Annotated in this window: 33 protein-coding genes and 3 pseudogenes; 22 read left to right on the forward strand and 14 right to left on the reverse strand. The window is 70.3% G+C overall.

The annotated features are described in order from the left end of the window. Positions 1-112 precede the first annotated feature (112 nt). Complete coding sequence (locus ACFU53_RS21635; protein WP_383994679.1) at positions 113-1,123, reverse strand: Gfo/Idh/MocA family oxidoreductase; 1,011 nt, start codon at positions 1,121-1,123, stop codon at positions 113-115. A gap of 129 nt (positions 1,124-1,252) precedes the next feature. On the opposite strand from ACFU53_RS21635, the gene ACFU53_RS21640 reads away from it, so the two are divergent. From ACFU53_RS21640 to ACFU53_RS21660, 5 genes are all read left to right on the forward strand, one after another. Beyond that, positions 1,253-1,990: a GntR family transcriptional regulator gene (locus ACFU53_RS21640; RefSeq protein ID WP_383994769.1), complete on the forward strand. Its 738-nt coding sequence runs from the start codon at positions 1,253-1,255 to the stop codon at positions 1,988-1,990. 138 nt (positions 1,991-2,128) lie between these two features. Beyond that, positions 2,129-3,274 carry an ROK family glucokinase gene (locus ACFU53_RS21645; RefSeq protein ID WP_046709070.1) on the forward strand — a complete coding sequence of 382 codons (1,146 nt, stop codon included), beginning with the start codon at positions 2,129-2,131 and terminating at the stop codon, positions 3,272-3,274. Further along, complete coding sequence (locus ACFU53_RS21650) at positions 3,271-3,852, forward strand: sugar kinase (RefSeq protein WP_383994683.1); 582 nt, start codon at positions 3,271-3,273, stop codon at positions 3,850-3,852. Before ACFU53_RS21645 ends, ACFU53_RS21650 begins: the two co-directional genes overlap by 4 nt. Before the next feature lie 137 nt (positions 3,853-3,989). Next, the gene (locus ACFU53_RS21655) at positions 3,990-6,827 is read left to right on the forward strand and encodes an SNF2-related protein (protein WP_383994686.1); all 2,838 of its coding nucleotides are present in this window, start codon (positions 3,990-3,992) and stop codon (positions 6,825-6,827) included. 1,433 nt (positions 6,828-8,260) lie between these two features. Beyond that, complete coding sequence (locus tag ACFU53_RS21660; protein ID WP_383994772.1) at positions 8,261-9,751, forward strand: SWIM zinc finger family protein; 1,491 nt, start codon at positions 8,261-8,263, stop codon at positions 9,749-9,751. A gap of 1,200 nt (positions 9,752-10,951) precedes the next feature. On the opposite strand, the gene ACFU53_RS21665 is transcribed toward ACFU53_RS21660, so the two are convergent. The 4 genes from ACFU53_RS21665 to ACFU53_RS21680 all read right to left on the reverse strand — a co-directional run bounded on the left by ACFU53_RS21665 (position 10,952) and on the right by ACFU53_RS21680 (position 16,149). Continuing rightward, the gene (locus ACFU53_RS21665; protein ID WP_383994689.1) at positions 10,952-12,046 is read right to left on the reverse strand and encodes an MBL fold metallo-hydrolase; all 1,095 of its coding nucleotides are present in this window, start codon (positions 12,044-12,046) and stop codon (positions 10,952-10,954) included. A gap of 94 nt (positions 12,047-12,140) precedes the next feature. Beyond that, positions 12,141-13,481 carry an MFS transporter gene (locus ACFU53_RS21670; protein WP_383994692.1) on the reverse strand — a complete coding sequence of 447 codons (1,341 nt, stop codon included), beginning with the start codon at positions 13,479-13,481 and terminating at the stop codon, positions 12,141-12,143. 126 nt (positions 13,482-13,607) lie between these two features. After that, on the reverse strand, positions 13,608-14,387 hold the full coding sequence (locus ACFU53_RS21675; protein WP_383994695.1) for a class II aldolase/adducin family protein: 780 nt from the start codon (positions 14,385-14,387) through the stop codon (positions 13,608-13,610). 139 nt (positions 14,388-14,526) lie between these two features. Further along, on the reverse strand, positions 14,527-16,149 hold the full coding sequence (locus ACFU53_RS21680; protein ID WP_383994698.1) for a PucR family transcriptional regulator: 1,623 nt from the start codon (positions 16,147-16,149) through the stop codon (positions 14,527-14,529). Positions 16,150-16,303: 154 nt separating this feature from the next. Between ACFU53_RS21680 and ACFU53_RS21685 the strand changes: the two genes are divergently transcribed. From ACFU53_RS21685 to hpaD, 5 genes are all read left to right on the forward strand, one after another. Beyond that, entirely contained in the window at positions 16,304-17,341 is a 1,038-nt protein-coding gene (locus ACFU53_RS21685) for a ketopantoate reductase family protein (protein WP_383994701.1), read from the forward strand. A 185-nt stretch (positions 17,342-17,526) separates the two neighbouring features. Continuing rightward, entirely contained in the window at positions 17,527-18,786 is a 1,260-nt protein-coding gene (locus ACFU53_RS21690; RefSeq protein ID WP_383994705.1) for a fumarylacetoacetate hydrolase family protein, read from the forward strand. Beyond that, on the forward strand, positions 18,783-19,709 hold the full coding sequence (gene dapA / locus ACFU53_RS21695) for a 4-hydroxy-tetrahydrodipicolinate synthase (RefSeq protein ID WP_383994708.1): 927 nt from the start codon (positions 18,783-18,785) through the stop codon (positions 19,707-19,709). The genes ACFU53_RS21690 and dapA overlap by 4 nt, the downstream gene beginning before the upstream one ends. Positions 19,710-19,711: 2 nt before the next feature. Further along, on the forward strand, positions 19,712-21,193 hold the full coding sequence (gene hpaE / locus ACFU53_RS21700) for a 5-carboxymethyl-2-hydroxymuconate semialdehyde dehydrogenase (protein ID WP_383994711.1): 1,482 nt from the start codon (positions 19,712-19,714) through the stop codon (positions 21,191-21,193). Beyond that, positions 21,190-22,206, forward strand: coding sequence for a 3,4-dihydroxyphenylacetate 2,3-dioxygenase (hpaD, locus tag ACFU53_RS21705; protein ID WP_383994714.1), 1,017 nt, complete (start codon positions 21,190-21,192; stop codon positions 22,204-22,206). The genes hpaE and hpaD overlap by 4 nt, the downstream gene beginning before the upstream one ends. A 56-nt stretch (positions 22,207-22,262) precedes the next feature. Here the strand turns inward: hpaD and ACFU53_RS21710 are convergent, their stop codons facing one another. Continuing rightward, positions 22,263-22,547, reverse strand: a complete 285-nt coding sequence (locus ACFU53_RS21710; protein ID WP_383994717.1) for a hypothetical protein — start codon at positions 22,545-22,547, stop codon at positions 22,263-22,265. Positions 22,548-22,665: 118 nt separating this feature from the next. Beyond that, positions 22,666-22,866: a hypothetical protein gene (locus tag ACFU53_RS21715; RefSeq protein WP_383994720.1), complete on the reverse strand. Its 201-nt coding sequence runs from the start codon at positions 22,864-22,866 to the stop codon at positions 22,666-22,668. A gap of 266 nt (positions 22,867-23,132) precedes the next feature. Between ACFU53_RS21715 and ACFU53_RS21720 the strand changes: the two are divergent. Together ACFU53_RS21720 and ACFU53_RS21725 are read left to right on the forward strand one after the other, a co-directional pair. Continuing rightward, positions 23,133-23,396: pseudogene (locus ACFU53_RS21720) on the forward strand (hypothetical protein); the annotation flags it as partial. A 110-nt stretch (positions 23,397-23,506) separates the two neighbouring features. Further along, positions 23,507-23,869, forward strand: a pseudogene (locus ACFU53_RS21725) (SMP-30/gluconolactonase/LRE family protein); the annotation flags it as partial. Between the two features lie 206 nt (positions 23,870-24,075). On the opposite strand, the gene ACFU53_RS21730 reads toward ACFU53_RS21725, so the two are convergent. The 4 genes from ACFU53_RS21730 to ACFU53_RS21745 are packed head-to-tail and all read right to left on the reverse strand — an operon-like array spanning position 24,076 to position 29,349. Next, on the reverse strand, positions 24,076-26,091 hold the full coding sequence (locus tag ACFU53_RS21730) for a beta-galactosidase (RefSeq protein WP_383994723.1): 2,016 nt from the start codon (positions 26,089-26,091) through the stop codon (positions 24,076-24,078). Positions 26,092-26,138: 47 nt separating this feature from the next. After that, positions 26,139-27,023 carry a carbohydrate ABC transporter permease gene (locus ACFU53_RS21735; RefSeq protein WP_383994726.1) on the reverse strand — a complete coding sequence of 295 codons (885 nt, stop codon included), beginning with the start codon at positions 27,021-27,023 and terminating at the stop codon, positions 26,139-26,141. Next, a complete protein-coding gene (locus ACFU53_RS21740; protein ID WP_383994729.1) occupies positions 27,020-28,000 on the reverse strand; it encodes a carbohydrate ABC transporter permease in 981 nt (326 codons plus the stop codon). Before ACFU53_RS21740 ends, ACFU53_RS21735 begins: the two co-directional genes overlap by 4 nt. A 38-nt stretch (positions 28,001-28,038) precedes the next feature. Further along, positions 28,039-29,349 (reverse strand): ABC transporter substrate-binding protein, encoded by a 1,311-nt coding sequence (locus ACFU53_RS21745; RefSeq protein WP_383994732.1) that lies wholly within the window; start codon positions 29,347-29,349, stop codon positions 28,039-28,041. 516 nt (positions 29,350-29,865) lie between these two features. On the opposite strand from ACFU53_RS21745, the gene ACFU53_RS21750 reads away from it, so the two are divergent. Then, entirely contained in the window at positions 29,866-30,891 is a 1,026-nt protein-coding gene (locus ACFU53_RS21750; protein ID WP_383994734.1) for a LacI family DNA-binding transcriptional regulator, read from the forward strand. 232 nt (positions 30,892-31,123) lie between these two features. After that, positions 31,124-33,181 carry an RICIN domain-containing protein gene (locus ACFU53_RS21755; protein ID WP_383994737.1) on the forward strand — a complete coding sequence of 686 codons (2,058 nt, stop codon included), beginning with the start codon at positions 31,124-31,126 and terminating at the stop codon, positions 33,179-33,181. A 23-nt stretch (positions 33,182-33,204) separates the two neighbouring features. On the opposite strand, the pseudogene ACFU53_RS21760 reads toward ACFU53_RS21755, so the two are convergent. Beyond that, positions 33,205-33,354 (reverse strand): annotated as a pseudogene (locus ACFU53_RS21760) (hypothetical protein); the annotation flags it as partial. 201 nt (positions 33,355-33,555) lie between these two features. Between ACFU53_RS21760 and ACFU53_RS21765 the strand changes: the two are divergent. Then, the gene (locus ACFU53_RS21765) at positions 33,556-33,678 is read left to right on the forward strand and encodes a hypothetical protein (RefSeq protein ID WP_383994740.1); all 123 of its coding nucleotides are present in this window, start codon (positions 33,556-33,558) and stop codon (positions 33,676-33,678) included. Between the two features lie 282 nt (positions 33,679-33,960). Here the strand turns inward: ACFU53_RS21765 and ACFU53_RS21770 are convergent, their stop codons facing one another. Further along, entirely contained in the window at positions 33,961-34,656 is a 696-nt protein-coding gene (locus ACFU53_RS21770; protein WP_383994742.1) for a TetR/AcrR family transcriptional regulator, read from the reverse strand. A 99-nt stretch (positions 34,657-34,755) separates the two neighbouring features. Between ACFU53_RS21770 and ACFU53_RS21775 the strand changes: the two genes are divergently transcribed. The 7 genes from ACFU53_RS21775 to ACFU53_RS21805 all read left to right on the forward strand — a co-directional run bounded on the left by ACFU53_RS21775 (position 34,756) and on the right by ACFU53_RS21805 (position 40,126). Further along, entirely contained in the window at positions 34,756-35,694 is a 939-nt protein-coding gene (locus ACFU53_RS21775) for an NADP-dependent oxidoreductase (RefSeq protein ID WP_383994745.1), read from the forward strand. Positions 35,695-35,743: 49 nt separating this feature from the next. After that, a complete protein-coding gene (locus ACFU53_RS21780; protein WP_383994748.1) occupies positions 35,744-36,424 on the forward strand; it encodes an SDR family NAD(P)-dependent oxidoreductase in 681 nt (226 codons plus the stop codon). A 67-nt stretch (positions 36,425-36,491) separates the two neighbouring features. Beyond that, a complete protein-coding gene (locus tag ACFU53_RS21785) occupies positions 36,492-36,863 on the forward strand; it encodes a DoxX family protein (RefSeq protein WP_383994751.1) in 372 nt (123 codons plus the stop codon). Positions 36,864-36,916: 53 nt separating this feature from the next. After that, on the forward strand, positions 36,917-37,555 hold the full coding sequence (locus tag ACFU53_RS21790) for an NAD(P)-dependent oxidoreductase (protein WP_383994754.1): 639 nt from the start codon (positions 36,917-36,919) through the stop codon (positions 37,553-37,555). A 15-nt stretch (positions 37,556-37,570) separates the two neighbouring features. Further along, complete coding sequence (locus ACFU53_RS21795; RefSeq protein ID WP_383994757.1) at positions 37,571-38,611, forward strand: LLM class flavin-dependent oxidoreductase; 1,041 nt, start codon at positions 37,571-37,573, stop codon at positions 38,609-38,611. Between the two features lie 196 nt (positions 38,612-38,807). Then, positions 38,808-39,695, forward strand: coding sequence for a hypothetical protein (locus tag ACFU53_RS21800; RefSeq protein ID WP_383994760.1), 888 nt, complete (start codon positions 38,808-38,810; stop codon positions 39,693-39,695). Continuing rightward, entirely contained in the window at positions 39,692-40,126 is a 435-nt protein-coding gene (locus ACFU53_RS21805) for a nuclear transport factor 2 family protein (RefSeq protein ID WP_383994763.1), read from the forward strand. Before ACFU53_RS21800 ends, ACFU53_RS21805 begins: the two co-directional genes overlap by 4 nt. A 492-nt stretch (positions 40,127-40,618) precedes the next feature. On the opposite strand, the gene ACFU53_RS21810 is transcribed toward ACFU53_RS21805, so the two are convergent. Next, positions 40,619-41,508, reverse strand: an 890-nt coding sequence (locus ACFU53_RS21810; protein WP_383994766.1) for an ABC transporter substrate-binding protein, incomplete at its 5' end; no start/stop codon positions are given.

Below are 41,508 nucleotides of genomic sequence, written 5' to 3' on the forward strand. Positions count from 1 at the left end.
GCCAGCCCCCACCGGACCCGCAGCCGCGACATCAAGCGAACCGTCCGGCCCGGGGCGAAATCCGAGGGCCGGGCCGGGGCGAAATCCGAGGGCCGGGCCGGGAACCAGGGGGCTACTCCCGGCCCCCCGGGATCTCGCCCAGGTTCACCGGCCGGTGCTCCAGCCGGGACAGCTCGCACGCTTCGGCGATCCGGAGCGCCTGGAGGGCCTCGCGACCGTCGCAGGGGTTGGCCCGCTCCCCGCGCACCACCTCGACGAACGCGGCGATCTCGGCCTCGTACGCGGTGGCGAAGCGCTCCAGGAAGCCGGTCCACGGCTTGTCCGCGGGCGGCGGCCCGGTCGCCTCCGTGGACGCGACCGGCGTACGGTCGTCCAGCCCGACCACCACGGTGTCCAGCTCACCGGCCAGCTCCAGCCGGACGTCGTACCCGGCCCCGTTCACGCGTGCCGCCGTGGCCGTGACGAGCGTGCCGTCCTCCAGCGTGAGCACGGCGGCCGCCGTGTCGAGGTCGTGCGCCTCCCGGAACATCGGGTGCCCGGCGTCCGACCCGGTGGCGTACACCGTGGCGACCTCGCGCCCGGTCACCCACCGCACGATGTCGAAGTCGTGGATCAGACAGTCCCGGTAGATCCCGCCGGAGACCGGCAAGTACTCCGCGGGCGGCGGCGTCTGATCGGCCGTCAGCGCCCGTACGGTGTGCAGCCGCCCGAGCCGGCCCGCGCGTACCGCCTCCCGCGCGGTGACATAGCCGGAGTCGAAACGCCGCTGGAAGCCCATCTGCAGCACCGTCCCGGCGGCGTCGACCTCCGTCAGCGCGCTTAACGTGTTCGGCAGGTCCACGGCGATGGGTTTCTCACAGAAGACCGGGAGCCCCGAGCGCGCTGCCCGACCGATCAGTTCGCCGTGGGCCGACGTCGCGGCCGTTATGACCACGGCGTCCACACCCCAGGTGAAGATCTCGTCCACGCCGGGCGCCACCGTCTCGCCGAGGCGATCCGCGAGGTCATGGGCCCGAGCCGTATCGACGTCCGTGATGATCAGAGAGCCGACATCACGGTGGCGGCTGAGCGTGGTCGCGTGAAAAGTCCCGATGCGACCCGCCCCGATGAGTCCGATGCGCATGGGAAACAAAGTGGGGTCGCACCTGCCGCCGTGTCAATGGTTTGTCCGGACAACCGAACTACGCAACTTCCCGTCAACAAGCACCGGGGCTACGCTCGGCCCGTGCCGAAACCAGAAGTGGCTCCGACCGTGTCGCTCCAGCTCAGCGTCGACCGCAGCAGCCCGGTCCCGCTCTACTTCCAGCTGTCCCAGCAGCTGGAGGCCGCGATCGAGCACGGTGAGCTGACCCCGGGCAGTCTGCTGGGCAACGAGATCGAGCTGGCCGCACGCCTCGGCCTGTCCCGCCCGACCGTCCGCCAGGCCATCCAGTCCCTGGTCGACAAGGGCCTGCTCGTACGGCGCCGCGGCGTGGGCACCCAGGTCGTCCACAGCCAGGTCAAACGCCCCCTGGAACTCAGCAGCCTCTACGACGACCTCGAGGCCGCCGGCCAGCGCCCGGCCACCCATGTTCTCCTCAACACCACCGTCACCGCCTCCGCCGAGGTCGCCGCCGCCCTCGCCGTCGCCGAGGGCAGCGAAGTCCACCGGATCGAGCGACTCCGTCTGGCCCACGGCGAACCCATGGCCTACCTCTGCAACTACCTCCCCACCGACCTCCTCGACCTCGACTCCCCCCAACTCGAGGCCACCGGCCTCTACCGCCTCATGCGCGCCGCAGGCATCACCCTCCACAGCGCCCGCCAGACGATCGGTGCGAAGGCAGCCACCCCGGACGAGGCCGACCGCCTGACCGAGCCCGAGGGCGCACCCCTCCTGACGATGCAGCGCACCACCTTCGACGACACGGGCCGAGCGGTCGAATACGGCACCCACATCTACCGGGCGTCGCGTTACTCGTTCGACTTCCAACTCCTGGTGAGGTCGTGAGCGAGGGGTACCCCCTGTGCCTTTGAGGGGCGCGGGGAACTGCGCGACCAGCCCCCACCCACCCGCACCCGAAGAACAACCGATGGCACCCCCGCCCCCACGGCACACCGAGCGGAGCGTTAAGGCAGAATCGGTCCGATGAGCACTTACCGCGACTTCACCCACCGCGGCTCCGCGCGGGCCACCGTCCTGCGGACCGTGGGAACGCGCGAGCGCCGCTCCCACCTGACGGCCCCCCGCGTCCCCACCGTCGGCATCGACATCGGCGGCACGAAGGTGATGGCGGGCGTCGTGGACGCCGACGGCAACATCCTGGAGAAGCTCCGCACGGAGACCCCGGACAAGTCGAAGAGCCCTCAGGTCGTCGAGGACACCATCACGGAACTGGTCCTGGACCTCTCCGACCGGCACGACGTGCACGCCGTCGGCATCGGCGCCGCCGGCTGGGTGGACGCGGAGCGCAACCGCGTGCTGTTCGCCCCCCATCTGTCCTGGCGCAACGAGCCGCTGCGCGACCGCCTCGCCGGCCGGCTCGCCGTCCCGGTCCTGGTCGACAACGACGCCAACGCCGCCGCCTGGGCCGAGTGGCGCTTCGGCGCCGGCCGCGACGAGGACCACCTGGTCATGATCACGCTCGGCACCGGCATCGGCGGCGCGATCCTGGAGGACGGACAGGTCAAGCGCGGCAAGTTCGGCGTCGCGGGCGAGTTCGGCCATATGCAGGTCGTGCCCGGCGGCCACCGCTGCCCGTGCGGCAACCGCGGCTGCTGGGAGCAGTACAGCTCGGGGAACGCCCTGGTCAGAGAGGCCCGCGAACTCGCGGCGGCCGACTCCCCGGTGGCATACGGGATCATCGAGCACGTCAAGGGGAACATCGCCGACATCACCGGGCCGATGATCACGGAACTCGCCCGCGAGGGCGACGCGATGTGCATCGAGCTGCTCCAGGACATCGGCCAGTGGCTCGGCGTCGGCATCGCCAACCTGGCCGCCGCCCTCGACCCGTCCTGCTTCGTCATCGGCGGCGGTGTCTCGGCCGCCGACGACCTGCTGATCGGCCCGGCCCGGGACTCCTTCCGCCGCCACCTCACCGGCCGCGGCTACCGCCCCGAGGCCCGGATCGCGCGCGCCCAGCTCGGACCCGAGGCCGGCATGGTGGGCGCCGCCGACCTCGCCAGACTCGTCGCCCGCCGTTTCCGCCGCGCCAACCGGCGCCGGGTGGAGCGGTACGAGCGGTACGCGCGGTACGTGGAGGCCCGCCGTACCACCCAGGACTCCGCGTGACCGCCTCCGTGCCGCGCCAGGGCGCCTCCCCGGAGGAGCCGGAGCGGCCCGCCGAGAACCGCCGCCACAGGAACCGCCGCAGGGCGATCACCCTGGCGATCATCGTGCTGCTCATCGGCGTACCCGCCGGCTATCTGGTGATCTCCGCCAACCAGAGCCGCGACAGCGGCAAGGACAAGGAGAAGAAGTACTCGGCGACCGGCCTCACCGCCCACTGGCCCTCCCGGGTCCAGCAGCGCCTCTACCAGGTGCCGATCCCGCCGTACTCCAAGCACGTCGCGTACTACGAGACGAACAACTGGAAGACCAGCCGTCTCTATGTGCAGTTCTATACGAGCAACGAGGGCCTGGAGAGCTTCCTCAACCAGATCGGCGTCAGCACGGACAACCTGGAACACGACGAGATCGCCGTCAACGCCCGCGACCGGGGGATCGTCGGCTGGGACTTCACCGGCTCGGGCCCCTGGTACGGCCTCGTCAGCGACCAGAAGAACCCCGCACCCACCCACGATATCGTCGTGAACCGGTCCAACCCGGACCATCCGATGGTGTACGTGGTGTCACGAACAGTGCCCTGAACAGGGAAAACGTCGGTCCGGGCGTGCTCGCACACAGGCGTCGCAACCGATTGTCAGACCCCGCCCGTAGAGTCGGAGACAGCTGATCGGAGCCTGAGACGGCTCATCCGACGGAAGGGCGGGAGGTGACCGGACACATGCGGGACATGGCTGTTCCCGAGGCCGACACGGCCGTCCCCGCGCGGACGGCCGTCCCCGTCCGGCTGGCCGCCGTCTTCCTCCCGGCTCCGCTGCCCCGCCACGGCCGGTTCGCGTTCTGGGACCCGGCGGGCGGCGAGCCGCCGCCGGGAGACACCGAGGACCTCACGGTCGTACGACAGCACGGCTCCGGAGCCCGCCGGGGCACCGTCCCCGCCGTGAGTCTGCCGGTCGGCGAAGCCCTTCCCCTGCTCACCCGCGCCCGGCGCGACCCCGCCGCCCACCCCGCCACGGCCTGCTGGGGTGCGGCCACGCTGCACGCGCTGCGACTGATCGCCCGGGGGCGGCTGCTGCCGGGACTGACCACCGAGGGGTACGACGCGTGGCGGGCGGGACCGCTCGACCCGGACGACATCGCGCACCTCAGGGCCGTCGCCGCGGCACTGCCGTACGAGGGCCACGCGGTTCCGCTGCCCGGCAAGGGTCCGCTGCGGCTGCCCGAGCCGGAGTCACTGATGCGGTCCTTCCTGGACGCGGTCGCCGACACGCTGCCGCGCGGCCCGGCTGCGCCGTACGTCTCCGGGAAACCGTTCGCCGCGCACACCGGACAGCGACTGCCGCACGCCCGCGACTGGGCGGCCGAGGTCGCCGCGGGCATGGACGCGGGCGTGCGCGTCTCCCTGCGCCTCGACCTGGCGGCGCACGACCTCTTCGACGACAGCGAAGGGGCCCCGCGGGCGGGCGCGGCCGTCGTCCAGGTGCACAGCCTCGCCGACCCCACCCTCGTCATCGACGCCGCCGCGCTGTGGGCGGGTGACGCGGACGCGGCGTTCGGGCCCCGCGCGCGCGTGGACGCCGCCCTCGCCGTACGACGCGCCGCCCGCGTCTGGCCGCCCCTGGACCGGCTCTCCGAGCAGGACGTCCCCGATGTCCTCGCCCTCTCCGAGGACGAGCTGTCCGACCTGCTCGGCGTCGCCGCGACCCGGCTCGGCGCGGCCGGCGTCGCCGTGCACTGGCCCCGGGACCTGGCCCACGACCTGAGCGCCCGCGCCGAGGTGAGCCCGGCGCCCGGCTCCGCCACGGACGGCACCGGTTTCTTCGAGAGTGAGGAACTGCTGCGCTTCCGCTGGCAGTTGGCGCTCGGCGGCGACCCGCTCACCGAGGCCGAGATGGACACCCTCGCGGAGGCCCACCGCCCGATCGTCCGCCTCCGCGACCAGTGGGTCCTCGTCGACCCGGCCCTCGTCCGCAAGGCACGCAAACGCGAACTGGGCCTCCTCGACCCGGTGGACGCCCTGTCCGTGGCCCTCGCCGGCACCGCCGAGGTCGACGGCGAGACGGTGGAGGCGGTACCGGTCGGCGCGCTGGCAGCCCTCCGCGACCGCCTGACGGTGGGCATCGGCCCGGTCGACCCGCCCCCGGGCCTCTCGGCCACCCTCCGCGACTACCAACTCCGGGGCCTGGCCTGGCTGGACCTCATGACCTCCCTCGGCCTCGGCGGCTGCCTCGCCGACGACATGGGCCTGGGCAAGACGATCACGGTCATCGCCCTCCACCTGCGCCGGGCCCGCCCCGAACCCACGCTGGTCGTCTGCCCCGCCTCCCTGCTGGGCAACTGGCAGCGCGAGATCGCCCGCTTCGCCCCCGGCGTGCCCGTACGCCGCTTCCACGGCTCCGACCGCACCCTAGACGACCTCCACGGCGGCTTCGTCCTCACCACTTATGGCACCATGCGCTCGGCGGCCCCTCTCCTCGCCCAACAGGAGTGGGGCATGGTCGTCGCCGACGAGGCCCAGCACGTCAAGAACCCCTACTCGGCTACGGCGAAGGCCCTGCGCACGATCCCGACCTCCGCGCGCGTGGCCCTGACCGGTACCCCGGTCGAGAACAACCTCTCCGAGCTCTGGGCCCTGCTCGACTGGACGACCCCGGGGCTCCTCGGCCCGCTGAAGTCCTTCCGCGCCCGCCACGCCCGTGCCGTGGAGAACGGCGAGGACCAAGAGGCCGTGACCCGCCTCGCCCGCCTGGTCCGCCCCTTCCTCCTTCGCCGCAAGAAGTCCGACCCGGGCATCGTCCCGGAACTCCCGCCCAAGACCGAGACCGACCACCCCGTCCCCCTCACCCGCGAACAGGCCGCCCTGTACGAGGCCGTCGTGCGCGAGTCGATGCTCGCCATCGAGACGGCCGAGGGCATCGCCCGCCGGGGCCTCGTCCTGAAACTCCTCGGCGCCCTCAAGCAGATCTGCGACCACCCGGCGCTGTATCTGAAGGAGGAGGCGGGTGTTGCCGCCGGAGACCGGTTCGCCGGCCGCTCCGGCAAACTGGCCCTGCTGGACGAGCTGCTGGACACGCTCCTCTCCGAGGACGGCTCGGCGCTGGTCTTCACCCAGTACGTCGGCATGGCCCGCCTGATCACCGCGCACCTCGCCGCGCGCGCGATCCCGGTCGAGCTGCTCCACGGCGGCACACCGGTCAAGGACCGCGAACTGATGGTGGACCGCTTCCAGAGCGGAGCGACGCCGGTTCTGGTCCTGTCCCTGAAGGCGGCCGGCACCGGGCTGAACCTGACCCGCGCCGGCCACGTCGTCCACTTCGACCGCTGGTGGAACCCCGCCGTCGAGGAACAGGCCACCGACCGTGCCTACCGCATCGGCCAGACCCAGCCCGTCCAGGTCCACCGCCTCATCACCGAGGGCACCATCGAGGACCGCATCGCCGAAATGCTGGAATCCAAGCGGGCCCTCTCCGACGCCATCCTCGGCTCGGGCGAGGCCGCGCTCACGGAGCTGACGGACCGGGAGCTGACCGACCTGGTGTCGTTGCGGAGGTCGGCGTGAGTGGGGGCGAGAGGACGCCGGGAGGTGCGGAGGGAGGCGCCAAGGAGAGCGTGCGGGCTGGGGAAGAGGCCGCTGCTGAGGCTGCGGCGGGGGCACGGCGGCCTGCGGGAGGGGACGCCGAGGAGCAGCCGGGCCCGCGAAGGAAGACCGACGAAGGGGTCTGGCTGTCCGACGAGGTGGACGCGGGAGAGCCGGGGGACGCGGACGGGGGAGGGGCGGACGGGCCGGATTCCGGTGCCGGGCCCCGGCCTGCCGACGTGGTTCGCCGGGCGTTGCGGGCGGCGCGGGAACGGGACAGGTATGGGGCCGAGGCCGGTGATCAACGAGGTTCGGGTTCTGCGCAGGGTGCCGGCGCGGCGAGGCCGAAGGGGGCGTCCGGGGCGCGGACAGCCCCACAGGTCGCCGCTCGGCCGGGTGACGTGGCGCGGGAGGCGTTGCGGAGGGCTGCGGAATCCAGGGTGGCCGGCCTGGAGGAGCCGAGGGAGGAGAGGGGCGCCGCTGAGCCGACGGGAGAGAGGCGCGCGCCCGAGTCTGTGAGAGGGCGGGGTGTGGCCCGAGCGGCGGTGGAGAGTGGCGCGGCCGAGTCCGTGACGCGGAGGCCTCCTGGCGGGCGGGCGACGGAGCGTGCTGCTGCTGAGCAGGGGGACTCCCGGCTCGGGGACGAGCCTGATTCCGGTGCCCGGGCCCATGGGGTGACCGAGCATGGTGCCCGGGCCCATGAGGTGACCGAGCACGGCCTCCGCCCCGATGGGGAGCCCCAGGCCGGCTCCCGGGCCAGTGACGGACGTATGCCCGGTGCGTGGCCCGGTGAGGGGACTGCGCCCGGCGCTCGCCCAGGCGACATCGCCCGGGAAGCCTTGCGGGCCGCACGCGACGCTGCCGAGCGGGCCAGGGCCGAGGCAGAGGGCGCTCCTGCCGGGGTTGCGGGCAAGGGGGCCCGGGCTTCGCGACGAGCCGTCGGCCTGCCGCCGGCCCGGTTGCGGGAGGGCCGGGGCGCCGGAAGCGGTGCCGGGGGAGACCGGGCGCCGGGAAACCAGGCCCCAGGGGGCGTGTCGGAAGATCGGTCCTCGGGGAGTCGGGTCCAGGAGGTACGCGCACTGCTCGCCGACGCTTTCAAGTTGCCCTCCGATGATCCGGAACCCGACGAGATCTCCACCGCGGGCCCGGATACCGAGGGGGACGGTGGCGGTTCGGCAGCGGCGGGCGAGGAGCACGAGCCGCCGCCACCTCGCGAGGTCGGGACCCACGACCGCCCGACCCATGGCCCCGTCGTTCACGGCCACTCCACGCACGACCCGTCCCCGAGCACAGGCGGCCCCTCCGCGCGGCGGGAGGCCTCAGCGGCCGTACCCGACCCGGAGTCCGCCCCCGACCGGCCCAGTGCCCCGCAGCCGGACACCGACCTCCCTGCAGCCCCTCGCGTCCCCCGCACCATGGCTGCCCCCTCCCGGGACGGTGAACTGCGGCGCACCTTCCGCCCGTTGCCGCCGCGCCCCTCGACCGGGGAGGCGTTCGCGGAGAGCTGGTGGGGCAATGCGTGGGTGACGGCTCTGGAGGAAGGCGCGTTGGACGCGGCGAGGTTGGCGCGTGGGCGGGCGTACGCCGACAAGGGGCACGTGGACGCGATCACCGTCACGCCGGGGCTGGTGCTGGCGTATGTGCACGGGAGCAGGCCCCGGCCGTACCGGGTGCAGGTCCGTCTCAGGACGCTGGACGACGGCGAATGGGACCGCTTCCTGGACGCGGCGGCGGAGCAACCAGGCCACATCGCCGCGCTGCTGGACAAGGAACTGCCGCAAACTCTCGCCGGACCCGGACCCGGACCCGGACCCGGACTCGGACCTGAAGCAGGTCGTAGAGCTGGAATCGGACTCGAGGTTGGCTCCGAAGCCGGACCGGGACTCGAGGTTGGCTCCGAAGCCGGACCGGGACTCGAGGTTGGAGCCGAAGCCGGACCGCGACCCGAGGTTGGAGCCGAAGCCGGACCGGGTCGTGAACGCGGGCCCGAAGCAGGTCGTGGTGGGCGCGGAGCTGGAGTTGGCAGGGGCGTGCGCCTGTTGCCCGGCCCCGGCGAGCTCGAACCCCGTTGCAGCTGCCCCGACTTCGGGCACCCCTGCAAGCATGCGGCCGCGCTCTGCTATCAGACGGCACGGCTGCTGGACGAGGACCCGTTCGTGCTGTTGCTTCTGCGGGGCCGGGGCGAGCGGGAGTTGCTCGACGCGTTGTCGCGGCGCAACGCGGCCCGTGCGGCCCGGGCCGCGCAGGAGCAGGAGCCCTCACCGCTTCCGGGTGTCCGGGCCCGCGACGCCCTCGCTCCGCGCACCCTCCCGCCGTTGCCCGAGCCGTCGCCCCCGCCGCCGCATCCGGAACAGCCGCCGGTGTACCCGGGCGCACCCGGCGGCCCGGACCCGTTCGCGTTGGACCAGTTGGCCACCGACGCGGCCGCCCGCGCGCACGCACTGCTCACCACGGGACGCGACCCGGTGGCCGAACTGACGCTGTGGCAGGACGCGGTACGGCTCGCCGCCGCCCGCCCCGGCTCCGGTCTCACCGCCACGACCCGCTCCCTCTACTCCTCCCTGGCCGCGGCCACCGGGCGCACCCCGGCCGATCTGGCACGCGCGGTCGCCGCCTGGCGTCAGGGCGGTTCCGAAGGGCTGGCCGTCCTGGAGGAATCCTGGGACCCGCCGGCCGGCCGCTTCGACCGCGCCCGCCCTCTGCTCCTCGCCGCCGACCTCCCGGCCTTCCGCCCCTGGCGCAACCACCTCACCCACCCCCGAGGCCACGTCCAACTCCGCCTCGGCCGCGACGGCCTCTGGTACGCGTACGAGTCCGAACCGGGCCACGACGACTGGTGGCCGAGAGGCATACCGGACCTCGACCCGGTGGGCGCGCTCACCGGCCTGGGAGCGACCGACGACTAACGACTAACGACCGACGACTGACGACTGACGACGACCGCCGGCTGACGACGACCGTCGACCGTCGACCGACGACGACCGTCGACCGTCGACATCGAGCACACGTCCTCGCCCGGGACGGCCGACCACCACCACCAGCCGCGCCCGGCCGGAACCCAGCCAAGGACGACGACGCGCGACACGCGGGAATGTTTGTTCGACGCCTTCGTCGGTCATCCCGTGAAGGCGGTGTGCCCGGCGTGTGACCTGCGCTCCGGTGAAGACGATGTGAGAGTTGCCCGCTGATGTTCGGGAGCCGTCCGGGCTGATTCGGGGGCCTGGGACTGAGCACTAAGGACGGGACGTTAGCGTGGAGCGGTGAGTGAGACGATGACCCCCGCCCTCCAGTACCGATTCGACGGGCCGGACGAGGCCCCGGTCCTGATCCTCGGGCCCTCGCTCGGTACGACCTGGCACAGGTTGTAGAGACCGTCCGTGGGCGTCCAGGCCAGTCCAAGATGAGCGCGTAATGCCAGGTCAGGGCATTCTGGTCCAGGGGAGTCGACGCAGTCGGTGGTAGGCGTGTGAGAGGGGCGTGCGACGACCACTAGAACTGAAGGCGGCCCGGCGGGGCTTCTGAGTAGGTGGGCTCAGTGTCTGCTGTGGGCACCGTTGCACTCGGGTTCTCCTCTCTCAAGCACCCGAAGAAAGAGCGCGGTGACGGCACGAGTCTTACGGCCAACGCGCAGCATCCGACCCCGGGAACTCTTCGCGACCCGCCAGGTCGTAGCCTTCACTCCTGCAAAGTCAAACGCCTTTGGGGGCGTCTGCGGCCCTGCCGGTATCCTCCGATGTTGCGTGGACCGCGTGCGGCGACTACCACGGCGTTGCCGGAGACGACGGTCGCCAGCCTGTCACGCGTCACCGCCGAGGACTTTGCCCGCTTCATCTCACGGCCACATCGCTCCGCTGGCCTGGAAGCGGGTGGCACCCCTACACGTCGCCCGCTGCCGAACGCTGCCCGCAACCCTGGACCTGTCCTGGATCGTGAGGGCAGTTGTGCCACATTGGCGGTCCACTCGCATCCACCTCGACCGCGGCCCCGCCGAAGGCCGGCGCAAGCGGAGACATCCTTGAGCAGGAGATGACGCAGATCCTCCCCCCATCAGCGACTGACGGTCACTGCTGCGCCCGCAGTCGGTGACCGTCCTTTTGTCGCGGACCTCAGCAGCAGTCTGCCGTGTGGGCGCTCGTGGCCACCATCGTCGTCGCCGTCGCCGTCGTCGCCGTCGTCGTGGCGGCCTCCTGGTCCTGGGCGATGCGGCCGCGCAGCATGGTCTCCACGATCTTCATGAAGCGCTGTGCTGTCGAGGTGCCCACGATGAACGGGTTCTCGCGACCGTTCGGCGCACTGCGCAGCTCCTCCATGCGCTCGAGGCCGTAATCGGCGAAGCCGTGGTTGCTCACCTCGATGTCGACCCCGGCCCGCCTCGCCCGGGAGGCGAAGGTGAGGGCGGAGGCGAGGTAGGTCTCCTTGCTCGCGGTGGCCGCGGGCGGGTTGGTCCCGCCCCACAGCATTGCGGTGTGGGTGCGGCCCCGCCAGCGGGCCGGGAAGATCGGTGAGACGGTGCCGGGGGTGTGGCCCGGCGTGTGGTTGAGCGTCACGGTGGTGCCGCCCAGCGTCAGCTTCTGGCCGTCGGCGATGTCCAGGTCGCGGGTGGGCGCGTTGGCCGGGGACGTGGAGGCGACGAGGTCCCAGTCGGCCGGGGCCATCATGACCCGGGTGCCGTACTGGTCGGCCAGGTACTGGGCGCCGCCGAAGTGGTCGCCGTGGCCGTGGGTGACCACGACGTACTTGATCGTCGAGGGGTCGGCCCCCAGGCTGCGCAGCCCGGAGACGATGTACTGCTCTGCCTCGTCCGGGTTGTTGAGGGCGTCGATGAGGATGATGCCGCGAGGGGTGAGGATCGCCGTGGCGGATACGAAACCGACGCTGAGCACGGCGACGTTGTCGAAGATCCGCAGTGGCGCGGGAGCGGGGGGCCTCGGCGGGGTGTAGCCGGCGGTGAGCGCGCCGACGATGCCCGTGAGGACCGGGTTGTCGCCGGCCAGTTCGGCCGCGCGGTCGAAGTAGTCCTGCGCGGTCGGGTCCGCGGACGCCGAGGTCTCGGCGGAGGCGCGCTCGGGAAGCAGCGACGCCGCGCCGGCGGTGGCCGCTGCGACGGCGCCGAGCTGCCAGAAGCGGCGGCGCGTCAGGGCTCCGTGCGGGCGGACTTCGGACGACGCCGGGCGGGTGAGATCGGTTTGCGGCTCGTTCATGTGAAGGCTCCTCGATGTGTGTGGGGTGGGTGGGGGGTGGGGGGTGACCGGCCGTCCGTCGCAGGCGAGGGCTGCGTCGCCGGTCCGAGGTTCCTCAGGCGGTCACGACCGCCTGCTCGTCCTTCTCGCCGGCTTCGGCGTCACTCAGCGGCACACCCTGGCGCTCTTTCAGGAAGAAGGTGACGGCGAGCCCGATCACCGTCACCGCCGCGAGGTAGACGCCGACGGAGTACACGGTGCCGGTGCTGGACTGCAGCGCTTCGGCGATCATGGGCGCGAAGGCGCCGCCGAGGACGGCTCCGATGGCGTACGACAGGGCCGCACCGCTGTACCGGACGGCCGTGGGGAACAGCTCCGAGAACAGGGCGGCCTGCGGACCGTAGGTGAGCCCCAAGCCGATGCTGTAGAGGATGAGCGCCACCACGACGAGACCGGTGTTCGCCGTGTTGAGCAGTGCGAAGAACGGGAACATCCAGGCGAGTTGGATGACGAAGCCGATGCGGTAGACGCGCAGGCGGCCGAACCGATCGGACAACCGGCCGCCCGCCAGGGTGCTGGCCAGCCAGCCGACCGCGGCGACCATGACGCAGATGAGGATCAGCGTCGGGTCCATGCCCAGATGGTTCACGGAGTAGCTCTGGACGTAGCCGCCGGTGGTCATGTAGCCGACGGCGTTGTTGGCGGCGAAGAGCAGGGCACCGGCCACGACGAGCGGCCAGTGGTTCTTGAACAGCACGGCGATCGGGGCGCGCGACTGGTTGCCGGACTGCTTCAGCTCCCGATAGACGGGGCTTTCCTCGACCTTGCGGCGGATGACGAACCCGGCGGCGACGAGGACGACGCTGAGCAGGAAGGGGATGCGCCAGCCCCAGGCGAGGAACTGGTCGTCCGTGGTGAGGGCGGTGACCGCGGCGAGGGCGCCGTTGGCCAGGAGCAGCCCCAGCGGTGCGCCGAGCTGGGGGTAGGAACCGAACCTCCCGCGCTGCCCCGGCGGTGCGTGCTCCACGGAGATCAGCGCGGCACCGCCCCACTCGCCGCCCGCCGACAGGCCCTGGAGGATCCTCAGGAACACGAGGATGACCGGGGCGCTCATGCCGATGGATGCGGACGACGGCACCAGGCCGATCAGGGTGGTGGAGACGCCCATGAGCAGCAGGGTGGCGATCAGCATCGCGCGGCGGCCGAGCCGGTCACCGAGGTGGCCGGCGAGTGCGGCTCCGACCGGCCGGAAGAAGAAGCTGATGCCGATCGTGGCGAAGGAGATGATCAGCGAGTCCTCGCCCAGCCCGTCGAAGAACTGGCTGCTGAACACCAGTCCGGTGCACAGGGCGTAGATGAAGAAGTCGTACCACTCGATGGTGGTGCCCGCCATGGCGGCGAGCGCGACCGTGCGGTGCTGACTCCGGTTGCCGGATGTCTGAGCGGATGGGGACATGGGGAGTCCGATCGTCGTCGGGTCGTCGTTGGCCCGGGGGAGCGGGAGGGTGTCAGACGGCGTAGTCCGGTAGTCGTCCGGTGGGGGTGTCAGACGGCGTAGTCCGGTAGTCGTCCGGTGGGGGTGTCAGACGGCGTAGTCGGGGGCGATGCGGTCGATCCTGCGGCGCAGTGCGTCGAACAGGGTCCTGCCGGCCTGCGTACGGTCGCCCATCTGGAAGGACTCCTTGGTCGAGCGCACCGCCGCCTCCCGGCTCACCGGGGTCAGCGGCTGCCCGGAGTGCTGGGCGGCGAGCTGGATCTCGCAGGCCCGTTGGAGAGTCCACAGGGCGGCGAAAGCCGCGGGGACGGTCGGTCCCACCGCCAGCAGACCGTGGTTGCGCAGGATCATCAGGTCGCGGTCGCCGAGGTCGGCCACCAGCCGCGGCTTCTCCTCGGGGTCGACGGTGATGCCCTCGAAGTCGTGGTAGGCGACCATCTCGTGCAGTTGGGCGGCGTAGAAGTTGTCGGGGTCGAGGCCGTCGCGCAGACAGGCGACTCCGGTGCCGGCTGTGGTGTGGGTGTGCATGATGCAGTGCGCGTCGGGCCGGTTGGCGTGGATCACCGAGTGGATCAGCAACCCCGCCTCGTTGATGGGCCAGTTCGAGTCCGACAGGACGTTTCCGTCAAGGTCGATCTTCACGAGGTTCGAGGCGGTCACCTCGTCGTACATCAGGCCGAACGGGTTGATCAGCAGGTGTCCCTGCTCGCCGGGCACCCGGACGGTGATGTGGTTGAAGACCATCTCCACCCATCCGAGGTGGTGGAAGACGCGGTAGCAGGCGGCGAGTTCGAGTCGTGCCCGCCACTCCGCATCACTCATGTGCGCCGGTTTCGCCTTGCTCGTCGGGGTGTCCAGAACGGTCACTGCCGTGCTCCTTGATTGCTCCGTGGGCGTCGCCGCTGTCGTGTGACGGTCTCGGTGTGCAGGAGCATGGGCGCGCGACCACTCGTGCGCCAATGTCGGGATCGACAGTGAATCCGGTTGGGTGGTGTCCGATACGACATCAGTTCCTTGTCGGCGGCTCTGACAGGTCGGCCAGGGCCGTCAGCTCCAGTGTCAGCAGAAGGCGCCGTGTCGGATCGGCGAGCGATACGTCGAAGAGTTGCTCGGCCCGGCGCAGCCGCAGCCGCAACGTGTTCTGATGAATGTGCAACTCGCCGCTGGTCGCGGCGACATCGCCGAAATGCCGCAGATAGGTGAGCAACGTGGCGCAGTAGTCGGTGGCGTTTTCGGCGTCGTGTGCCCGCAGGCGTTCCGCGATGCCGGTGCGCAGTTCCGCGTCCTCGCGTACGGCACCTACGAGCCGCCGCAGTACCAGTTCCGGCCGCAGGTCCTCGGCGTGGTACGCGCCGGGGCCGACGCGTCGCTCCCCGAGGTGGTCGAGCGCGGCGTCGATGTCGCGGCGCGCCGCGAGCAGGGCGGAAGCCGTCCCGACCGTGGGGGAGTCGACCGCCGTGAACGAGCGGTGCAGGCTGTGCCGGGCCCGGTCCAGGAGGTGGTCCAGCAGGACACCGGTGGCCACGGAGCCGGAGCCGGCGGTCGGCAGCAGCACGTAGACGCGGTCCCCGAGCAGGGCCGCCGCCGGTTCGTATCCGAGGGAGCGCCCGTCGAGGACGGCCAGGTCCAGCGCCCGAAGCAGAGCGGCGCGGCGTCGGGCCGCGGTGCCTGCTTCCCACGACTCCTCACCTCCGCCCGCGCCTACGGCCTCGGCCAGCCCGACCAGCACGGCGGGAAGGCGGACACCACCGGGCGGGTCGCTCTGCCCCGAACGGCCCTCCAGCGCGTGACGCAGGGCGCGGTCGCGGCTCTCCTGCTCGGCGTCGGCCTGGCGGCGCAGCGCCAGCATGTGCAGCGCCGCGACCCGGGCCGCCTCCTGCAGGGTGGGCCCGCAGTCGGAGGCCGCGGCCTCGTCGGGAAACGCGACCCACAGGGAACCGAGCACGTCCTCACCCGCTCTGATGACCACGGCCGTGCGCGGCAGATCGCCGGGCCGGTGCTGGCGTACGACCGTGTCGCTCACCCACACCTCCCGGTGCAGGTGATCGGCGAGCGCGTCCTCGGGGACCCGCCTGCCCAGGATCCCGCGTCGCCGGGTCTCGTCGATGGGCTGGTCGGGCAGGTTCGAGTAGGCGACCACCACCTGCTGGGTGTCCATGATCGCGACAGCGCCGCCGACGATCCCGGCGACCGCGTTGGCCAGGGAGAACAGGTCGCCGCCCGTCGCTTCGGCGCCCGGTTCGGCGACCGCCGCGCGCGCGGCCAGGATGGTCGTGACCAGACGCTGTACACGCGTCCACGGCACCTGCGGATCGACGGTCAGGACGGGGACGCCGGTCCTGGCGGCCTGCGCCGACACCTCCGGCGGTGGGGGAGTGGGGCACTTGACGGCGAGTGCGCAGGACCGGTCCGCCGCCGTTCGAAGGGCCGCGCCCAACGCGTCACGGTCGGCGATGTCCAGACCGACCCCGAGCAGCAGGTGCCCGGGTGCGGTGGCCCCGAGCGCCTCCGGGCAGTCCAGCAACTCGGCGCCGACGACGCGCCATTCGGCCACACCGCCATCGGACAGCAGGCTGATGACCCCGCCTCGCAGGGCCTCGACGAGCTGCTTGAGGGGCATCGCGGTCATGCCGGCCCTCCATTCAAGGTGATGTCGGAATCTACATCACTCAAGCTCAGCGAGTGGAGGAACCGACATTGTTGCGGGTTCGCGAGACGGCGCATGCTCGCTGCGAACGGCCACACCGACCAACGGACCCACCCGCAAAGGAGGCGCGAGGGCGTTGTCGCATCCGTCTGCATCCCCACCGCTCAGTCGGCCACCTCGGATCACCGTCGTCGGCCCGGGTGCCGTCGGCGCCACGCTCGCCGGGGCGTTCGCCGCCTCGGGCGCCGAGGTCTGTCTGCTCGGACGGCCGGGCCCGCACTTCGACGCGATCGCCGCGCGGGGGCTCCTGCTGCGCCGCCGGGAGACGGGAGACGAGGTCCGTCACCGCTTCCCCACGGCATACGACACCGGTCAACTCCCCGTCCCGGACCTGGCCGTCGTCTGCGTCAAGAGCCGGCACCTGCTTCCTGCTGCCCGCAGTATCCGGACCTGGGTCGAGCACGGCGTGGACGTGCTGGTCGTGGCCAACGGAGTGCCTTGGTGGCTGCTGTCCACCGTCGAGCGCGCCGGGGAAGACCCCGTGCTGCGATCGGTCGACCCCGACGGGGAGTTGCTGCGGCTCCTGCCCGCCGAGCGGGTGATGTCCGGAGTGGCCCACTTCAGCAGCGCTGTCGACGGGCCGGGCCGGGTGACGCACCTCAGCGGTGACAGGCTCATCATCGGCGATCCGACGGGAGGGATCTCCGACCGCGTCCACCGGTGCACCGCAGCCCTCTCCGCAGGCCCCGTCCGCCCGGAACCCAGCGCGGATATCCGCCGGGACATCTGGGAGAAGCTGCTGGGCAACGTCAACCTCAACCCCGTCAGCGCTCTCACCGGTGCCACCGTCCTGGACATCCTCGACGATCCGGACGTACGGCATCTCTGCGCCGCCATGTTCGACGAGACCGCGGCCGTCGGCAGGGCACTGGGCATCGAGAGCGCCATGACGGCCGACGACCGGCTCGACATCGCCCGCAAGCTGGGCGCGTTCCGTACCTCCATGCTCCAGGACGCGGACCGGGGCCGCCCCCTCGAACTCGACGCGATCGTCGGCGCCGTACGCGAACTCGCGCGCCGCACCCATGTGCCGTCCCCCTCCCTCGACGCGGTACACGGACTGCTCGCCCTGCGCGAGCGGGTCCGCGACCACGGCGAGTCGTCCGGCAGCTGAAGGAGCCCCGGTGCCACACCCCTTGGGGAACCCCCCATCGAAGATCATCGCTGTCCACCTCAACTTCCGCAGCCGCGCCGAGGAGCGCGGCCGTACCCCCGCTCATCCCTCCTATTTCCTCAAGCCGCCGTCGTCGCTGGCCGGCACCCAGGAAGCGATCGTCAGGCCGCGGGGGCTGCCAACTCATGGGCTTCGAGGGCGAGATCGCACTCGTCATCGGTACGCGGGCCCGACAGGTGCGGCCGGAGGACGGCTGGCGCCATGTGCGCTGGGTGACCGCCGCCAACGACGCGGGCGTGTACGACCTCCGGTACGCCGACCGCGGCTCCAACCTGCGCTCCAAAGGCGCGGACGGCTTCACCCCGATCGGGCCACGGCTGCTGGACGCCCCCGAACTCGACCCCGCCGGACTGCGGTTGAGGACGTGGGTGAACGGCGAGGTGGTCCAGGACGACACGACCGACACCCTGCTGTTCCCCTTCGGTGAGCTGATCGCGGACCTGTCCAGGTTGGTCACCCTGGAACCCGGCGACGTGATCCTCACCGGCACACCGGCCGGCGCCTCGGTGGCCGAACCGGGCGACGTGGTCGAAGTCGAGGTCGGCGACGGCCGGTTCAGCACCGGAGTACTGCGCAATCCGATCGCCGACGCCGATCACGACCTGGAACCGTGGGGCGCGCAGCCCAGGACCGACCGCGCCGAGGAGGAATCGGCCTACGGGGCCGGATACGTCCCCGAGCCGCTGTTGGAGGACGAAGACCTTGCCGACGGTCTGCGCTCGGTGGCCGTGGCGACGCTGAGCGCACAGATGCGCTCGCGCGGTCTGCCGCACATGTCGATCGACGGTGTGCGACCGGTCAGCGGCACGGCGATGGTGGGCGTCGCCCACACCCTGCGCTATCTGCCGCTGCGCGAGGACCTGTTCAAGCGGTACGGCACCGGCATGAACGCGCAGAAGCGGGCGATCGAGGAGCTGCGCCCCGGACACGTCCTCGTCATGGACGCCCGGCGGGACCCGACCGCCGGCACGCTCGGCGACATCCTCGCGTTGAGAGCGGCCAAGCGGGGCGCGGCCGGTGTCGTCACCGACGGCGCCGTACGCGACGCCGCCGCCATCGCCGGCCTGGGCCTACCCGTCTACGCGGCAGGCAGACACCCCTCCGTCCTCGGCCGCCGGCACGTCCCCTGGGACACCGGGGTGCCCATCGCCTGCGGCGGGGCTCTGGTGCAGCCCGGCGACCTGATCGTCGGCGACACCGACGGCGTGGTCGTCGTACCGCCCGACCTCGCCGAAGAACTGATTGCCGACTGCCGCGAACAGGAACGGCAGGAACGCTTCATCACCGAGCAGGTCGGCGCGGGCGAGAGCGTCGACGGCCTGTATCCGCTGGGTCCGGCCTGGCGGGACGCCTACGAGAACTGGTGCAAGGGAGAGACACAGTGAAGTTCCGCAGCGATCCGTCGGCCATCCGCGGGTCCATCGCCCCCGTCGTCACACCGTTCACCGCGGACGGCGCCCTCGACCACGACAGCCTGCGCGCCCTGATCCGCTTCCAGCTGGAGTCCGGCTCGCACGGCATCTCGCTCGGCGGATCGACCGGCGAACCGAGCGCGCAGAGCGTCACCGAGCGGATCGCCGCGATGCGAACGGCGGTCGAGGAGATCGGCGACCGGGCGCCGTTCCTGCCCGGCACCGGCTCCCACAAGCTCGACGAGACCCTTGAACTCACTGCTGCCGCCCAGGAGTTGGGCGCCGACGCGGCACTGGTCATCACCCCGTACTACGCGCGGCCCACGCAGGAGGCCCTCTACGAGTGGTACGCGAGAGTGGCCCGGGAGTTCCCGGACCTGCCGATCGTCGCCTACAACGTGCCCTCCCGCACGGCGGTGGACATCGCCCCGGAGACGGTCAAGCGCTTGTTCACCGACTTCGACAACTTCGTCGGTGTGAAGGAGACCACGAAGGACTTCGAGCACTTCTCCCGCGTGCTGCACGCCTGCGGACGGTCGCTGCTGGTGTGGTCGGGCATCGAGCTGCTCTGCCTGCCGCTGATGGCACTCGGCGGCGCGGGCTTCGTGTCGGCCGTGGCCAACCTCGCGCCCAGCGCGGTGGCGCGGATGTACGAGCTGTGGGAGGCGGGCGAGTTCGACGCGGCCCGTGACCTGCACTACCGCCTGCATCCGCTGGTCGACCTGCTGTTCGTCGAGACCAACCCGGCCCCCGCCAAGTGGGTCCTCGCCCAGCAGGGCCGCATCGCCTCCGCCCGCGTCCGCCCGCCGCTGACGACGCCCACCGAGACGGGCCTGGCGAAGATCCGCGCGCTGCTCGCCGAGGGCGGCGACCTCACCGCACAGATCGGAGCATGACCATGAGCATCGAGAGCCTGCCTCCCGTCATCCAGCACTGGATCGGCGGCGAGTTGATCGACAGCGCCGACAGGCGGACGTTCCCCGTGGCCGATCCGGTGACCAACACGCCCTACGCCACGGCCGCGGCCGGCGGCCGGGCCGACGTCGAACGGGCGGTGGCAGCCGCCAGGTCCGCCTTCCCCACCTGGTCGTCCCTCGGCAACCGAGAGCGCGCGAACGTCCTGAACCGCATCGCGGACGCCGTCGAGGCCCGCCACGAGCGGCTGGCGTCCTTCGAGTCGTACGACACGGGGCTCCCCATCACCCAGGCGAGGGGCCAGGCCCGCCGGGCGGCGGAGAACTTCCGCTACTTCGCGGACGTCATCGTCGCCCTTGGCGAGGAGGCCTTCCGGCAAGCTGACGAGCAGTTCAGTTACGTCGTGCGCAGGCCGGTCGGGGTGGCCGGCCTGATCACGCCGTGGAACACCCCGTTCATGCTGGAGAGCTGGAAGCTGGCCCCGGCCCTGGCCTCCGGCTGCACGCTGGTCCTCAAGCCCGCCGAGTGGACCCCGCTGTCGGCCTCGCTGTGGCCGGAGGTCTTCGCGGAGGCCGGGGTTCCGGCGGGCGTGGTGAACATCGTGCACGGCATCGGTGAGGAGGCCGGCCAGGCCCTCGTCGACCATCCGGACGTCCCGCTGATCTCCTTCACCGGGTCGACCGACACCGGCCGGCACATCATCCGCTCCTCCGCCCAGCACCTGAAGACCGTCTCGATGGAGCTGGGCGGCAAGTCGCCGGCGATCGTCTTCGCCGACGCCGACCTCGAAGCGGCCCTGGACTCGGTTGTCTTCGGGGTGTTCTCCCTCAACGGCGAGCGCTGCACGGCGGGTTCGCGGGTGCTGGTGGAGCGGTCGGTGTACGAGGAGTTCACCCGCCGACTGGCCGAACGGGCCGCGAACGTCCGTGTCGGACTTCCCTCCGACCCGGCCACCGAGGTGGGCGCGCTGGTCCACCCCCAGCACTACGCGCGCGTCCTGGACTACGTCGAGATCGGCAAGAAGGAGGCCCGACTCGTCGCCGGCGGCACCCGGCCCGCGCACCTCGTCGACGGCAACTACCTCCAGCCGACCGTCTTCGCCGACGTCGACCGCGACGCCCGGATCTTCCAGGAGGAGATCTTCGGCCCCGTGGTGGCCGTCGCGCCCTTCGACGACGAGACCGAGGCGATCGAGCTGGCCAACGCCACCCAGTTCGGCCTGGCCGCCTACATCTGGACCTCGAACCTCAAGCGCGGCCACCGCATCGCGCATGCCGTCGAGTCCGGGATGATCTGGCTCAACTCCCACAACGTCCGCGATCTGCGCACCCCCTTCGGCGGGGTCAAGGCCTCCGGCGTGGGCCGCGAGGGCGGCGCCCACTCCATCGACTTCTACACCGAATCGAAGATCGTCCACGTCGCCCTCGGTGACGTCCACACTCCCCGCTTCGGAGCCACGTCATGACCGCCTCGAACGCCCCCGACGTCATCCGTTCCGCCTACGCCCAGCTCGCCGTCACCGATCTCGGCGCGGCCCGCTGGTTCTGGGTCGACATGCTCGGCTTCTACGTGCAGTACGAGGACAAGGAGTCGCTGTACCTGCGCGGCACGGACGAACTCACCCACCACTCCCTGGTCCTGCGCAAGGGCGACCTTGCGGCCCTCGACCACATCTCCTACCGGGTCCGCACCCCGGAGGACGTCGACAAGGCGGAGAAGTTCTTCACCGACCTCGGGCGCCCGGTCAAGCGGTTGAAGAAGGGCGAGGGCGCGCACGGTGTCGGCGACGCGGTCCGTGTCATCGACCCGCTCGGCTTCCCCGTCGAGTTCTTCCACGAGATCGAGCGCGCCGAGCGCCTCATCCAGCGTTACGACATCCGACACGGCGCCGAGATCGCCCGCCTGGACCACTTCAACATCTGCACCCCCGACATCCCCGCCGCCTACGCCCACTACCAGTCCCTCGGCTTCGGCTGCTCGGAAACGATCGAGGGACAGAGCGAGGACGGCGAGCACGAGCTGTACGCCGCCTGGATGTACCGCAAGCAGACCGTCCACGACGTCGCCTTCACCGGCGGCGCCGGACCTCGGCTCCACCACCTCGGCGTAGCCACCCACGAGTCCCACCAGGTACTGCGCGCCGCCGACATCTTCGGCTCGCTGCACAAAGAGCACCACATCGAACGAGGCCCCGGCCGGCACGGCGTCTCCAACGCCTTCTACCTCTACCTCCGCGACCCCGACGGCCACCGCGTGGAGATCTACACCTCGGACTACTACACCGGTGACCCGGACCACGAGACGTACCGCTGGAACGTGCGCGACGACCGCCGCCGCGACTTCTGGGGCAACGCCGTCATCGAGTCCTGGTACAAGGAGGCCGTCCCCGTCCTCGACCTCGACGGGCACCCGCAACCCGTCACCGACACCCTCCTCGACGAGTCCGCCGTGACCGTGGGAGCCGACGGCCTCGGTTGACCCACCGCGTTGCCGCCTTGGCTGCGGTCCGCCTTCGGATCGCGTTCGAGGCGCGTTCAGCCTGCGGTGATACGGGAGTTGACCCGCCGCATCAGGTCCCCGTCGGGGTGCCACATGGGGTGGTGAGGGGCGGCGTTGGAAGTCAGGACGACGCCCTGGAAGCCGGCGGCGAGGCAGCGGTCGACGACGAACTCCGCGATGTCCTTGCCGACGTCGTCCTCCTCGAAGCGCGTCAGGAGCGGGGTGTAGCCCACGACGCCTTCACCGAGGACGGCGGGAACACCGCGTCGGCGGGCGAACTCGGCCACGGAGTCGACCCACCCGGCCAGCGTGTCCCGCATGGCCTGCCGGTGTGCCGCGTAGTTTCGTAGAGCCACAGGTCCCAGCGGTCGGGGTCGACCCGGTCGTGCGCGTAGAACAGCTCGCGGGGCGCAGCATGGCGGCCAGTTCGGGGGTCGGTCAGGTGACCGTCTCGGGCGCCGCCTCGGTGCCGTGTCCCAGGCCGACCGCCTCGTAGAGCGCGCCGAGGACGCCGTAGACGTAGAAGTGGAAGTGGGCGATCTGCGCCTGCTCGGGCAGGTCGTCGAGTTCGGCGGGCCAGGGCTCACCCAGCGAGTAGGTCACGGGTACTGCGGGGTGGCGTGTCTGCAGCAGCTTCACGACACGTTCGAGGGGGCCGCGCAGCCGGGCGTAGCGGGCGGTGGTGCCGTCCGAGGGTCTGGAGCTGCTGCCGTTGGAGTGCGTTCAAGAGCGTTCTGGTGAGCGGGAGTGAGTGCGGGTGGTCTGTGTCGTGTCGCGTGGTCCGGTCGTGGGGCCGGTCTGGGTAGGGAACTGACGTTCTCGCGTCGAATGCGTGACCTTCATGGGTGGTGCTCGTTTGTCATGCCGACGGGATCTTCAGGCGAGGCCGGGGCGGGGGTGACGGGGTGGGTGAGCTGAGGAGTGTGGCGGCATCGTTCGTCGTGTCCGGTCCGGGTGGTGTGGCCGTCCGGACCCGTCTCAAGCAGCTGACGTCCGGCGATGAGAAGGTGCTGCGTCTGGTGGGTGCGCATCTGGGGTCGCTGGCATCGAGGGATCTCCAGGCCCGCTGCCGGGACGGCTTGTCGCATTCCGGTGAGACGTGGGCGGTGCGTAAGCGGGAGCTGACGCCGTTGTCGTCGTCGCGGTGGGCGGGCAGTAACACCAAAGCCGACGGCGCGCTGGAATGGCTGGACCGCCCCGAGGACCGCACTCCCGTCCCCAGCCGCAAGAACGACGGTGTCGCGGACCCCGCAGGCCGCTTCTGGGCCGGCAGCATGGCATGGCCTACGATGGCACCCCCGGCGCGGGCTCGCTCTACCGAACGGACCCCGACGGCACGGTGGTACGCGTCCTCGACGGCCTGACCATCGTCAACGGGCCGGCCTTCACCGCCGACGGCACGACTCTGTACCTCGCCGACACGGCTGTCGGCACCCTCTTCCGCTGCCGGGTCGACCCCGCCTCCGGCGATCTCGTCGGCGGCCCGGAGATCTTCGCCCGACTGCGCGACGGCGAAGGCAGTCCCGACGGGATGACCGTCGACGAGGAGGGCTGCCTGTGGGTCGCGATGTGGGGCGCCGGCACGGTCCGCCGCTACCATCCCGACGGTCATCCGCTCCACACCCTGACCGTGCCCGCCCCCCACCCCACGTCGGTGTGTCTGCACCCCGGCGACAACCGCCTCTACGTCACCACCGCCCGCTACGGGGTGAAGAACCCGACCGCGGCCTCGGGCGCGGTACTGAGCGTTCCCGTACCGGTCGCAGGAACGGCGGCTCCGGCACAGCCGGAAGTGACCGGGCCGCGCACCTGGCGTGGTGCCGCGGTCCGGTCACTCCCTCAGACGGGTCAGCGGGGCTCGCGGACCACGGCAATGCCTCCCGGTGGGACGGTGACGGTTCCGGTGACCGGTGTGCCGGTGAGGAGTTCGACGCCTTCGGCAGGTGCTTCGGCGCCCTTTCCGGTGTGGTCGATGAGGAACAGGTAGTCGGCCTCCGCGCCCCGGCGCCGGACCGCCTCGATCCCGGCGGGTACGTCCTGCTCCGGTGTGACGCCGGCGTCCTGACGGATGCGGTCGAGCAGGGCGGCGAGCGTGTCCTGGTCGGGGTGGGTGCCCAGATACCAGGCGGTGCCGTCGCCGTGCCGGTGGTGGGTGACGGCGGGGTGGCCGGCCAGTGGGCCGTCGGCGTGGGAGGCGACGGCCTGTGCGCCGGTGAGCCGGATGCGTTCCGACCACAGGTCGGCGGTGGCGGCCGGAGGCACGTCGCCGGTCAGGCCGGTCGTCTCGCCCGGCAGCAGGGGGAAGAGCTCGTCGCTGACCACGCCGAGCACATCGCGGAACGCGCCGGGGTAACCGCCCAGGTACACATGGGCGTTCTCGTCGACCATGCCGCTGTGGAAGCCGACGGCCAGCGTTCCCCCGCCTTCGGTGAACCGGGAGAGGTTCGCCGCGGCTGCCTCCGTGACCAGGTACAGCGAGGGTGCCAGGACGAGCTTGTAGCGGTCGAGTTCGGGGTCGTCGGGGCGTACGAAGTCGACGGCGACGCCGGCCCGCCACAGAGGGGTGTACCAGTCCCGTACCAGGTCCTGGTAGCGCAGCTCGCCGCTGGGCTGGGAGGGGAGTTCCAGCGCCCAGCGGGCGTTCCAGTCCCACACGATCGCCACCTGTGCCGTGCTGGTGGAGTCCCGTACTTCGGCCAACGCCCTCAGGTCCGCGCCGAGTTGGACGACGTCCTGCCAGATCTGGCTGTCGGTGCCGGCGTGCGGCAGCATCGCCGAGTGCCACTGCTCGGCGCCGGCCTTTGCCGCCCGCCACTGGAAGAACGCGATGCCGTCGGCGCCGTGGGCCACGTGCGCGAGCGCGTTGCGGCGCATTTCCCCGGGGAGCTTGGCGCGGTTGACGGGCTGCCAGTTGACGGCGCCCGTCGAGTGCTCCATGAGGAACCACGGGCCGCCCGCGAGCGAGCGCATGAGGTCGCCGTTGAGGGCGATGTCGATCTCGGCTTCCGGGTCGTCGGACATCAGGTAGTGGTCGTTGGAGAGGATGTCCAACTCCGGTGCCCAGCGCCAGTAGTCGAGGGCGTCGATGGTGCGCAGGACCAGGAAGTTGGTGGTCGCCGGGGTGTCCGGAGCGGCCCGGTGCAATACCTCGCGTTCGGCGGTGCACAGGGAGAGCAGTTCGTCGGAGCAGAAGCGGCGCCAGTCCAACTGATGGGTGGGGTTCGGGGGAGCCGCGGTGGCGCGGGGCGGCAGGATTTGGTCCCAGTCGTAGTACCACTGGCTCCAGAACGTGGTGCCCCAGGCGTGATTGAGGGCGTCCAGGTCGTCCTCGTAGCGGGCGCGCAGCCAGGTGCGGAAGGCGGCGGCGCTGGTGTCGCAGTAGCAGGCGTCGTTGTGACAGCCGTACTCGTTGTGGATGTGCCACATGGCGACGGCCGGGTGGTCGGCGTAGCGCTCGGCGAGCGCTCCGGCGATCCGCAGCGCCGCTCGGCGGTAGGCGGGGTTGGACGGGCAGAAGGTCTGGCGGCTGCCGTACGACAGTGTGCGGCCGTCCCGGTCGACGGGCAGTGCCTCCGGGTGCGCCTTGAAGAACCATGCCGGCGGGCAGGCGGTCGGGGTCGCCAGGTCGGCGGCGATGCCGTTCTCGTGGAGCAGGTCGAGGATGTTGTCCATGCGGGCGAAGTCGTAGACGCCCTCGGCCGGTTCGAGCAGGGCCCAGGAGAAGATGCCGACGCTGACCATGGTCACCCCGGCCTCGCGCATCAGGCGCATGTCCTCGGCCCAGACCTCGTCGGGCCACTGTTCGGGGTTGTAGTCACCTCCGTAGGCGATTCCAGGTATGCGAAGACGGCGTGCGGTACTCACTGGTCGTGCTCCGGGAGGGGTGTAGGGGAGGGGCGAGTGGGGGTGTGTCAGCCCTTGTTGGCGCCCAGCGTGAGGCCGCTGACGAACTGGCGCTGGAGCGCGAAGTAGACGATCAGTGTGGGGATCGCGGTGAGCAGGGCGCCGGCGGCGACAAGGTTGGGGTCGGTGAAGTACGCCCCGGTGAGGTTGTTCAGCGCCGAGGTGATCGGCATGTTCTCGCCGGTGGAGATGAGGACCAGGGCCCAGAAGAAGTCGTTGTAGATCCAGATGGACAGCAGTGTGCCCAGGGCGGCCATCGCCGGCCGGCACAGCGGTAGCACGATCTGCCAGTACATGCGCCACACCGAGGCGCCGTCGACCAGGGCGGCCTCGGTCAGTTCGTGCGGCAGCGAGCGCATGTAGTTGGCGAGCACGAAGGCGCAGAACCCGGACTGGAAGGCCACATGGATGAGGACCAGGCCGAGCGCGGAGTCGTACAGTTTGCCGCTCATGGTGATGCCGGGCAGGTCGATGAGCAGGTACATGCGGTACAGCGGGGTGATGATGACCTGCTGCGGGAGCAGGTTTCCGGCGGTGAAGACCAGCAGCAGGGCGAGATTGAGGCGGAAGTCGAAGCGACTGACGTAGAAGGCCACCATCGAGGAGAGGAACAGGGTCACCAGCACCGCCGGCACGGCGATGATCATCGTGTTGACGAAGTAGTGCCCCATGTCCGACTGCGTGAACGCGTCCGTGAAGTTGTCGAAGCTCAGCTTGTCGGGCCAGGAGACGTAACCCTTCTCGCTGGTCTCCGCGTACGGTCGCATCGCCGAGTACATCGCCCACAGCAGCGGTGCGAGCCACGCCAGCGCCGCACCGGCGAGGAAGAGGTGCAGCAGGACCCGGGCGGGGCGCACGGGCGTACGGACCTTGGTCATGACGGTGGTGCTCATGCGCGCCGCTCCTTCCGGAAGGTGGCCACCAGGTACGGGATGATCACGACGAGGGAGATCAGCAGCAGGACGACGGCGATGGCCGAGCCGTAGCCGATCCGGCTGGACTCGCCGATGATGTTGTTGGTCACGAGGATCGACAGCAGCTCGGTGCCCTCGGCGCCCTTGTTGAAGACGAAGACCAGGTCGAAGGCGCGCAGCGCCTCGATGATCGTCACCACGAGCACTACTGTGTTCGTGGGCCGCAGGGTCGGGAAGATGACGTTCTTGAACGTCTGCCACTCGTTGGCGCCGTCCAGCGAGGAGGCCTCCCGCAGGGACGGGTCGACGCCCTTGAGGCCGGCCAGGTAGAGGATCATCATGTAGCCGGTGTGGCGCCAGGACGCGGCGATGAGGATCGCCCAGAGGTTGAGGTCCGGGTCGCCGATCCAGTCGATGTACTTGCCCGGCTCGTTGGCCCCGATGATGCTGTTGATCAGGCCGGTGTCGGGGTTGTAGACGAGCTGCCAGACGAATCCGATGACCGCCATGGACAGCACGACGGGCAGGAAGAACGCCGTCTGGTAGACCCGGCTGAACCGGATCTTCTTGTCCAGCTGCACGGCCAGGAACAGGCCGAGTGGCGTGGGGATCGCGATCAGGACGACGAACCAGATCACGTTGTGCTCGAGGGCGGGCCAGAACTGCGGGTTCTGCTCGAAGAGCTCCTTGAAGTTCTGGAGCCCGACCCATTTGATCGAGTCGAAGCCGATGCCGTCCCAGGTGGTGAAGGCGAGGGCGATGGAGGCCAGAGCGGTGACCCAGACGAGGGCGACGTGCAGGATCGTCGGCACGCCGGCCATGAAGCCGAGCGTGATCCGGTCGCGGCGGGTCAGCAGGCGCCGGTGGCCCTGCGGAACCCGCCTCTTCGGAGTCGAGGCGCCGGGAGGCGGCACCGCGACCGCCTCCGGGATCTTCGTGGTCGTTTCGGAGCTCATGGTGTCGGTGTTCATCCGCTTCAGAAGGGGGGTCGGTCTCAGCCGGACGCGAAGATCGTCTTCTTCTGGCGCTCGATCGAGGACAGCAGGCCGTCGATCCCCTTGGGGTCGCGGATGAACTTCTGCAGCGCGGGCTGCATCACCGTGGAGGTGAAGTCCGGCCGGCTGTCACGGTCCATGAACTGGGTGAGATGCTTCGCCTGGTTGATCATCTCGTAGCCCTTCTTCTGAAGGGTGCTGTAGCCGGAGGTGTCGGCCTTCGAGGAGGCGGCGATCAGGCTCGGGTCGGCCTTCAGGTAGATCTCCTCGGCCTGGGCAGTGCCCAGGAATTCGAGCAGCTTGACGGAACCGGCGTGGTTCTTGGGCTTCTTGCTGAGCATGATGCCGTCGGTCGGCGCCTCCACGGTGTCCTGGCCGTACGCCGGGTCGATCTCGGGGAAGGCGAAGAAGTCGAGGTCGTCCAGGTCCGCCTTGTTGCTGAACTGCTGGGCCACGAACATGCCGAGCATATACATGCCGGCCTTCTTCGCCACCAGCGTCTGGGCGGCGTCCTGCCAGGTACGGCCGACCGCGCCCTCCTGGTGGTAGGGGAGGGTCTCGGCCCAGGTGTCGAAGACCTTGCGGACCTTCGCGTCGGTCCACGAGGCCTTGCCCGCCATCAGCTCGACGTGGAAGTCGTAGCCGTTGAGGCGGAAGTTGATCTGGTCGAAGGAGCCCATCGCCGGCCAGGCGTCCTTGTCGCCGTACGCGATCGGGACGAGGCCGTCCTTCTTCATCTGCTTGCACAGGGCGACGTACGCGTCCCACGTGGTGGGGACCTCGTAGCCGTACTTCTGGAAGACGCTCTTGCGGTAGAAGACCGCCCACGGGGACGTGGTCAGCGGCACCAGGTAGTACTTGCCGTCCTGACCCTTGCTCAGGTCGTGCATGGCACTGGGGAAGTTGGCGCCGATCGTCTTCCACACGTCGTCGATCGGAGAGGCGAGCCCCTTGGCCGCGAAGAACTGCATCCGGTAACCCGCGAACCATTGGAACACGTCGTCCGGGGTGCCCTGCAGGTAGGTGTTGATCTGCTCCTGGAAGGTGTTGTGGTCCTTGGTGTTGATGTCGACCGCGATCCCGGACTGCTTCGTGAAGGCCGCGTAGACGTCGGCGTACCCCTTCTTCGGGACGGCGTCGGACGCGTTGGAGCCCACGGTGACGGTCTGGGTGTCCGACGAGGCGGAACTGCCGGCGCAGGCACTCAGCAGGGGGATGCCGGCACCCAGTACCGCGGCTCCGCCGAGCCCGCGGAGCACGGTGCGGCGGCTGGTGCCAGGCATGGACCGACCAAGGGATGAATGGTGCATTTCGACTCCTGACAGGGCTGGCGGTACCCAGACTTGGCGCGTCAGCCGGAAGAGGGTTGGCGGAGAGACAGCCGCTGAGTAACCAGAACCAAACACGATCGAACAAACGCGATCGGTGGACGCCAGGAAGCGTGAACGCTCTGTGTCCTCACTGTCAAGACTCCGCGTCCGGCAATTCGTGATGGATCAGGTCCGGTCGGGAGCCTGACGTGCGGGTAACCGGAGTGGGCGGACAGGACCGACATGGCTGGCCGCCGAGTCGTCCCGCACGGAGAAACAGGCACTTGAGCTGCAGTAATGCCTGCCGAGCGCGCTTCCTCGGGCGCTTGCGGCACCTCCTCCGCCCGGCCACGGGCCCCGGCGTCCGTTCACACCGGAGGCAAGTGGCGTTGCGGGAACTCTTGACGTGCGCTCGGCGGATGCGTACACATTGACCGCGCGGTCAGACCGCGCGGTCATGCAATTGACCTCGTTCGATGGAGAACACACGGCCATGGAGACTTCAAGACAACAGGGGTGGAGCGCGGTGTCGGCTCCTCCGCGCCGCGCAGTGAGGATGTGGCCAGGCTGGCCGGCGTCTCACGCAAGACGGTCTCCCGGGTCCTCAACAACGAGCCCTACGTCTCCGACGAGTCCCGCCGACGCGTCCTGGCGGCCGCCGAGGAACTCGGCTACCGGCTGAACCACGCGGCCAGGGCACTGGCCTCCGGCCGTACCCGTTCCATCGGTGTGGTCGCTCTGGGCACCGCCGGGTATGGAACCGCCTCCCTGCTCGTGGGCATCGAACAAGCCGTACGGGACGCCGGCTACGCGCTCCGCGTGCTCAACACACCGGACGGCAACCCGGAAAGCATCGCCGCCGCGCTGGAATCACTCCTGGAGCAGGGCGTGGACGGCATCGTCGTCTCCGAACCCATTGTCGAGGGAGAAGTCCCGCTCGGCGTCGACGTGCCGGTCCTCTTCCTCGGAGCACCACCCGCCTTCAGTGCCGCCCGGACCCTGACCGTCGGCGTGGGCGCCCATCAGCTGGCCCGCGCGGCCACGGAACACCTCCTGGACCTGGGGCATCCGACCGTCCATCACCTCGCCGGGCCGCGGCGGTGGTACGCCACCACGGACCGCATCGAGGGATGGCGGGCGGCGCTCGCGGCCCGAGGCGCGCATGAACCGCCGGTACTGAACGGCGACTGGTCGGCGGCCTCCGGGTACGCCGCGGGGCGCGCGCTGGCCTCGGACCGCTCGGTGACCGCCGTGTTCGCCGCGGGCGACGAGATGGCCATCGGCCTGATCCACGCCCTGCGGGAAGCCGGGTGCGGGGTCCCGCAGGACATCAGCGTCGTCGGTTTCGACGGAAACCCCGTCTTCGCCTACGTCTCCCCGCCCCTGACCACCGTCCGTCAGCCCTTCGAGGCCGCGTCACGCGAAGGAATCCGGCTCCTCCTCCACGCCATCGAGAACCCCGACACCGAACCGCCGCCCGCGCACGACCCACCCGTCGAACTCATCGTCCGCGGCTCGACCGCACCCCCACCCTCCCTCTGACCCACACCCTCCGCCACTGCTCCGGCGTAGGCCGATCCGCCGGGGCACCCTCCCCACCTCCGCCATTCCGCGCTTGTCCCACCGCGACCCCCGCCCTTACGAGCCGCGCCCGGCGGTGGCGCCCGCTCTTCCCCGAGCGACGCGCCCAACGAACTCCGCCGCGTCACTCCGGATCTGTACCAGGGCGGCGGACACCGAAACACCCATCCTCTATCCCGTCTGGGAGCCGCACATGTCCCCCGCACACCCAGGCGCCAGACCCGGCGCCGCTCCACGTACCCGACCCACCAACTTCCTGTTCCTGCTGCTCGCGCTGATCGCCTCGGTGGCGACGCTGGTCCTGCCCGCCGCCGGCAGGGCAGACGCCACTGCCCGGCCCGCGCAGACGATGTACACGCCGCCGTCGGGCGCCCCCGCCCCCGGCTCGCTCTACCCGCGAGGACTGCGTCTGCAGCACAGCGGCTCGGCCAACGGCACCATCCTCGCCACCTTCGAGCAGTACACCAACGGCACACCGGTCTTCCCGATCTACCGCAGCACCGACAACGGCAACTCCTGGACCAAGATCTCCGACGTCGCCGACACCCAGAACGGGTGGGGCATGCGCTGGGAACCGGAGCTGTTCGAGCTCCCCACCGCGATAGGAGGCTTCCCGGCCGGGACCATCATGGCCGCCGGGCTCTCCGTTCCCAGCAACCGGTCCGCCACCAAGATCGACATGTACGCCAGCACCGACCACGGCCAGACCTGGACCTTCGTCAGCAACATCGCCACCGGCGGAAAGGCTTTTTCCAGCAACGGCCAGACCCCCGTATGGGAACCGTTCCTTCTGGTCCACAACAACAAGCTCATCGTCTACTACTCCGACCAGCGCGACCCCGCCCACGGGCAGAAGCTCGTGCACCAGGTCAGCACGGACGGAAGGAACTGGGGGCCGGTCGTCGACGACGTCGCCGTATCCCCCTACAGCGCCCGCCCCGGTATGACCACCGTCGCAAAGATGCCGAACGGCAAGTACATCATGACGTACGAGTACGGCGGGGCCCCCGAGAAGAACTTCGCCACCTACTACAAGATCTCCGCCGACCCGGAGGCGTTCGACTCCGTCACCGGCCAGGTACTGAGGTCGACCGACGGCTACGTCCCCTGCTGCACCCCGTACATCACCTGGCTGCCCACCGGCGGCCCCAACGGCACCCTCGTCGTCGCGTCCAACAGCACCGACGACCTGTTCCTCAACACCCAGAACGGTGACCCGAGCGCCTGGACCCGGATCCGGTCCAACGTCGCCGCCGGCTACAGCCGCGGCCTGCTCCCCCTGTCCGACGGACACAGCCTCATGGTGTTCACCGGAGGTCCCAACGGCAGCAGCACCGTCAACCCCGTCCAGTACAGCACGATCGACCTGGGCGGCGGCATCTCCGACGGCGCCACCTACACCGTGTCGAACGCGGGCAGCAACCTCAGGCTGAGCATCGCGGGCGGCTCCACCACCAACGGCACCGCCGCCACCCAGCAGAACGCCGGCAACGCCACCGACCAGCAGTGGCGCTTCGTGCAGCAGAGCTCCGGCTACTTCAAGATCCTCAACGTCGCCAGCGGCAAGGTCCTCGGCGTGGAGAACCAGTCCACCGCCAACGGCGCCAAGGTCCTCCAGTGGGACGACAACGGCACCCTGGACCACGAGTGGGCCGTCGCCCCGCACCAGGCCGGCGGGTACAGCATCACCAACCGTGTGACCGGCAAGAACCTGGAGATCCCGGGCGCCTCCACCGCGGCCGGCACCGCCGCCGTCCAGTGGAGCGGCACCAGCTGTGCCTGCCAGCGCTGGAACCTCACCCAGACCGCTCTGCCCCCGCTGGGTACCGGGCAGTACGTCCTGGTCAACAAGAACAGCGGCAAGTACCTCGACATCCCCCAAAGCTCCACCGCCTCTGGAACGGCCGCGAACCAGTGGCAGAACTCGGCATGCTTCTGCCAGCTGTTCACCTTCCAGTCCGCCGGCGGCGGAGCCTGGACCATCAGGAACGTCAACAGCAACCTGAACCTGGACATCCGTGACGGCTCCACCACCGCCGGAGCCGCCGTCGTCCAGAACACGCCGTCCGCCGCGAACTCGCAGAAGTGGACCCTCACCGACGCGGGCAACGGCTACTACGAACTCAAGAACGTGGGCAGCGGCTTCAACGCCTCCGTCGCCCAGTCCTCCACCAGCAACGGCGCGGCAGTCGTGCAGTGGAACGACCTGAACCTCGACGACCAACTCTGGAAGATCGTCCGCATCAACTGAGTGACCGTCCGCAGAAGGACGTGTCAGGCGGTCGTGCCGGTCACCGAGTCCCCGGACTCGGTGACCTGGTACGTCACCGTGGCGCAGCTCAGGTAGTGCAAGGTGAGCGTCACCAGTGAGTCCTTCTTGAGCGAGTTGAGGAAGCCGGGGGTCAGTTTGATGGCGCCATGTAACCGGGTGGGAACGGCGTGCGTCCGTGGTCCCGTCGGCGTCCGACAGTACGGGGCCCTCGGAGGAGATCACGTCGATCCGCCACGGGACGCCCCGGGAGAACCTGGCCTCCGGCGTTGCCTTGAGTGTCTGGGCGGTGATGTCGCCCGTCCTGGGAACGACACCTGACCGCGTTCGTCGACTCCGACACCCGCTTCGAGTCGGTGACCTGGCGTCAGGGCGGCAAGGGCACGATGATCTCGCACTTCGCCGTGCTTGAGGTGCGGCCCTCGGGCAAGGAAGCCACCCGAACCGCTCAGGCGGTGGCCGGCGGACGCAGCCGCTGAAACGGGGTGCTGCCGCTGCAGACTTTGCTGGTCGAGCAGCCTGCAGAAGCGGCCGGTCCGACCGGCTACTGGATGACCGACCTGCCCGCCACCACCCGTCACCCTCGTCACCGCCGCTCAAGCCTTCCGCACCCTGTGGCGGCTCGACTGCAAGCCCGGATGCCGGCCTGAGCCTCTACCAGGTCCTCGATGCCCTTCTGGACCTGCTGAGGTGCTGGGCCGGCGCCTGTACCACCTGCGGCCGCCCCCTGCCGACCAGCAGATCCAGAACCTGACGAAGCGCTACCCGGCGGTGCCCGGGCCCGTTTGTGAGAGGCGGATCATGGCGCGGTAGAGAGCGGTGGGCCTCGGGGCTTCGGGCAGCGGGGGGATCGGTGCCCCGGGTGCGGCGTAGGAGCGGAGCATGTGGCCGACGAGGCGGCGCCAGGTGTCGGGGGCGGCGTCGCCGGTGGCGGCGACGACGCCGGCGTTGGCCATGAGCAGGATGACGACGTCCTGGTGGGTGAAGTCGTCGCGTAGGTGCCCGGTGTTCTTGGCGCGGGTGATGAGTTCGAGCAGCCGGTCGTACGCCTCGGCACGGCGGGCTTCCAGGGCCTTGGCGGCGGGGAAGGTCATGGTCAGGACGTCGGCGAAGCCGCGGTCTGCGGCCTGCATGGCGCAGACGGCGTGGAGGTAGCCGATGAAGCCGTGCCAGGGGTCGGGGTCGGCGAGCGCCTCGGCGACTGCGTCCGCGTAGGCGTCCATGCGGTCGGCGAAGACCGCGTTGATGAGTTCCTCCCGGGTGGCGAAGCGCCGGCCGAGCGTGGCTTTGCCGACACCTGCTTCGCGGGCCACTGAGGCCATGGATACGCCGAGCCCTTCGGTGGCGTAGAGGCGGCGGGCTGCGGCCAGGATGCGGTCGCGGTTGCGCTCCGCGTCGGCGCGCAGTCCCGTGCCGGGCTGCTGGCACGGCGTCTGGTCGGAAGGCGGGGAGGTCATGCCCCCACTCTACCCAAGTGGGACGGGTGGCCCACTTCTGCTGTACGGTGGGCGACAGTGGAATCGGGAAGGCCGTACCACTTATCGAGAGGCGGCGTCATGCGTGCTGTAGTCGTGGAATCCGTTCCCGCGACCCCGGTCGTGACCGAGGCGGACACGCCGCGCCCCGAGGCCGGTGAGCTGCTGGTGAGGGTGGCCGCATCCTCGGTGAACGGCATGGACGCGGCGACGGCGGCCGGCTACGCGCAGGACATGATCGAGCACCGGTTTCCGCTCGTCCTCGGCCAGGATTTCGCGGGCACGGTCCGGGCCGTCGGTGAGGGCGTCGAGGGCTTCGCGGTCGGCGACGCGGTCTTCGGCGTCGTGAGGAAGCCGTTCCTCGGAGCAGGGTCGCTGGCCGAGTACGTCACGGTGCCTGCCGCGTACGGGGTGGCCCCGATCCCCGCCGGTCTGGCGGTACCGGACGCGGGTGCGCTGGGCCTGGCCGGTACGGCGGCATGGGACAGCCTGAACGCGGTGGCTCCCGCCGAGGGGGAGACGGTGCTGATCTCGGGCGCTACCGGCGGCGTGGGCGCGCTTGCCCTGCAGTTGGCCGCCGCCCGGCGCGTGAAGGTGATCGCTACCGCCCGCGTCGGCGCGGAGGCCGACTTCGTCACCGGCCTGACCAAGGAGCCGGTTCACCTCGTGGACTTCACCGGTGATTTGGCGGCCCATATCCGCGAGATCGCCCCCGACGGCGTGGACGCGGTGCTGCACCTCGCGGGTGACGGCGTTCAGCTCGCCGGCCTGCTGCGATCCGGTGGCCGGATCGCCTCCCTCATCGGTCTGACCCAGGACGCCGTCGAGGGCCGGGACGTCACCGTGCACCCGGTGATGGCCGACACCGTCCCCACGACCCTGACCGCCCTGGCCGAGCAGGCCGCCTCCGGCGCGCTGCGTGTGCCGATCACGGCCACCTACCCGCTGGAGCAGGCTCCGGAGGCCATTGCCGCCTTCGGTGCCGGTGCACTGGGCAAGATCGCCATCGCCTGCTCCTGAGATCCACCACATTCATCCCATTCATCGCCTCAGGGAAAGAGATCTGATCGTGCCCACCATCGCCATCATCGGCGCCGGCCCCGGTATGGGCCTGGCCATCGCCCGCACCTTCGGCAGCCGCGGCTTCGACGTCGCCCTGATCTCCCGCACCAAGGAGAAGCTTCAGACGCTGGTCGGCCGGCTCGGCCAGGAAGGAATCACCGCCGAGGCGTTCACCGCCGACGTCCTGGACCGGCCCTCCCTGACCGCCGCCCTGGACGCCGTGAAGGCCCGCTTCGGCGGCATCGACGTACTGGAGTACTCGCCGGCCCCGCACTCCCCGGTGCCCGGCCTCACCATGGTCGCCCCCTCGCAGGCCACGGTGGACGATCTGCAGCCGCAGATCGAGTACCTCTTCTACGGCGCTATCACCGCCGCCCAGGCGGTCCTGCCCGCGATGCGGGAGGCGGGCGCAGGCACCCTGCTGTTCACCACCGGCGGCGGTTCGGTGGACCCCATTCCCATGCTCGGCAACGTCAACGCCGCCGGCGCGGCCCTACGCAACTGGGTCATCAACCTGGACAAGGAGCTGGCCGGCAGCGGCGTGCACGCCGCGCACGTGGCGATCAACGTCTGGATCGGTGACGGCGGACCCGAGGGCATCCCGACGGCCACGCCCGAGCAGATCGCCCCCCTGTACTGGGACCTGCACGAGGACCGTGACCGCTCCGAGGCCGTCTTCAACGCCTGACCGGCCGGCCCGCCCCGCTCCCGGGAGGGAGCATCCCCTCCCTCCCCACCCCGTAAGGAATCCGTACGTGAACGTCCTCTTGTGGATCGTGCAGGCCGTGCTGGCCGCGATGTTCGCCATGGCCGGTGTCATGAAGTCCACCCAGCCCAAGGAGAAGCTGGCCGGTCAGCTGCCCTGGGTGGCCGATATCTCGCAGAACACCGTCCGTTTCATCGGCATCGTGGAGTTCGCCGCGGCCCTCGGGCTGATACTGCCGCCGGTGACCGACATCGCCCCCGTGCTGACCCCGCTGGCCGCGACCGGCCTGGTCGTGGTGATGGTGCTGGCCGCGATCACCCACGCCCGCCGCAAGGAACCCGGCGCGATCGCCTTCAACGCCGTCCTGCTGGTCCTGGCGGCCCTGGTGGCCTGGGGCCGCTTCGGGCCGTACAGCTTCTGACCCTCTCCGCCCTACCCCCCCACCTTCTGATCGTCACCGCGAGGAACCCCCTGATGCGTGTCACCGTCTTCGGCGCGACCGGCGGCATCGGCCGCCTGGTCGTCCAGCAGCTTCTGGACGGCGGACACCAGGTCACCGCCCTGGTCCGCACCCCCGCCAAGCTCGCCCTGACCCACTCCCATCTCACGGTCGTCGCAGGGCAGTTGTCCGACCGCGATGCCGTCGAGCAGGCTGTCAGCGGCGCCGACGCGGTGATCAGCGCGCTCGGCCCGTCCCTGAAGCGGTCCACGACCGGCACCCAGGTGACCGACGGAACCCGCACCGTCGTGCAGGCCATGCAGGCGCAGAAGGTGGACCGGTTCATCGGCCTGGCCACGCCCTCACTGGCCGATCCGCGGGACAGGCCCCACTGGAAGCACATGGTGCTGCCCGTCGTGGCCGGGCTGATGTTCCCCAACGCGCTGGCCGAGCTGAAGGGCATGACCGAGGCCGTCACCGGCTCCGATCTCGACTACACCATCGCCCGCATCACCAATCCGACGAACAAGCCCGCCACCGGCCGCGCCCGCGCGGGTTTCCTCGGCCATGACAAGGTCGCCTCCGCCATGACCCGTGCCGACATCGCCGCGTTCCTCGTCTCCCAGCTCACCGACGCCCGCTACCGGCGGGCCATGCCCGTCATCAGCAACTGAGGCCAGGAACCCGACATGACCTTCGAACTCGGCGTCTACTCCTTCGGCAACACCCCGCGCCTTGCCGACGGCAGCCGCGGACCCACCGCCCAGGCCCTGCGCGATGTGCTGGAGGCCATCCAACTCGCCGACGAGGTGGGTCTGGACTTCTTCGGGGTGGGCGAGCACCACATGCGGGCGATGCCGCTGTCCTCGCCCACCTCCGTGATCAACGCCGCCGCGGCCTCCACTTACCGGATCAAGCTCGGCACCACGGTCACGGTCCTGTCCACCGACGACCCGATCCGGGTGTTCCAGCAGCTCGCGACCGCCGCGTCCCTCGCGCCCGGACGCATCGAAGCCGTGGCCGGACGCGGCTCGTCGACGATCACGTTCCCGCTGTTCGACTACGACGAGCACGACTACGACATGCTCTACGCCTCCAAACTCGCCCTGCTGATGGCCGTGAACGCCGATGAGAAGGTCACCTGGCACGGCCCGCACCGCAGACGGCCACTGCGGGATGTCACCGTCTTTCCCCGCCCCGAGCAGCCGCTGAAGATCTGGTTGGGCACCGGCGGCAGTCCGGACTCGGTTGGGCGCGCCGTCGAGTTGGGGCTGCCGATGTTCCTCGGCGTCCTGGGCGGCACCCCCGAGCACTGGGCGCGCTATGGGCACGCCTACCGCGCCGCCTGGGCCCAGGCCGGTCACCCCGCAGAGCAGGCGGACATCGCCATCTCCATGCATGGGTTCGTCGCCGAGTCCGGCACCCAGGCACGGTCGACCTATCTGGACCACGAGCACCGCATGATGGCCGAGGGCCTGGCCGAACTGGGCCGCCCCGCCCCCTCGCGCGCCGACCGAGCCGCGGCCCTCGAACCCGGCGGCATGGTCTTCGTCGGCAGCCCCGACGAGATCGCCGACCGCATCCTCCACCTGCACGGACTGCTCGGCCATACCCGCCAGATCCTGCAGATGGACGTCGGCGGGATGCCGCAGCGCGACTTTCTGCGCGGCATCGAACTGCTCGGGACCAAGGTGCTTCCTCAGATCCGGGCCGAGCTGGCGAAACCGTGAACTGGAGCCGTCCCGCCACGGCGGCCTCCTCCTGCCGCCCCACGATCTGCGTCATACCGCCGGCGCCGCGCGCCCCCGACGACGGCGTGGTCTGCGGGCCCTGCGGTGTGACCCAAGGCCGACAGCGGAGGACTTCGTCGAACCGCCCACCACCGAAGTAGCCCCGATCCCCCCCACCACGAAGGAGCAGTCCGGAATGACCACGATCACCGACCCGTCCTACGTCGACCCGGCACTGATCAACCCCCGCGCATTACGTCTCGTCGAGGCGTTCAAGGACGCCCTGGCCCGTCTCCGCGACGAGGAGGGACTGACCTTCGACGACATCCATGCCGTCACTGATGTGCTGCAGCAGATGCAGACGGCCACCGGCGTCCCCCTGGCGCTGGTCGCCATGCCCCTGTACGGCGAGCTCTTCCAGGGTGGCCAGGACGGCTACACCCCTTCCGAGGATGTTTCCAGTCCCACGTTCATCCCCGGCTCCCCGCGTATCGACAACCCCGGCGTCCTGCCGATGCGGCCGGACGAGCCCGGCACCCCGCTGGTCGTGTCCGGGCGCGTGCTGGACGGCCACGGCCAGCCGCTCGCGGGCGCCAAGGTGGAGATCTACCACGCGGCCAACAACGGCAACTACTCCGGTGTGTGGGACGACGGAGTGCCCAAGTACAACCTGCGCGGGCACCTGTTCACCGACGACGACGGCCGCTACACCTTCACCACCATCACCCCCGTCGCCTACGCCGATGACAGCACCATGGCGCTCGACAGGGTCGTCGAGGCCGCCGCAGCCCTCGGCCGCAGCCTCTACCGCCCGGCCCACATCCACTACGAGGTCCACCACCCCGATCTGATCACCCCCTGGACCGGCGAGACCTACTTCCAGGGAGACCCCGTCATCCCCGTCGACTTCGTCGGCGCAAAGATCGCCCACCCCGCCCTGCAGGGGGACACCGCCCTGCACGAAGACCCCGTGGATATCGCCGCACACGGTTTCCAGGGCCCCTACCGGACCACGGAGTTCGACTTCGTCCTCAAGACCCGGACCAGCCCGGACACCATCACCCCGAAGGGGGAGAAAGCATGACTCCCGAGGATGCCACTGCCTGGTCGCTGGCCCGGCTGAACACGGCCTTCTTCCACCACTACGACCGTCGCGAGTACGACGAGCTGCTCGAACTGCTCGTCCCCGACGCCCTGTACGAGGTCCGTGGACGCAAGCTGCGCGGCCATGCCGAGATCCGGGGCGCTCTCAACGCCCGTTCCGGTCCCGAGGTGACGGTCCGCCACCTTGTCACCAGCCAGCACGTGCACAGCGTCGGGGACGGGACCGCCCAGGGCACCGTCTCCGTGATCGTCTACTCCGGACCCACCCCCGTCGGCGAGGGTCCGGTCCTCTACCCGGCCGCGAACGCCGGACACCTCTTCGAGATGACCGACCACTACCGGCTCGACAACGGGCACTGGAAGATCACCCAGCGCACAGCCCACCCGATCCTCGCCCCGGCCACCGACTGATCGTGGCCGTCGGCAAGCCGGTCAAAACGATGATGACTGAAGCCTTCGCTGAGCTGACAGGAAGTCGGAATCGCGGGGACGTTCGGGAACGATGAAGCGCAGGGCCGCGGAATTGCCAGTGCGGCCGACTCCTTCTCGGTGACCGGCAGCGGACCGACGCCGCAGGCGGCGAACGCGTGCGCTGCCTGCGGCGGCCGATACGTCTACGACAGCCAGGGCAGCCTCGTCGGGAACCCGGGCGCACCTGGTGGACCGCCACGGTGTGGATCGAGTGCATCTGACACGGGGTAACCGCCGTCAGGCAGGCGGATGAACCCCTGACGCTTCAGCTGCCCCCTTGTGCGACCGGGAATCCTGTGGGTGTCAACGCGACGTCTCCGGTGCGGCCGCACGTGTGGGCGTCCCCACCCGCCGAAGGGCTGGTGGGGATGCGAAGACGTCGTTACATGGCCCGGAATCCTTCGGGCCCGACCGGTACGGGGCCTGTCGGGGTCAGGCGCCCGGGTGCAGACCGGGCCAGCCGGGTGTCGGGTCGCCCTTGACCTCGCCGAAGTAGAGGGCGAAGGTCTGCTTCAGCCGCTCGACCTGGGCCCGGTCCTCCATGAAGCGCGGGAACCCGTCCACGTTGGCGTTCGGGTACTCCCAGATCGGCTTCAGGCCGGTGGGCGGCGCGATGTCGGTGCGCACCGACCAGCTGTTGGAGGTCTGACGCTCGGTGGACAGCTGCCAGTTGAGGTAGAGCTTGGCCGCCGTGGGGTTGGCGGCCTGCTTCAGGATCGCGATCCGCTGGCCCCATCCCACGAACGGGTGCCCGTCGGGCATCATCCAGCGGTTCGGGGTGGTGATGAGCGGGCTACCACCCGTGCCGACGCCGATGATCTTCTCCTTGTTGGTGACCGCGGTGCCGGGGGAGAAGGAGCCACGGGCGAACTGCGGCTGCTGGGCGGCGAAGTCGGCTATCCAGTCCCAGCCGTAGGTCTGGGCGTAGAGGGCGTAGAGGTAGAGCACCGCGTCGTCGTCGTGCGGGTAGGAGGAGGCGATGGCGCCCTTCCAGCGCGGGTCGACCAGGTCCAGCGGCGACTGCGGCGCGTCGGCCCCGGCCGCCGCGACGTCGTACAGGTAGCTGAAGGCGATGACCATGCCGGCCACCCAGGCACCGTCCGGGTCCCGGAACTTCTTGTGGAGCTTGCCGAAGCCGGCGGGCTTGTAGTGCAGCAGCAGTCCCTGGCGCTTCCAGCGGGTGAAGTCGTGCAGCGTCTGCAACTGCACCACATCGGGGACCAGGGTGTCGGTCGCGAACTGGTTGTCCACGCGGACGTCGTGGTACTTGCTGTAGTCCACGATGAGGTTGAGGTCGATCTGCGGGAACCGCTGGCGGAAGG

The sequence above is a fragment of the Streptomyces sp. NPDC057474 genome (genome assembly GCF_042802555.1).
Classification (GTDB): Bacteria; Actinomycetota; Actinomycetes; order Streptomycetales; family Streptomycetaceae; genus Streptomyces.

Excerpts from the sequence above, each read along its gene's own strand:
- ACFU53_RS21775 (WP_383994745.1), top strand. The coding sequence starts at position 34,756 with ATGCGTGCTGTAGTCGTGGAATCCGTTCCCGCGACCCCGGTCGTGACC.
- ACFU53_RS21670 (WP_383994692.1), bottom strand. The coding sequence starts at position 13,481 with ATGTCCCCATCCGCTCAGACATCCGGCAACCGGAGTCAGCACCGCACG.
- ACFU53_RS21660 (WP_383994772.1), top strand. The coding sequence starts at position 8,261 with ATGGCTGCCCCCTCCCGGGACGGTGAACTGCGGCGCACCTTCCGCCCG.
- ACFU53_RS21665 (WP_383994689.1), bottom strand. The coding sequence starts at position 12,046 with ATGAACGAGCCGCAAACCGATCTCACCCGCCCGGCGTCGTCCGAAGTC.
- ACFU53_RS21800 (WP_383994760.1), top strand. The coding sequence starts at position 38,808 with ATGACCACGATCACCGACCCGTCCTACGTCGACCCGGCACTGATCAAC.
- ACFU53_RS21745 (WP_383994732.1), bottom strand. The coding sequence starts at position 29,349 with ATGCACCATTCATCCCTTGGTCGGTCCATGCCTGGCACCAGCCGCCGC.
- ACFU53_RS21680 (WP_383994698.1), bottom strand. The coding sequence starts at position 16,149 with ATGACCGCGATGCCCCTCAAGCAGCTCGTCGAGGCCCTGCGAGGCGGG.
- ACFU53_RS21805 (WP_383994763.1), top strand. The coding sequence starts at position 39,692 with ATGACTCCCGAGGATGCCACTGCCTGGTCGCTGGCCCGGCTGAACACG.
- ACFU53_RS21635 (WP_383994679.1), bottom strand. The coding sequence starts at position 1,123 with ATGCGCATCGGACTCATCGGGGCGGGTCGCATCGGGACTTTTCACGCG.
- ACFU53_RS21710 (WP_383994717.1), bottom strand. The coding sequence starts at position 22,547 with ATGCGGGACACGCTGGCCGGGTGGGTCGACTCCGTGGCCGAGTTCGCC.
- hpaD (WP_383994714.1), top strand. The coding sequence starts at position 21,190 with ATGACCGCCTCGAACGCCCCCGACGTCATCCGTTCCGCCTACGCCCAG.
- ACFU53_RS21735 (WP_383994726.1), bottom strand. The coding sequence starts at position 27,023 with ATGAGCACCACCGTCATGACCAAGGTCCGTACGCCCGTGCGCCCCGCC.
- ACFU53_RS21645 (WP_046709070.1), top strand. The coding sequence starts at position 2,129 with ATGAGCACTTACCGCGACTTCACCCACCGCGGCTCCGCGCGGGCCACC.
- ACFU53_RS21740 (WP_383994729.1), bottom strand. The coding sequence starts at position 28,000 with ATGAGCTCCGAAACGACCACGAAGATCCCGGAGGCGGTCGCGGTGCCG.
- ACFU53_RS21770 (WP_383994742.1), bottom strand. The coding sequence starts at position 34,656 with ATGACCTCCCCGCCTTCCGACCAGACGCCGTGCCAGCAGCCCGGCACG.
- ACFU53_RS21790 (WP_383994754.1), top strand. The coding sequence starts at position 36,917 with ATGCGTGTCACCGTCTTCGGCGCGACCGGCGGCATCGGCCGCCTGGTC.
- ACFU53_RS21655 (WP_383994686.1), top strand. The coding sequence starts at position 3,990 with ATGCGGGACATGGCTGTTCCCGAGGCCGACACGGCCGTCCCCGCGCGG.
- hpaE (WP_383994711.1), top strand. The coding sequence starts at position 19,712 with ATGAGCATCGAGAGCCTGCCTCCCGTCATCCAGCACTGGATCGGCGGC.
- ACFU53_RS21690 (WP_383994705.1), top strand. The coding sequence starts at position 17,527 with ATGGGCTTCGAGGGCGAGATCGCACTCGTCATCGGTACGCGGGCCCGA.
- ACFU53_RS21795 (WP_383994757.1), top strand. The coding sequence starts at position 37,571 with ATGACCTTCGAACTCGGCGTCTACTCCTTCGGCAACACCCCGCGCCTT.
- ACFU53_RS21755 (WP_383994737.1), top strand. The coding sequence starts at position 31,124 with ATGTCCCCCGCACACCCAGGCGCCAGACCCGGCGCCGCTCCACGTACC.